Below are 57,671 nucleotides of genomic sequence, written 5' to 3' on the forward strand. Positions count from 1 at the left end.
TCCGCCTCGCGCAGAATCTTCACCATCTGCTCTTCCGTAAACCGACTCTTCTTCATGGGGGCTTCCTTTCCGTCGGAAGCCATTCTCTCTCAAGAATCAGTCGGTCCGAGAATCGGCCAGCAGGTCAGCGGGGGTACGAGGTGGCCTGGTTCTCGGGGCAGCACGACGAGGTCGCGGGGGAAGAGGCGCGGCTCGGGATCGAGCGTGCGAGCCACTTCTACGATGCGCGTCAGGACGTGGCACGGAGAACGTCGCGATCAGCGCAGCCGATCAGCCTCCAGGTGTCGTGGAAGACGGTGATGCAGCGAGTTGGCGAGTATCTCGATGCGCGCAGATCGAGCGCGCCTCTCTTCCTGTACGTGAATCTCGTCGACACGCACTTTCCGTACTGGCACTCCGAGCTCGACGACATCGTCGGCGTGCGCTCGTTCTCCCGGAGTGAGATTCGCCCGGAGAATCGCGATCGCGTGCTGCATGCCTACGAGAATGCGGCCGCGAATGTCGACCGCGCGATCGGCGAGCTGCTCTCGCGTGCGGACCGCGCGCTCGGGGTGAGCACGATCGTCGTGGTGACGGGCGACCACGGCCAGTCGTTCTACGAGAACCGCACGCTCGGCCACGGCCAGGCGCTCGATGACGCGCAGACACGCGTACCTCTGGTGGTGCGAGGCGCCGGGCCGGAGGTGCCGCCGCTGCTCGCGCTCAGCGATCTGCGCGGGGCGATCGGCGCCTGGGTCGACGGCGCGGCGCCCCGAGCTAGCGAAGGGCCGGTGCTGCAGTGGGTCGGGGAGGTGAGCCGCGCGCGTCGAATCGGGCTCAGGACTCCCGCACGCGCGACGAGCGTCGATCTCCACGCCCCGCCCGGAACGGATGCAGCGCGCGAGGCGATACGCGCGTGGGAGATGGCGCGCTACCTCGAGGCCGAAAAGTGAAACGGCGCTGACTCACTTGCGCGAGTCAGCGCCGCTCAAAGAGATCCCACCGTCTAGCTACTCTCCCACCGGGAAGCCCGGCAGTACCATCGCCGAAGCAGGGCTTAACTTCCGTGTTCGGAATGGGAACGGGTGTGGCCCCTGCTCTATGGACGGTGGGAAATATCAAATCGATCTTCGATCAACCGAATAGATTTCTGGGTCCGCACAAAGAGGTCACAGTGCGGGCATTGCACGAGGCGAGTGGTCAAGCCTCACGGGCGATTAGTACCGGTCAGCTTCACGCATTACTGCGCTTCCACCTCCGGCCTATTGCGTCGTGGTCTTCGACGGCCCTTTAGGGGACTTGCGTCCCGGGAGACCTCATCTTGGAGTGAGTTTCCCACTTAGATGCTTTCAGCGGTTATCTCATCCGAACATGGCTACCCGGCGGTGCTCCTGGCGGAACAACCGGTACACCAGCGGTTCGTCCATCCCGGTCCTCTCGTACTAGGGACAGCGCTCCTCAAGTCTCCTGCGCCCACGGCGGATAGAGACCGAACTGTCTCGCGACGTTCTAAACCCAGCTCGCGTGCCGCTTTAATTGGCGAACAGCCAAACCCTTGGGACCTGCTTCAGCCCCAGGATGCGACGAGCCGACATCGAGGTGCCAAACCTCCCCGTCTATGTGAACTATTGGGGGAGATCAGCCTGTTATCCCCGGCGTACCTTTTATCCGATGAGCGATGGCCCTTCCATTCAGAACCACCGGATCACTAAGACCTGGTTTCCCACCTGCTCGACTTGTTTGTCTCGCAGTCAAGCTCCCTTATGCCTTTGCACTCTACGGCTGGTTTCCAATCAGCCTGAGGGAACCTTCGCGCGCCTCCGTTACTTTTTGGGAGGCGACCGCCCCAGTCAAACTACCCACCACGCAGTGTCTCCGGCCCGGATGACGGGCCTAGGTTAGATCGGCAGCACAATAAGGGTGGTATTTCAACGTTGGCTCCACCGAAACTAGCGTCCCGGCTTCAAAGCCTCCCACCTATCCTACACATACTGAACCGACGATCACTGCGAAGTTGTAGTTAAGGTGCACGGGGTCTTTTCGTCCTGCCGCGGGTCGCCGGCATCTTCACCGGCAATTCAGTTTCGCTGAGTCTCTGGTCGAGACAGTGGGGAAGTCGTTACGCCATTCGTGCAGGTCGGAACTTACCCGACAAGGAATTTCGCTACCTTAGGACCGTTATAGTTACGGCCGCCGTTTACTGGGGCTTCGGTTCATCGCTTCGCCTTGCGGCTGACAAGTCCCCTTAACCTTCCAGCACCGGGCAGGCGTCAGACCCTATACGTCGTCTCTCGACTTCGCAGAGTCCTGTGTTTTTAGTAAACAGTCGCTACCCCCTGCTCTCTGCAGCCTGAATTCGCTCGAGGAGTGAATCCCTTCACGAACTCAGGCACACCTTATCCCGAAGTTACGGTGTCAATTTGCCGAGTTCCTTGACCAGAGTTCTCCCAAGCGCCTTGGCATTCTCTGCCCGCCCACCTGAGTCGGTTTACGGTACGGTCACCAGACATCCTCCCTACGAGGCTTTTCTCGGGAGCATGGGGTCATCGACTTGGCGAACCGAAGTTCGTTCAGTCTCACCTCTCGGCGTTAACGGCAACGCGGATTTTCCTACGTTGCCCGCCTACCGGCTTTCACCACCATCCAGTAGGTGGCTCGACTACCCTTCTCCGTCCCCCTTCGGTCGAACGGATATCTAGTGGTACGGGAATATTAACCCGTTTCCCATCGCCTACGGCTTTCGCCCTGAGCTTAGGGACCGACTGACCCTGGGAAGATTAGCTTGACCCAGGAACCCTTGGGCTTACGGCGAACAGGTTTCCCACCTGTTTTATCGCTACTCGTGTCCGCATAGGCACTTCCAAGGCCTCCACCAGTTCTCTCGATCTGGCTTCACAGGCAATTGGAACGCTCCCCTACCGATCTACGAAGCCGAGGCTTCATAGATCCCGCAGTTTCGGTGTCGCGCTTGAGCCCCGTTACATTTTCGGCGCGGGTTCACTAGACCAGTAAGCTATTACGCACTTTTTAAAGGATGGCTGCTTCTAAGCCAACCTCCTGGTTGTTTAAGCGCTCCCACTTCCTTTCCCACTTAGCGCGAACTTAGGGACCTTAACCGGCGGTCTGGGTTGTTTCCCTCTCGACTACGAACCTTAGCGCTCGCAGTCTGACTCCCGTGCTGCACTCATCGGCATTCGGAGTTTGGTTGGGTTCGGTAACCTGGTGGGGCCCCTAGCCCATCCAGTGCTCTACCTCCGATGGTGATCGCACGAGGCTATACCTCAATATATTTCGGGGAGAACCAGCTATCTCCAAGTTTGATTGGCCTTTCACCCCTACCCACAGCTCATCCGGGTAGTTTTCAACCTACTACGGTTCGGTCCTCCACTCGGTTTTACCCGAGCTTCAACCTGGCCATGGGTAGATCACCTGGTTTCGGGTCTACCCCCAGCAACTCGTCGCCCTATTCAGACTTGCTTTCGCTACGGCTACGCCTATCGGCTTAACCATGCTGCTGAGGAGTAACTCGCGGACCCGTTAAACAAAAGGTACGCAGTCACACTTGGTGCAAGCACCATAGTGCTCCCACTGTATGTAAGCAGACGGTTTCAGGATCTTTTCACTCCCCTCACCGGGGTTCTTTTCGCCTTTCCCTCACGGTACTGGTTCACTATCGGTCGCCAGGTAGTACTTAGCCTTGGATGATGGTCCACCCAGATTCCCACGAGGTTCCACGTGCCTCGCGGTACTCGGGATACTCCTAGAGCCACTGCCGGGTTTTACGTACGGGGCTATCACCCTCTTCGGCCGACTTTTCTGGTCGTTCCGTTACCCACAGCGGTCCCACATCGGAGTCCCACGACCCCGGAAAGAGTTTCCTCTCGCCGGTTTAGGCTGATCCCCGTTCGCTCGCCGCTACTAGGGGAGTCTCGGTTGATTTCCGTTCCACCGGGTACTTAGATGTTTCAGTTCCCCGGGTTGACTTCGCACCCTCTATGAATTCGAGGGCGTGACGATCGGGCTTGACCCCGACCGGGTTTCCCCATTCGGACATCTCCGGATCAAAGGATGGTTTGCGCCTCCCCGGAGCATTTCGCTGCTACCTACGTCCTTCGTCGTCTCCTGGCGCCAAGGCATCCACCGTCTGCTCTTCGTAGCTTGACCAAAATTGGTTCGTTCATTCGCAGAGAAGCGAATCCAGATTCGCTTTCGTGCTGCCAAGGCACTGCATTAACTCTTCGCTTGGACCCAGAAAGCTATTCGATTGTCAAAGACCGGAACCCTTCGAGTCTCACGACCCACCGCCTGTAGGGGGCAGCACCGGCAAATCACCGGCATGAATGAAGACGTGACCGAATGGTGGAGCTGATCGGGATCGAACCGACGACCTCAGGCTTGCAAAGCCCGCGCTCTCCCAGCTGAGCTACAGCCCCAGGTCAGGGCCGGCGGTGGTGGGCCTGGGCTGATTTGAACAGCCGACCTCCCGCTTATCAGGCGGACGCTCTAACCAACTGAGCTACAGGCCCCGAAAGCGACCCGCTCGAGCGACCGCTCCAAACTCGGTCCCCGAAAAACGAATGACGTGCAGTTGCGAACGGATCGGCCAACTCTGCCCCGATTGAACGAGTCACCAGGAGAACCCGGGATTCACAGAGTCTGTTGGCCGACTTGACTTAGGTTGCCTAGCTCGAGCGAGTCGAGCCGGCATCTCCCTAGAAAGGAGGTGATCCAGCCGCAGGTTCCCCTACGGCTACCTTGTTACGACTTCACCCCAATCACTAGTCGAACCTTGGACGGCTCCCTCCTTGCGGTTGGGTCACCGGCTTCTGGTGCAACCAGCTTTCGTGGTGTGACGGGCGGTGTGTACAAGGCCCGGGAACGTATTCACCGCGGCATGCTGATCCGCGATTACTAGCGATTCCGCCTTCATGGAGTCGAATTGCAGACTCCAATCCGAACTGAGACCGGCTTTATGGGATTGGCTCCCCCTCGCGGGTTGGCAGCCCTTTGTACCGGCCATTGTAGCACGTGAGTAGCCCTGGGCATAAAGGCCATGAGGACTTGACGTCGTCCCCACCTTCCTCCGGCTTAACACCGGCAGTCCCAATAGAGTGCCCAGCCTAACTGGTGGCAACTATTGGCAGGGGTTGCGCTCGTTGCGGGACTTAACCCAACACCTCACGACACGAGCTGACGACAGCCATGCAGCACCTGTCTCGCGGCTCCCGAAGGCACTCCCTCGTTTCCGAGAGATTCCGCGGATGTCAAGCCCAGGTAAGGTTCTGCGCGTTGCTTCGAATTGAACCACATGCTCCACCGCTTGTGCGGGCCCCCGTCAATTCCTTTGAGTTTTAGCCTTGCGGCCGTACTCCCCAGGCGGGGTGCTTAATGCGTTAGCTTCGACACCGAAGGGGTCAATACCTCCGACGTCTAGCACCCACAGTTTACGGCGTGGACTACCAGGGTATCTAATCCTGTTTGCTCCCCACGCTTTCGCGTCTCAGTGTCAGTCATCGTCCAGACGGCCGCCTTCGCCACTGGTGTTCCTTCCGATATCTACGAATTTCACCTCTACACCGGAAATTCCGCCATCCTCTCCGAGACTCGAGCCTGGCAGTATCGGATGCAGTTCCGGAGTTGAGCTCCGGGATTTCACACCCGACTTTTCAGGCCACCTACACGCGCTTTACGCCCAGTAATTCCGAACAACGCTTGCGCCCTCCGTATTACCGCGGCTGCTGGCACGGAGTTAGCCGGCGCTTCCTTTGAAGGTACCGTCAAGCACTCGACCTATTCGCCCGAGTACCTTTCGCCCCTTCCGACAGAGGTTTACGACCCGAAGGCCTTCATCCCTCACGCGGCGTCGCTGGGTCAGGCTTTCGCCCATTGCCCAAAATTCCCGACTGCTGCCTCCCGTAGGAGTCTGGACCGTGTCTCAGTTCCAGTGTGGCTGGTCGTCCTCTCAGACCAGCTACCCATCTTCGCCTTGGTGGGCCGTTACCCCGCCAACTAGCTAATGGGACGCAGGCTCATCCGTAGGCGGTAGCTTGCAAGCAGAGGCCACCTTTTCCCGCGCTGTCCGCAGACAACGTGGTCTCATCCGGTATTAGCCCCAGTTTCCCGGGGTTGTCCCAGACCTTCGGGCAGATTACCCACGCGTTACTCACCCGTGCGCCGCTTTACTCGCTCCCGAAGGAACTTTCTCGCACGACTTGCATGTCTTAAGCACGCCGCCAGCGTTCGTTCTGAGCCAGGATCAAACTCTCCAGTTTGAACTTGGCACAGAGCAGGCACCGAAGTGCCACGCTCCGTTATTCGGAATGGCGATCGGTTGCCGAAGCAACCTGATCGCCGATTGATTTGTTTGACGTTTGCCCGTTCGCATCGCGCGGACTCCGAAGAGCCCGCCCGATTTCCTGCACGTCATTCGGTTTTCAAAGATCGAGCGAAGTCCGTTGAGACCTGTTCAGGATCTTTCGGACAAAAGGTTCCCCATTGAGGGGATACGGCTCGCTGTTGCCGGTCGGCGATGTTGTCCACCGGCGTCAGCGGGAGCGGCAAATTAGTGGGAACGAACTGAGCGTCAAGCCTGCCGAGGGTTTTTTTCACGAAGGCCCCGCGGGGCTAGGAGATGTGAACCTCGGCGAATCGCCTCCGTCCCGCGCGGATCGTGAACCGCCCCCGGCAAAGCCGGCGAGCGACGTCCCTCTCGACCGCACCGTCGATCTGAACACCCCCCTGAGCCACGAGCCGGCGGGCCTCTCCGTTCGACGCGAGCGTAAACGCTTGCCGAAGCACCTCGACCAGGCCGACGCCCGACGCGTCTGCGCTGCTCACCGCGATGACGGGGATCTCCTCCGGGCGCTCGCCGTGCTGCACGACCCTCCGGAAGTGGGCCTCTGCCTCGTCTGCCGCAGCGCCGTCGTGCAGCCGAGCCACGATTCGCCGCCCGAGCTCGCGCTTCGTCTCCATCGGCGCCGTGCTCGCGCCAGCCTCCCGCGCGAGGTCGTCCCACTCGCCGAACCCGAGCACCCTCGCCCACTCCGCGATCAGCGCGTCCGGAATGCTCATCACCCTGCCGAACGCGTCGGCCGGCGCGTCCGTGAGCCCGATCGTGTTGCCGAGGCTCTTGGACATCTTCTCGGTGCCGTCGAGCCCGACGAGGAGCGGCGAGGTCAGGATCGCCTGCGGGCGCTGCCCATAGTCCTTCTGGATCTCGCGGCCGACGAGCAGGTTGAAGAGTTGGTCGGTGCCGCCGAGCTCGATGTCCGCTTCGAGCGCGACCGAGTCGTAGGCCTGCACGAGCGGGTACAACAACTCGTGCACCGAGATCGGCGTCCCCTCGCGATATCGCTTCGCGAAGTCGTCGCGCTCGAGCATGCGCGCCACGGTGTACTTCGAGCACAAGCGCACGAAGTCCGCCGGCGTCATGCGCCCGAGCCACTCGCTGTTGAAGCGAATCTCCGCGCGGTCGACGTCGAGCACGCGCCGCACCTGGTCGACGTAGGTCTTCGCGTTCGCGCGAATCGCCTCCTCGTCGAGCGCGGGCCGCGTCTTCTTCTTGCCCGTGGGATCTCCGATGCGCGCAGTGAAATCACCGATCAGGAAGATCGGCGTGTGCCCGAGCTCCTGAAATGCGCGCAACTTCTCGAGCACGACCAGGTGGCCGAGGTGGAGATCGGGTGCCGAGGGATCGGCGCCCAGCTTCACACGGAGGGGCCGTCCGTTCGCGATCGCTTCCCCGAGCCGCACGCGCAGCTCCGCCTCACCGACGAAGTCGATGCTCCCGCGCCGGATGCGTTCGAGCTGCCGCTCGACTTCGCGGGCCACTTCGCTCACTTCGTCCTCCACACGCCGCTCGGAGTGATCACGAGATCGACGGGCCGATCGTGCGGCTCCAGCGGGACCTCGCGAACGAGTTGTATATCGAACGCGACGCCGACCGTGACGGTGCCGGGCGCCTCCGCGATCAGCTGGTCGTAGTGGCCACCGCCACGTCCGAGCCGCGCGCCGGTCCTCGTGAACGCAACGCCGGGAACGAGGAGCAGATCCGCAGGGAGGAGCCGCGCGGGCGCACGATCGGCCGGCGCAGCGAGGAAACCTCGGTCGCTCGGAACGAGCTCGTCGCCTCGCGCTGCCGCGAGCTCGAGCACACCGTCAGGCGTGAGGCGCGGCCAGAGCAGCTCCTTGCCCTGCGCCGCGGCTGCCGAGGCGACCGCGGTGACCGAGAGCTCGCTGGGCAGAGCCGCGTACACGGCCACGCGAGGCGCCGCGGAAAACTCGGGCAGCGCCACCACGCGCGCGCAAGCGCTCGTGGCGAACTCGGCGCGCGACTCCGGCGAGATGGCACGCAGCGCCGCCAGCATGCGCGCCCGCAATGCGCGCTTGGCTTCCGCTGCACTCAGGCGGGCGCGCCTCGTCGGGGCGCGAGGGCATCCTCGAGCAGCGCGATCAGCTCTCCGACGCGCGCACCGGACGCGTTGCTCCCGCCTCCGTCTCGTTCCGAGACCAGCGAGTTCGCGATGTTGAGCGCCGCGAGCACCGCCACGTCCACGCTGTCGACAGTGCCGGCGCGGATGCGCACGCGCTCGATCGTCTCGTCGAGGAGCGCTGCGGCCCGGTGCACCGAACCAGCGTCGGCCTCGCCCTCGGCGCGAATGCGGTAGCTGCGCCCCTGGATCTTCACCTGCACGGTGCGCTTCGGCGCGTCCTTCATTCGCGGGCCGCCACTGCACCGAGCCGGCGCGTCACTTCTTCCTCGATGCGCTCGATCTGCGCCACCAGCTCGTCGATGCGCTTGGCCGCATCGCGGCGCGCGTGATTCAGCTCGACGAGCTTCGCGTCGAGTGCCTTAATTCGCGCTTCGCGATCCGCGGCGCGCGCCCTCAGCTGCGCGCCCTCCGCCGACAGCGCTTCGTGGCGGGCGATGAGCTCGCGCACGAGCGCCTCGAGACGCTCGAACTGCGCTGCATCCGCGCGCGCGGCGCGATCGGCCATGCCCGCCTCCGGTTCGCGCGATCCTATCACGCACGCTCGCGCCCGGAGCTGTCCGGTCGCGCCCGCTTCCGTCGGAGGAGTGACCGGCGTCTCAGACGAACGCGTGACGGGACTGAAGCCGCGATGCGCCCGTGAGGTACGCGTCGACCGCGCGCGCGGCCTCGCGACCCTCCCAGATCGCCCACACCACGAGCGACTGCCCGCGCCGGCAGTCGCCGGCTGCGTACACGCCAGGCTCGCTGGTCGCGAAGCTCTTCACGTCCGCGCGTACGTTGCCGCGCGGATCGAGCGCGACGCCGAGGCCCTTCACGAGCCCGTCCTGCACGGGTCCGAGGAAGCCCATCGCGAGCAGCACGAGGTCCGCAGGCATCTCGAACTCGGGGCCCACCTCGCGCAGCGTGTTCATCAGCGGCCGGTCGAGCGAGTCGCGCTCGAACTCGACGCGGACCGCATGCAGCTTCTCGACGCGGCCGTTGGTTCCCGAGAGCCGCTTGGTCGCGATCGAGTACGCGCGCTCTCCACCCTCGGCGTGAGAGCTCGACACGTTGAAGTAGTACTTCTTCGCCTGCGGCCACGGCTCCGACGTGTGCCGCCCCTCCGGCGGCTGCGGCAACAGCTCGATCGAGGTGATCGACTTCGCGCCGTGGCGGTGCGAGGTGCCGATGCAGTCGGAGCCCGTGTCGCCGCCGCCGAGGATCACGACGTGCTTGCCCGTCGCGAGGATCGCTTCGCGCTCGGGCACCGCGTCGCCCGCGACGCGCCGGTTCTGCTGCGGCAGGAAGTCCATCGCGAAGTGGACACCCGCGAGATCGCGCCCGGGCACGCCGAGATCGCGCGGCAGCTCCGCGCCGGTGCACAGCAGCACCGCGTCGAAGTTCTTGCGCAGATCGGAGACGGAGTAGTCCACGCCGACGTGCACGCCCGTCTGGAAGGCGACGCCTTCCTCGCGCATCTGCTCGAGGCGGCGATCGATCACGCTCTTCTCGAGCTTGAAGTCGGGAATCCCGTAGCGGAGCAGGCCGCCCACCCGGTCCGCCTTCTCGAACAGCGTGACGGTGTGGCCCGCGCGATTCAGCTGCTGCGCGGCCGCGAGGCCCGCGGGCCCCGAGCCGATCACCGCGACCGAGCGGCCGCTGCGGCGCGCCGGGCGCACCGGCGCGATCCACTTTTCCTCCCAGCCGCGCCTGACGATCTCCCACTCGACCTGCTTGATCGCGACGGGGTCTTGGTTGATGCCGAGCACGCACGCCTGCTCGCACGGCGCGGGGCACACCATGCCGGTGAACTCGGGGAAGTTGTTCGTGCTGTGCAGCCGCGCGAGCGCGTCTTCCCACTTGTCGCGGAACACGAGGTCGTTGAAGTCGGGGATGATGTTCCCGAGCGGGCAGCCGTTGTTGCAGAACGGCACGCCGCAATCCATGCAGCGCGCGGCCTGCTCCTTCGTCTTCTCGAGCGGAAAGTCTTCCTGCACGCAGCGGTAGTCGCCGACCCGCTCCTCGACCGCGCGGTAGTGCGTCTTCTCGCGCCCGTGCTTCAGGAATCCGCGTGCGTCAGCCATTGCCGGACCCCGACGCGATGCGGTCCGTGAGCGCCCGCTTGTAGTCCTTCGGGAACACCTTCACGAACTTGTTCGCGAGCGCGTCCCACTTGCGCAGGATGTCGTCGGCCTTCTTGCTGCGCGTGAAGTCGCGGTGCCGGCGCACGAGTCGGCGCAGCGTCTCGAAGTCTTCGTCCGTCATCGGGTCGAGGTCGACGGTCTCCGGGCTCACGCGCGACGGGAACGAGCCGTCCTCGTCGAACACGTAGGCGATGCCGCCGCTCATGCCCGCCGCGAAGTTGCGCCCCGTCTTCCCTAACACCACCGCGACGCCGCCCGTCATGTACTCGCAGCCGTGGTCGCCTACGCCTTCCACTACCGCGGTCGCGCCGCTGTTGCGCACGCAGAAGCGCTCGCCCGCGACGCCCTGGAAGTACGCCTCGCCGCTCGTCGCGCCATACAGCACGACGTTGCCGGTGATGATGTTCTCGGACGGCTCGAAGGTCGCCGCGCGCGGCACCTTCACGATGATCTTGCCGCCGCACAGGCCCTTGCCGGCGTAGTCGTTCGTCTCGCCCTCGACCTCGAACGTGAGGCCGTTCGTGCAGAACGCGCCGAGGCTTTGGCCCGCGCTGCCCTTCAGCTTGATCACGATCGTGTCTTCGGGCAGCCCCGCTTCGCCGTACTTCCGCGAGACCTCTGAGCCGAGAATCGTGCCGAGCGTGCGGTCCGTGTTGTGGATGTCGCGCTCGATCACGACTTTCTCGCCGCGCGCGAGCGCCGGCTCGGCGAGCCGCAGCAGCCCGATGTCCGCCACGCGCTCGAGATCGTCGATCAGGTTCTGGCGCCCGCTGTTGTAGACCGCGTGCTTTACATCGGGCTTGTAGAAGAGCTCGCTGAAATCGAGGCCCTTCGCCTTCCAGTGCGTGAGCGCGCGTTCGGAATCGAGGCACTGCACCTGGCCGATCATCTCGTTCACGCTGCGGAAGCCGAGCTGCGCCATCAGCTCGCGCGTCTCTTCCGCGATGAAGGTGAGGTAGCGAACCACGCTCTCCGGCGTGCCCGCGAAGCGCTTGCGCAGCACCGGGTCCTGCGTGGCCACGCCGACCGGGCACGTGTTGAGGTGGCACACGCGCATCAGGATGCAGCCCAGCGCGACGAGCGGCGCGGTCGCGAAGCCGTACTCGTCGGCCCCTAACAACGCAGCGATCACGACGTCGCGGCCGGTCTTCAGGCCCCCGTCGGTCTGCACCTTGATGCGCCCGCGCAGATCGTTGAGCACGAGGGTCTGCTGCGTCTCCGCGAGCCCGATCTCCCACGGCATGCCCGCGTACTTGATCGACGCGAGCGGCGAAGCGCCGGTGCCGCCGTCGTGGCCGCTGATCAACACGCCGTCGGCGCGCCCCTTCGAGACGCCCGCCGCGATCGTGCCCACGCCCGACACCGACACGAGCTTCACCGACACGCGCGCTTTCCGATTCGCGTTCTTCAGGTCGTAGATCAGCTGCGCGAGGTCTTCGATCGAGTAGATGTCGTGGTGCGGCGGCGGCGAGATCAGGCCCACGCCCGGCGTCGAGTGCCGCACCTTCGCGATCGTCTCGTTCACCTTGTGGCCGGGCAGCTCGCCGCCCTCACCGGGCTTCGCGCCCTGCGCCATCTTGATCTGCAGCTCGTCCGCGTTGACGAGGTACCAACTCGTCACGCCGAAACGGCCCGACGCGACTTGCTTGATCGCGCTGCGGCGCGAGTCGCCGTTAGGATCGGGCGTGAAGCGATCGGGGTCCTCGCCGCCTTCGCCGGTGTTCGATTTGCCGCCGAGCCGGTTCAGCGCGACGGCGAGCGTCTGGTGCGCTTCGAGCGAGATCGAGCCGTACGACATCGCGCCCGTGCAGAAGCGCTTCACGATCTCGTTCGCAGGCTCCACCTCGGCGAGCGGCACTGGCGCGCGATCGGGCTTGAAGCGGAACAGACCCCGCAGCGTGGACGCGTTCTCCGTGTCGGCGTCGGCCGCCTTCGAGAACGCCTTGTAGTCCTCGTAATTGCCGCGCTTCACGGCGATCTGCAGCAGCGACACGGTGTCGGGGTTGAACGTGTGCCGCTCGCCGCGCGTGCGCCATTGATACAGGCCGCCCGGGTCAAGCTCGGGGTACACGAACGAGTCGCCCGGGAAGGCGCGCGCGTGCTTCAGCGCCGCTTCCTTCGCGAGCACGTCGTAGCCGACGCCCGAAACGCGCGACGCGGTGCCCGCGAAGCAGCGCTCGACCACTTCGCGATCGATGCCGACCGCCTCGAAGATTTGGGCGCCGCGATACGAGTACAGAGTCGAGATGCCCATCTTCGCGAAGGTCTTCAGCAGGCCCTTGTCGCAGGCCTTGATGAAGTTCTTGCGCGCGACGGCGGGATCGAAGCCTGCCGGCACGTAGGTGGCATCGGCGACGACCTCGTCGAGCGTCTGGAACGCGAGGTACGGATTGATCGCGCCCGCGCCGTAGCCGATCAGCAGCGCCATGTGCGCGACTTCGCGCGCCTCGCCCGTCTCGCACACGATGCCGCAGCGCGTGCGCAGCACTTTGCGAATCAGGTGGTGATGCACGGCGCCGGTCGCGAGCAGCATCGGAATCGGCGCGAGGTCTTGCGACACGCCGCGATCCGAGAGGATCAGGATGCTCGCGCCGTCCCTGACAGCTCGTTCCGCCTCCGCGCACAGCCGGTCGAGCGCGCTCTTCAGGCCAGCGCCGCCCTCGCTCGCCTTGAACACGCACGCGAGCGTCGTGCTCTTCAGGCCCGGGCGGTCGAGCTCGCGCAGCTTTTCGAGCTCCTCGTCGGTGATGACGGGATGCTCCACGCGCACCATGCGCGCGTGCGCGGGAGTCTCTTCCAGCAGGTTCCCCTCGGCGCCGAGCGTCGAGTAGAGCGCCATCACCGGCCGCTCGTTGATCGAGTCCATCGGCGGATTGGAGACCTGCGCGAACAGCTGCTTGAAGTAGCGGTAGAGCATCTGCGGGCGGTCGCTGAGGCACGCGAGCGCCGCGTCCTCGCCCATGCTCCCGATCGGCCACTTCCCCTCGACGCTCATCGGCGCCAGTAACAAGCGCAGGTCCTCGCTCGTGTACCCGAACACCTGCTGGAGGCGCGTGCGATCCGCGTCGTTCAGCGCGGGCGCCACGCTCGCCGGCTTCGGCAGCTGCGAGAGCAGCACCCGATTCTCGTCGACCCACTTCTTGTACGGCTGCTTCGCGGCGTAGCGACGCTTGATCTCCGCGTCGTCGAGGATGCGGCCCTGCTCGAGGTCGACGCAGAAGATGCGGCCCGGGTGCAGGCGCTCCTTCAGCAGCACGTTCTCGGGCGCGATGTCGATCACGCCCACTTCGGAGGCCATCACGACGAGGCCGTCCTTGGTGACCGTGTAGCGCGAGGGGCGCAGGCCGTTGCGGTCGAGCACGGCGCCGATCACGCGCCCGTCGGAGAACACGATGTCCGCGGGCCCGTCGTACGGCTCCATCAAGAACGAGTGGAACTCGTAATAAGCGCGGAGCGCGGGATCCATGTCGTCCCGGTTCTCCCACGCCTCCGGGATCATCATCAACACGGCTTCGGGCAGCTCGCGGCCCGTGCGCACGAGGAACTCGAGCACGTTGTCCATGCGCTGCGAGTCCGAGCCGCCATCGCGCATGATCGGGAACAGCTTCGGCAGATCGGCGCCGAACGCCTTCGACGCGAGCGTGCCCTCGCGCGCGCGCATCCAGTTCTGGTTGCCCTTGATCGTGTTGATCTCGCCGTTGTGCGCGAGGTACCGGAACGGATGCGCGAGGTCCCACGCGCCCAGCGTGTTCGTCGAGTAGCGCGAGTGCACGAGGCAGAGCGCGGAGGCGAAGTCGGCGTCGACGACATCGGGGAAGAAGCCGCGAATCTGCCGCGGCACGAGCATGCCCGTGTAGACGACGGTGCGGCTCGAGAGGCTCGGCACGTAGAAGAAGTGCTTGCCCGCGTGCTCGGCGAGGATCGCCCTCTCCGCGACGCGGCGAATCACGTAGAGCTTGCGCTCGAACGCGTCTTGGTCGCGCGCGGCTTCGCCCTGCGCGGCGATGAAGAGCTGGCGCACGCGCGGCGCCGCGGCGCGCGCGAGGCGACCGATCGTCTCGGGGTGCGTCGGGACCTCGCGCCAGCCGAGAACGCGCTGCCCCTCGGCGGCGACGGTCTTCTCTAACAACTCGACCTGGCGCGCCGCCGCTGATGCATCCTGCGACACGAACACCATCGCGACTGCGTACTGCCCCGGCGCCGGCAGCTCCTGCGATTGCTTCGCGAGCTCGCGGCGGAAGAACGCGTCGGGGATCTGCACGAGCAGCCCGGCGCCGTCGCCGGAGTCGGGATCGCAGCCGCAGGCGCCGCGATGCTCGAGGTTCTCGAGCACGCGAATGCCCTTCTCGACGACGTCGTGCGACTTCGTCCCACGCACATTGGCCACGAAGCCGACGCCGCAGGCGTCCTTCTCGAAAGCCGGGTCGTAGAGACCTTGCTTGGGCCAGTGGCTCTGGGCGCGTTCGCTCATCGAGTCAGGTCCGAGTTGTTGGGGAGTTCGCAAGGTGAATCGCGCAGATGACGCGGCGTCCGGTTTGGTCGCTCGGCACACCGCTGCGCGCGCTCACACATCGAGCACTTGTCAGGGGGTGTCGAACTCGCGGCCCGGATCGCTGCACGGTCGGCCGAGGGCTCACGGAAGTCCGCGAGAGTCCTTGGCTTTTCCGGCTCGGCATCGTATGCGAGCCAAAAAACAGCGTCAACGGAACTTCGGCCGCAAAAGCTGCGGCTCAGCCGCTCTGGAGGATCCGCCGGAGCCGCGCGGGGTAGTTCGTGAAGAGTCCGTCCACGCCGAGGTCGCGCATTCGCCGCATCTGATCCTCGGGATCCACGGTGAACACGTACACCGCGAGGCCCTCGCCGTGGGCGGCGTGCACGAGCTCGGGCGTCACCTGCGCGAGCTCGGGGTTCAGCGCCTCGGCGCGGAGCGAGCGCGCACGCTGCACCCAGCTCGTCGCGGAGTTGCGCGAAATCAGCAGCGCGAGCCGCGCAGCTGCGCTCTGCCTGCGTAGCTCCGCCAGGACATCGTCGTAGAAGGAGGAGAACAGCGTCTGCGCGAGCAGCCCGCGGCGGTTTACCTCGGCCAGCGTCGCCGCTTCGAGGCCCGCATAGGAGCCGCGCGCGCCGATCTTCAGCTCGAGGTTGAAGGGAATCTGCGGCGCGAGCTCGTCGAGCACTTCGTGCAGCAGCGGCACGCGCTCGCCGCCGCCCGCATCCAGCGCACGCACCTCGGCGAGGGTCGCATCGGCGATCTCGCCGCGGCCCCCCAGGTGCTCGAGCGTGGCGTCGTGCGTGATCGGAATCGCCCCGTCGCGTGTGCGATGCAGGTCGATCTCGATCATGTCCGCGCGCTGCGCGACCGCGAGCCGGTACGCCGACATCGTGTTCTCGGGCCGTTCCCCCGAGGCGCCGCGATGCGCAATCACCTTCACGTGTTCCGCTCCATGGAACGCCGAGGCGACAGGCCAATTGGGGCCTGACCCCTCTTGGCCGCTCGCGCCTCGAAACGCGGCGTCATTGCTCCCACCCCCGCGAGCGCTCCACCGCGCGCTTCCAGCCGGCATAGAGGCTCTCGCGCTGATCGCGGCCCATGCGCGGCTCGAAGATGCGCGCGCCGGTTCCGGTCGCGGCTTCGAGCGCGCTGCGATCGCGCCAAAATCCGACCGCGAGGCCCGCGAGCGCGGCGGCGCCGAGCGCAGTGACCTCGAGCACGGGCGGGCGGCGCACCGGCACGCCGAGCACGTCGGCCTGGAACTGCATCAGCCAATCGTTCTGGCAGGCGCCGCCGTCGACGCGCAGCGTTTCGAGCGCGACGCCCGCATCGGCCGCGAAGCTGTCGACCACGTCGCGGCTCTGGTAGGCGATCGACTCGAGCGTCGCGCGGATCACGTGCGCGCGCGTCGTGCCGCGCGTGAGGCCGACGATCGTGCCGCGCGCGCGCTCGTCCCAGTACGGCGCGCCGAGGCCGACGAACGCGGGCACGAGGTAGACGCCGCCGGTATCCGGCACCGAGCGCGCGGCGGCCTCGCTGTCGCCGGCGGTCGCGACGATGCCGAGGCCGTCGCGCAGCCACTGCACCGCGGCGCCCGCCACGAAGATCGAGCCTTCGAGCGCGTACTCGACTGCGCCGCCGAGGCCCCACGCGATCGTCGTCACGAGGCCGCTCTTCGAGAGCGGCGCCTCGCGGCCCGTGTTCATCAGCAGGAAGCAGCCCGTGCCGTAGGTGTTCTTGGCGCGGCCCGGCGCGAAGCAGCCCTGCCCGAACAGCGCGGCCTGCTGATCGCCGGCGGCGCCCGCGATCGGGATCGCGCCGCCGAGCCACGCGGGGTCCGCCTCGCCGAAGCTGCCGCTCGAGTCGCGCACCTCGGGCAGCACGGCGCGCGGGATGCGCAGCTCGCCCAACAAACCCGCGTCCCACGCGCGCGCGTGAATGTCGTAGAGCATCGTGCGCGAGGCGTTGCTCGGCTCGGTCGCGTGCACGCGCCCGCGCGTGAGCTTCCAGATCAGCCAGGTGTCGATCGTGCCGAACGCGAGCTCACCGCGCTCCGCGCGAGCCTGCGCGCCGGGCACCGCGTCGAGAATGAAACGCACCTTCGTCGCACTGAAGTAGGCATCGATCACGAGGCCGGTCTTGCGCCGCACTTCGTCGACGAGCCCGCGCGCTCGCAGCTGATCGCAGATCGGCGCCGTCTGCCGCGATTGCCACACGATCGCGCGGTGGATCGGCTCCCCGGTCGCGCGGTCCCACACCACGGTCGTCTCGCGCTGGTTCGTGATGCCGATCGCCGCGACGTCGCTCGCGCTCGCGCTGGCCTTCGCGAGCGCGCCGCGTGCCGCGCGCAGCTGCGTCTCCCAGATCTCCGCGGGGTCGTGCTCCACCCAGCCCGGCTGCGGGAAGTGCTGCGTGAACTCGTGCTGATCGACCGCAACGACCGCGCCCCGCTCGTCGAACAAGATCGCGCGCGAGGAAGTCGTGCCCTGATCGAGCGCCATGACGAAGCGAGCGGGCATCGGGACCTCCTGCGGTGCGGGTGATTAGGCTTCGAAGAGCGCCTCGACGAACTCGTCCGCCGAGAAGTCGCGTAGATCCTCGACGCCCTCGCCCACGCCCACGAACTTCACCGGAATTCCGAACTCGTCGGCGAGGCCGACGATCACTCCGCCCTTCGCCGTGCCGTCGAGCTTCGTGAGCACGATGCCCGTGACGCCCGCGGCCTGCGTGAACTCGCGCGCCTGCGAGATCGCGTTCTGCCCCGTGTTCGAGTCGAGCACGAGCAGCGTCTCGTGCGGCGCGCCGGGGCACTCGCGGCCGACGATGCGCACGATCTTCGCCAGCTCCTGCATCAGCGGCGCCTTCGTCTGGAGGCGGCCCGCGGTGTCGACGATCGCGACGTCGACGCCGCGCGTGACGGCGGCCTTCACCGTGTCGAACGCCACCGCCGCCGGATCGCCGCCGTCGGCGCCGGCGATCACCTCGCAGCCCGCGCGCTGCCCCCACGTCTGCAGCTGCTCGCGCGCCGCGGCGCGGAACGTGTCGCCCGCCCCTAACAACACGGTTTTGCCGGCGGCGCGGTAGCGCGCGGCGAGCTTGCCGATCGTCGTGGTCTTGCCGCTGCCGTTCACGCCGAGCACGACGATCACGTGCGGCTTCGCGTGCGTCGCGAGCGCCTCGCCCTTCGGCTCGACGCGCCGCAGCTTCTCCGCGATCGCGCCGCGCAGCACCGCGCGCACCTGCTCCGCGCTGCCGCCGGTCGCCTCCTTCTTGACGCGCGCGAGCAGATCCTCCGCGGTCTTCACGCCGAGATCGGCGGTGAACAGCAGCGCTTCGAGCTCGCTTTCGAGCTCCGCGTCGAGCGTGCGCGCGCCGACGAGCTGCAGCGCGCGGCCGATCAGCGCCGCCTGCGTGCGCGCGAGCCGCTCCCGCAGCGACGCGCGCGGAGGAGGCGCGGGGACGACGGCAGGCGGCGGCGCGGGCTCCGCAGCCGCCTCGACCCGCGGCTCAGGCGAGATCGCGGCGATCGCACGCTCCGAAGGCGCTGCGAGTGCCTCGGCGTGCTCCGGCGCCGGCGGAGCGATCTGCGGTTCCGCGGCGGCGGGCGATGCCTGAGCTTGTTGAGTAGCTGGCGGCGCGGCGGGGCTCCGCCGAATGCGAGATGTGATCAGCGCAACCGCCGCGAGCAGCCCGAGCGCGGCTGCAGCGAGCCCCACGTCACCGATCAGCGCGCGCAACGATTCGAGAAAGCCTGCGTCCGCCATGAGGCGCGGCACGATAGCCGCGGCGTTCGCGCGCGAATCCGCTGCGGATCGACTTACGATGCGCGCGCCGCCGAGGAGACTCGATGACTCGCGCACTCGCGTTCGCGCTGCTCACCGCGCTCGCCGCTCCGATCGCCGCGAAAGAGCGCCTTGCGCCCGGCGACCACTCTCGCGCCTTCCCGCACCAGCGCCTCGCGCGCAGCTACGTGCTCCACCTCCCGCCCGCCGCGGCGAAGGGATCGGCGCTGCCGCTCGTGCTCGCCTTCCACGGCGGCGGTGGAAATGCGGAGGGCTTTCAGGCCTACGCCGGGCTCGACGCGGTGGCGGATCGCGCGGGATTCGCGGTCGCGTACCCGAACGGCACCGGCCCCGCGTCGAAGAACCCGAACCTCCCGATCCCGCCGCGCCTGCGCCGCCTCTTCACGTGGAACGCGGGGCGCTGCTGCGCGTGGGCGATGGAGAACAAGGCCGCCGACGTCGGCTTCGCGAAGCGCGTGATCGAGGACGCCGCCGAGCGCGCGCCGATCGATCGCGCGCGCGTCTTCGCGACCGGCCACTCCAACGGCGCGATGATGGCCTACCGGCTCGCCGCCGAGGCCGCAGACGTCGTCGCCGCGATCGCGCCCGTCGCCGGCGCGATGAACTTGCGCAGCGAGTTCGCACCGAGCCGCCCCGTGCCCGTGCTCCACATCCACAGCGTGCACGACCCCCGCGCGCTCTTCGCCGGCGGAAATAACAAGTCGATCACCGGGCAGACCATCCACCACGAGCCGGTCGTCGCCGGCCTGCAAGCCTGGGAGAAGCGCAACGGCTGCAGCGGCCCGGGCAAGGAGTTGGCCCGGAAGACCGCACCCGCACGCAACGGAGACGGCGAGCACACCGCGATCCGCATCGCGGGCAAGTGCCCCACGGCGGCCCCCGTCGAGCTGTGGAAGCTCGAACGGGCCGGCCACGGCTGGCCCGGCGACAACCCCGGCCCGCTCGGCGAAGCGCTGATGGGCCCGCACACGAACGTGATCAGCGCCGCCGAGGAAGCCTGGAGCTTCTTCGCGCGCTTCCCCGCATCGCCGTAACGACGCATCTGAAAGCGCGGAGCGGGCCGCTCGATGCGGCCCGCTCCGCGCCCCTCCCAAGCAAAGCCGACGGCGCTTTGCGCGCGTTCGCGGCAAGAGCGCGCGCGGGGCGCGGGGGCCGGACGGGCGTCGGAGCGGAGGCCCGGTCCTTCGAGACCAACTCGGCGCGCCTCGAACCCTCTGCCAGTGGCGTGAGCGCGAAAGCACGCCCAAGTGCATCGCGTTCGCGACACCCAAGCCGGCGCACCTCAAAAGCCAAGGGCCGGAGTCCCGACCCTCCGGCCCCCGCGCCCCGCGCGCGCTCGCTGCGCCGAAACCACCGGGCTCTCGCACGCGAGTCTTCGACGCGTGCGATCCGGTCCAGCCGAATCAGTGCAGCTCCACCGCCACCAGCTTCGACACGCCCTTCTCTTCCATCGTCACGCCGTAGAGCCGATCCGCGATCTGGATCGTGCGCTTGTTGTGCGTGATCAGCAGGAACTGCGACTGCGCCGCCATCTCTTCCACGATCTCGTTGAAGCGCCCGACGTTCGCGTCGTCGAGCGCCGCGTCCACTTCGTCGAGCAGGAAGAACGGCGACGGCTTCACCTGGAACACGCTCACGAGCAGCGCGATCGCGGTCATCGTCTTCTCGCCGCCTGACAGCAAGTCGACGCTCTGCGGCCGCTTGCCCGGCGGCTGCGCCGTGATCTCGATGCCCGCTTCGAGCAGGTCCTCGCTCTCGGTGAGCGAGAGGAACGCGCGGCCGCCGCGGAAGAGGCGCGGGAAGTTCGCCTGGAACTTCTCGTTCACCGCGTCGAACGTCTCCTGGAAGCGCGCGCGGCTCGTGCGGTTGATGCGCGCGATGGCGTCGCGCAGCTGCAGCACGCTGTGCTCGAGGTCGTTCTTCTGCTCGGTGAGGAAGCGGAAGCGCTCGCGCAGCTCCTCGTGCTCCTCGATCGCGCCGAGGTTCACGTCGCCGATCGCCTCGAGCTTCGTGCGGATCTCGTCCGCGCGCGCGCGGCGCTCGTCGGCGGCGAGCGCGAGCAGCTCCATCAGCTCGCGGGCTTCGCGGCGCGCATCGCGTTCCGCCGTGCTCGCGCTCTTCGCGAGCAGCGCGTCCTCGCCCTCGGGCGCGGCCTCGCCGCCCTCGATCTCGACGCCCTCGCCTTCCGCAGGCGCAGCGTCCGCAACCAGTTCGGCCTCTGGCTCGGGTCCGAGGTCGGCGAACACGGGCGCCTTCCACTGCGCGAGGTCGACCGCCCAGCGGTCGCGCGCGCTCGTGTCGACGTGCGTGAGCCGCAGCTCGCGCTCGCGCAGACCGAACTCCGCCTCGTTCGCGCTGTCGCGCAGCGTCTCGAGATCGACGCGCAGCTCGCGCGCGGCGTCCTCGAGCGCGCGGACGCGCGCCGCAACTTCCTCGTAGGCCGTGCGGCGCTCTTCGTTCGCGACGCGCGCGGCCTCCTCGTTCTGCAGCTCCGCGTTCATGCCGCTCTCGGCGTTCGCGATGCCCGCCGCCAGCTCCTCGCGGCGGCGCTCGGCCGTCGCGATCTCCGCGTCGCGGCGCTGAATCCACGCCCGCGCCTCGTCGACCTGCCCGCCTGCGCGCAGGACCGCGCTCGCGAGGCGCTCGTGCGCGTCGCGGCGGCCCATGCGGTGCGTGCGCTTCTCGGTCGCGACGGCTTCGAGCCGCGACAGCTCGCGGCCCGCGGAGCCGAGGCGCAGCCCGATCGCGTCTTGCTCGCGCTGGCGCAGTCCGCGCTGCTCGCGGCCTTCCACGAGATAACCCTCGTGGCGCTCGTTCTCGGCGTCGATGCGCGCGAGCTCCGAGATCAGCCCTGAGCGCTCCTCGGTGCGCGTGACTTGCGCGGTGCCGATCGCCTTCAGGCGCTCGCGCGTGCGCTCGAGATCTTTCTCGTGATTCGCGACCGCGAGCGCCGCGGTGTGGTGGCGGCTGCGCAGGTTGTCGAGCTCGACGGCTGCGCGCTGGAGGTCGCTCTGCGCGCGCTCGTCGACCAGCGTGAGCGCCACGACCTCCGCGTCGAGCGCCGTCACTTCGGCCTCGAGCTCGCGCACCTCGCGCACGCGCGTGAGGATGCCGGCCTGGCGGACGGCGCCGCCGCCGCGGATCACGCCGTCGGGTGTGAGCACGTCGCCGCTGCGCGTGACGAACGTGCACGGGATGCGGCCCTGGCCGTAGTGCGCGAGCGCTTCGGCGAGCGTGCCGACCACGTTCGCGCCGCCGAGCAGCGAACGCCCCACGGACTCGAAGCCGGGGCGCAGGCCGACGCTCGCGAGCAGCGGCTCGCCGAGCGGCACGAAGCCGCTCGGCTCGGGCGCGTCGCGGTCGACCACGAGCACGCCGCGGCCCGCGTCGGCGCGGCGCAGCGCTTCGAGCGCGCTCTCGGCGTCGCCGCTCGCGGCGAGCACGGCGCCCTCTGCGCGATCCGCGAGCACGGCTTCGACGGCGCGCTCGAGGTCCGCTGGCACGTCGAACGCGTCGCGCACGAGGCCGCGCACACCGAGGCGCTCGCGATCTTCGGCGCCCAGCGACATCCAGTGGCGCACGCCGCCGGAGAGATCCTCCTTGCGCTCGAGGATCTCGCGCAGCGAAGCCAGCCGCGCGCCGCGCACGCTCAGCAGCTCGCGGCGCGAGCGCACGTCTTCGCCCGCGCGCTTCGCTTCGGCGACGAGCTGCTCTTGGCGCGCGAGCGCGTCGCGCAGCAGGCCCATCATGCGATCGCGCTCGGCGAGCAGGTTGCGCAGCCCCTCCTCGAGCGAGCGCTCCTCCTGGCCCGTGCTGCTCGCGACGCTCTCCTGCACCTCGATCTGCTCGTCGGCGCTGCGCAGGCGCTGCTCGATCTCGGCGCGGCGATCCGCGAGCGCGCCGAGGCGGTCCTCGGCGCGCGCGATGCGCGTCAGCAGCTCGACGAGCTGCGCGCTGTGCTGCTCGCGCTCGCGCTCGAGACCGCGCAGTGCCTCCTGCGCCGCGCGCGCCTCGCTCTCAGCCGCCGCGGTGCTCGCCTCCTCCTCCGCGAGCGCGACTTCCACCTGTGCAAGCTCGTCGCGCAGGCGCGCGGCCTCGCTCTCGGCGGCAGCGAGCTGCACCGCGAGCTGCTCGCGCTCGGCGGCGCGGCCCTCATTCGCCTCGGCCAGCGACGCGCGCTCGCGGCGGTCGTAGGCGATCTGCGCCTCCAGCTCCTTGATGCGAGAGCGAATCTGGAAGAGCGCCTCGCTGCCCTGCGCGAGGTCGCGCTCGCGCTCGGCGAGCGCGAGGCGCTTCTCCGCCACCTCGGTCTCGCGCTCGGCGAGGTTCGCCTCGACGCCCGCGAGCTGGTCGCGCACCTGCGTCGCACGCGCCCGCGCGCGCTCGATCTCGGCCGCGAGATCGCGCCGCTCCTCGCTCGCGAGCGAGAGCTCGACCGTGCGCTGCAGCTCGCGCAGCCGCTTGTAGGCCGCCGCCTTCTTCGCCTGCCGCTCGAGCGAGGAGATCTGTCGCTTGATCTCGCCCAGCACGTCGCGCACGCGCACGAGGTTCTGCTCGGTGCCCTCGAGCTTGCGCTCGGCCTCGCGCTTGCGGGCCTTGTACTTCGAGATGCCCGCCGCTTCCTCGATCAGCACGCGGCGCTCTTCGGCCTTCGCCGACACGATCTCGGCGATGCGGCCCTGCTCGACGATCGTGTAGCCCTTCGTCCCGATTCCCGTGTCGCGGAAGAAGTCGAGCACGTCGCGCAGGCGCACCGGGGTCTTGTTGATCAGGTACTCGCTGTCGCCGGTGCGGTAGAGCCGACGCGAGACTTGGATCTCGCTGTACGAGGCGAACTCGGGCGGAGCGATGCCGTCGGCGTTGTCGAAGGTGAGCACGACTTCTGCGAGGCCCACCGGCGCGCGCGCGTCGGAGCCCGCGAAGATCACGTCCTGCATGCCCTTGCCGCGCAGATGGCGCGGGGACTGCTCGCCCATCGCCCAGCGAATCGCGTCGACGACGTTGGACTTGCCGCAGCCGTTGGGGCCGACGATGCCGGTGATGCCGCGCTCGAACGAGAAGGCGGTCTTGTCGACGAAGGTCTTGAAGCCGTGGATCGAGAGCGACTTGATACGCACCGTTTCCCCCGTTCCCCTTGGGTGCCGGATGGAGGATCCGGCGGACCTGGGGGCAGGACTGCTTTCAGAACAGGCACAGCTGGGGGTGGGCTGTGTTTACCACCGGGGCTCCGACGGTGGCAATGAATATGTCGTCGGAAACACGCGAACGGGCGGAGATTTTGTGACCGGGGTCGCGCCCCGTGGCCTCACCCCAGGTCGGGGGCGACGCGAAACCCCTCGACCTCGGTGATCCGCGCGTCCTCTTCTGGAACTCGTCACCCGACCCGGCCGGCTGGCCATGAGCAGAAGCCCTGCCTAGCCACTCCGCCACGCCTCAGCTGGCCGCGGCGTCTCCGCCGTACTGCAGGCGATAGAGCCGCGCGTAGAGCCCGTCGTGCGCCAGCAGCTCTCGGTGGGTGCCCGCTTCCGCAAGCTTGCCGTGGTGCAGCGCATAGATGCGGTCCACGTCCTCGATCGTGCTGATGCGGTGCGCGATCACCAGCGCGGTCTTGCCCTGCATCAGCGTGTGGATCCCGCGCTGGAGCGCCGCCTCGGTCTCGGTGTCGATCGAGCTCGTCGCCTCGTCGAGCACGAGCACGTCGGCACCGTGCGCAAGCGCGCGCGCGAACGAGAGCAGCTGGCGTTGGCCCGCGCTCAGGTTCGCACCGCGCTCGCGCAGCTCGGTGTCGTAGCCGCTCGGAAGGCGCGCGATGAAGCGGTCGGCCTCGACGGCGGCGGCGGCGCGCTGGAGCGTCTCCATCGTCAGGTCCGCGCGCCCGAGCGCGAGGTTCTCCGCGATCGTGCCGCCGAACAGGAACACGTCCTGCAGCACCATGCCGACGCGCCGGCGCAGCTCGCGCTGCGGGATCATGCGGATGTCGACGCCGTCGAGCAGGATCGCGCCGCGCTGAATCTCGTAGAGCCGCGCGAGCAGCTTGATCACCGTGGTCTTGCCCGCGCCGGTCGCGCCCACGAACGCCGCGCGCTCGCCCGGCGCGATGCGGAACGAGAGCCCGCGCAGCACCCAGTCTTCGTTGCGGTAGGCGAACCACACGTCGCGGAACTCGACCTCGCCGAGCCCGCGCCGCTCGCGAGGCTCGGCCACGACCGCCGGCGCCGGAGACGCCGCGGCTGCGTCGACGACCGCGGGCTTCGTGTCGAGCAGCAGGAAAATCCGCTCGAGGCTCGCCATCGCGGACTGCATCACGGAGTACTTCGCCGAGAGATCGCGCAGCGGCATGAAGAAGCGCGTCATGAAGCGCACGAAGATCACGATCGTGCCGGCCGTGCCGTAGCCCGTCGCCTTCCAGATCACGATCGAGAACACGACGCCGGCAGCCAGCTCGACCACGGTGAAGAGCGCCGAGTCGTAACGGATCGAGTCGACCCACGAGTCGCGGTGCTCGCCGTTCAGCGCCTCGAACTCGCGCTGGTTGCGCGCCTCGCGCGAGAACAGCTGGATCACCTTCATGCCCGTGACGGATTCCTGCAGCGTCGCGTTGAGGCGCGCGATCAGGACGCGCGAGCGGCGGAACGCGTCGCGCACGCGCCAGCGGAACAAGAACGCGGCGAAGGCGAGCGGCGGAATCACCGCGAAGGTCCACGCCGTGAGGTGCGGCTCGATCACGAACAGGATCGACGCGTAGCCGATCATGCGCAGCACGTCGGTCACGAGCAGCACGAGGCCCGCGGTGAAGGCCTCGCTCACGTGCTCCACGTCCGAGGTCGCGCGCGTCACGAGCCGGCCGACCGGGTAGCCGTCGAAGAAGCCCATGTGCAGCTTCTGGATGTGCGCGAACACGTCGCGGCGCAGGTCGCGCATCGCGGACTGGCCGGTGGTCGCGAGCAGGATCGCCTGCGTGTAGTCGAGCACGAGGTTGGCGAGCGAGAGCGCCGCGAACAGCAGGCCGAGCCACCAGATCGGGTCGATGCCCGCGGGCGCCGCGAGCCACGACGGCAGCGCGACTCCCGTCCACGAGTTCGTCGCGAGCCCGAGCACGAGGATCGCGCCGACGTCGAACGCGAACGCCGGCGCGACGAGCGAGATCGAGAGCCCCGCGCGGCGGCGATACGGGCGGATCCAGTGCCACAGCCGCCGCAGCAGCGTGCCGTCGAAGGCGCGCCCGAGGTCCTCGTCCTCGATCAGCTGCTGCGCGGCTTGCGGAGCTGCGGCGCTCATACGGCGCGCTCCGCTTCCACCGCCGCGAGCGCCGCGCGCCGGCGCGCCTCCGCTTCCTGATCGCGCGCCAGCCGCGCGTAGAGGCCACCGCGCGCGAGCAGCTCGTCGTGCGTGCCGCGCTCGACGATGCGCCCCTCGTCGAGCACGACGATCAGGTCCGCCTCGCGCACGGTCGCGACGCGCGATGCCACGACCAGCACCGTGCGCCCCTCGAACGCGCGCCGCAGGCCCGCTTGGATCTGGGCCTCGGTCTCGGCGTCGACGGCACTCAGCGTGTCGTCGAGGATCAGGATGCGCGGATCGAGCGCGAGGGCGCGCGCGAGGGCGGTGCGCTGGCGCTGACCGCCCGAGAGCATCACGCCGCGCTCGCCGACGAGCGTGCCGAAGCCGTACGGCAGATCGGCCACGTCCTTCGCGAGCTGCGCGCGCTCGGCGGCGTCGCGCACGCGCCCCATGTCGGTCTCGGCGAGCCCGTACGCGACGTTGTCCGCAAGCGTCAGGGAGAACAGGAACGGATCCTGCGGGACCATCGCGATCGCGCGGCGCAGCGTCTTCAGCGGGATGCGGTTCACGTCGACGCCGTCGATGAAGAGCATGCCCTCGGGCAGCTCGTAGAGGCGCGGCACCAGCGACGCGAGCGCGGTCTTGCCCGAGCCGACCGGCCCGACGACGCCGACCACGGCGCCCGCCGGAATGCGCAGCGAGACATCGCGCAGCGCGGGCGCGCGCGTCTCGAAGCCGGGGTACGCGAAGCTGAGCGCGCGCAGCTCGATCTCGCCGCGCAGCGTCTCGATCGGCGCGGCGTTCGCGTCGTCCGCGATCGACGGCGGCGTGGTGAGCACCTCGTCGATGCGCGTCATCGAGGCGGTGCCGCGCTGCACGAGGTTGAACATCCAGCCGAGCATGAAGAGCGGCAGGCCGATCTCGTAGTTCATCATCATGAACGTCACGAAGTCGCCGGGCGTCATCTCGCCGCTGCGAATCGAGAGCCCGCCGGCGACCAGCACGATCGCCATGCCCGAGAGCGGCAGCAGGCCGGTGAACGCAGGCATCGCCGCCCCCACGCGCGCCAGCTCGACGTTGCGTGCGTAGACCTGCTGCGCGAGGCGATCGAACTTCGCGCGCGAGGTGTCCTCCATCGCGTACGCCTTCACCACGGCGATGCCGGAGAAGGTCTCCTGCAGGTGGCTCGACATGTCGGAGAGGCCTTCCTGCACCGCGAGATTCGCCGCGTGCATGCGGCGCCCGAAGCCGCGCGCGATCAGGAAGAAGAGCGGATACGGCACGAGCATGAGGCCCGTCATCACGTGGTTCTTCGCGAACAGCGCGGAGAGTGCGAGCGCCATCAAAACGGGCGTCTGCGCGAGCTGGAGAAGACCGGGGCCGAGCATGAGGCGCACCGCGGTGAGGTCGTTCACGCAGCGGCTCATCAGATCGCCGGTGCGCCACTTCAGGTAGAAGGACTGCGGCAGGCGCTGCAGGTGCGCGAACAGGTCGTTGCGGATCTGGTACTCGACCTCGCGCGCCGCGTTGAAGAGCTCGACGCGCGAGAAGTAACGGAAGCCCGCACGCGCGAGCGCGATGCCGACCATCGCCGCGCAGAAGAGCGCGATCTCGCGCGACGCCGCCGAGCGCGCGGCGTCGTCGGCGGCCTGCGCGTAGGCGACGACTGCGTTCGTGGCGCTGCCCATCACGAACGGGAACGCGACGAACACGATCGCGTAGCCGAGCGTCGTCACGATGCCGAGCACGTACAGGCGCGCGTTCAGACGCATGTAGTGCCAGAGCCGGCGGAACATGCGGCGGCGCTCGTCGGCGATCTCTGCGTGCGAGCGCGGCGGCGAAAGCACGGCCGCGCTCATTGCCGATACCACGCCGCGATGCGCGCGCGATCGAGGCCGAGCGACCACGCCGCGAGCGCGAGCCAGTTGCGCCACATCGTGCGCAGGACGCCGCGCTGCGCGTAGCGCCGCGCGGAAGTCGTCACGGGCGCGGCGAGCAGCGCGACCCTCCCGTGCGCGCGCATGCCGCGCACGAGATCGAGGTCTTCCATGATCGGCGCCTGCGGCACGCCGCCGAGCGCACGCAGCACCGACGCGCGCACGAACAGCGCCTGATCGCCGTACGGGAGCCGCGCGAGCGCGAGCCGCAGCCGCACACCGAGCTCGACGAGGCGCAGCAGCGCGCCGCGCTCGGCGAAGCGAAACGCGAACGCGCCGCCTGCGACGCGCGCGTCCGCGAGCGCGGCCTCGACGCGCGCCGTCCAGCCCGCGGGCAGCGTGCTGTCGGCGTGCAGGAACACGATCGCCTCGGCGCCCTGCGCAGCCTCCGCGCCGGCGGCGAGCTGCCGCGCCCGTCCGGGCGCGCTGGCGATCACGCGCGCGCCGGCTGCCTCGGCGCGCGCCGCGGTGGCATCGCGGCTGCCGCCATCGACCACGATCACGAGGACTCCTGCTTCTCGGGCGCTCTCGATCGCGGGGGTCACGCGCTCTTCTTCATCGCGCGCGGGGATGACGACCGCGATTCGCACGGCGGAGCAACGTAGCCTACGCGCGAGGCCGCTCAGCGCTCGGCCCGCGACTTCCACCACGGCCCGGCGCCGAACCCCACGAGCACCATCACGCCGAGGCAGCACGCGCCCGCCACACGCATCCAAACGGGCCAGCCGAAGCTCTCGACGATGCGCGGGAGACCGAGGTTGAGGACGAGCCCGGCGATCGGGCCGAGCGTCGCAGTGATGCCGAAGGCGCGCGCGACGCCGTGCGGGCTGATCGCCTCCGCCGTCTCGGAGTAGAGCGCGCACCACGCGGGGTAGATGAAGCCCGCGAAGAAGCCGGTGAGCGACCACACCGCGGCGAGCGTCGACTCGGGCGCGTCGACCGGAAGCGACGCGCCGATCCAGAAGCACACACCGGTGGTGAGCCCGCCGAACGCGACGATCGGCTTGCGCAGGCGCAGGCGATCCGAGAGCCAGCCCGAGAGGAACACGCTGCCGGTGAACACGATCCAGAAGTACGACACGACGCTCGCCGCGCGCGCCGGCTCGAGCTGGTGGTGCTGCGCGAGGAACGCCGGCACGTAGGCCGAGACGGTCGAGTACGTGAGCGACCAGAACACGATCGTGCCCGAGAGGATCCAGAGGCGCGGGCTGCGGTAGATCGCGCGCCCCGCTTCGTAAGGATCGACCGCTTCGGCCGCGACCGCGGCGGGCGCTTCCGCGCTCGCGATGCTCTCGAGCACCTGCCCGCGCACACGCGCCGAGAGATCGCGGTAGAAGACGAGCAGCAGCGTCGCCGTGACGAGTCCGAGCCCCGCCGCGATCCAGTACTGCGAGCGCCAGCTGGGCCAGATCGGCAGCGTGCGCGCCGCGATCGCCGTCGCCATCAGCGCGCCCACGGTGAAGGCGAGCGACACCCACGAGTACGCCATCGCGCGCCCGAGCTGCGGCGTGAGATCGCGCGAGGCCGCGTGCACGGCAGGATTCATCCCCGCGACCATGAAGCTGCCCGCCATCGCGAGCGCCGCGAGCGTCACGAAGTTCGGCGCGAGCGCGCCCAACAACGAGATCGTCGCGTACCCGAACACGGGGTAGATCAGCAGCGGCCGGCGCCCGAAGCGATCCGCCGCGCGACTGAGCAGCGCCGCGCCGGCGCTGTAGACGAGGCCCGCCGCGGCGGCGACGTATCCCCACTCGACGAGCGTCTTGTCGAAGTCGCGCAGGATGTAAACGAGCACCGGGCCCGTCTTCAGCCCTTCGTACTGCTCCACCGCCCAGCCGAGCACGACCAGCCCGAGCAGCCACGCACGCAGCCCGCCGGCGGGGCGGAAGTCGACCTCGCGGGCGCGGAGGTAGGAGAAGAAGCTGCGCCGTGCGCCTTCCGGTGCGGACATGGGCGAAGCATGCGCGAGGTGCATGGCGGTCGCCCTCCGGTCGCGCGTGCTACCCCTCGCTGCTTCCCATCTCTAGGAGCCCTCGCATGACGAAGCAGCTCAAGCTCGGCCTTCAGCTCGGCTACTGGCAGGACAAGCCCACCCCCGGCTTCCTCGAGAGCGCGCAGCAGGCCGAGAGCCTCGGCTACGACATCGTCTTCACCGCCGAGGCGTGGGGCTCGGATGCGTTCACGCCGCTCACGTGGATCGCGGCGCACACGAAGAAGATTCGGCTCGGCACGGCGGTGGTGCAGCTCTCGGCGCGCACGCCCACCGCGACTGCGATGCACGCGCTCACGCTCGATCACCTCTCCGGCGGACGGCTCACGCTCGGCCTCGGCGTCTCGGGGCCGCAGGTGGTGGAGGGCTGGTACGGCCAGCCCTTCGACAAGCCGCTCGCGCGCACGCGCGAGTACGTCTCGATCGTCAGGCAAGTGCTCGCGCGCGAGGCGCCGGTCTCGAACCCGGGCCCGCACTACCCGCTGCCGTACACGGGCCCCGGCGCGTGGGGCATGGGCAAGCCGCTGCGCCCGATCACGCATCCGCTCCGTAACAAGATCCCGATCTTCCTCGGCAGCGAGGGCCCGAAGAACGTCGCGCTGACCGCCGAGATCGCCGACGGCTGGCTGCCGCTCTACTACTCGCCGTTCCGCCAAGACGTCTACGCGGATTCGCTGAAGGCCGCGAAGCCCGGCTTCGAGATCTGCGCCGGCGTGAACGTGAACATCACGGACGACGTCAAGGCGGGGCTCATGGCCGTGAAGGCCGGGCTCGGCTTCTACATCGGCGGCATGGGCTCGAAGCAGCGCAACTTCCACAAGGAGTTGATGTCGCGCATGGGCTTCGAGGCCGAAGCGAACAAGATCCAAGACCTGTTCATGGATGGGAAGCGCGCCGAGGCGATCGCGACCGTGCCCGACGCATTCGCCGACGAGATCTCGCTCGTCGGCCCGAAGGAGCGCATCCGCGACCGCGTGCAGGCGTGGCGCGACACACCCGTGACGACGCTGCTGTTCATGTCGCGCAACGCGGAGATGCTGCGCACGATGGCGGAGGTCGTGCTGTGAGCGGCGACGCAAGCGAAGCGCGCAGCGAGGCGAAGCCGAGCGAAGATCGAGCAGTGGCCTCCCGAGCGAAGCAAGCGCGGAGGCCAGCGTGACCACGGCGACGCGAACGGAGTTCTCAGGCCAGATCGCCCTCGTCACCGGCTCCGCCACCGGCCTCGGCGCGTCCGTCGCGCTCGAGCTCGCGAGGCGCGGCGCGGCGGCGCTCATCCTCAACTACTCGCGCAGCGCGGCCGAGGCGAACGAGACGGCCGAGGCGTGCCGCAAGGCGGGCGCGGAAGTCGTGGTGGTGCAAGGCGACGTCGCGAGCGACGCCGACTGCCGGAAGCTCGCGGACGCCGCGGCGCGCTTCGGCAAGCTCGACGTGCTCGTGAACAACGCGGGCACGACCAAGCACGTGCCGCACGCGAACCTCGACGGCCTGACGAGCGAGGACTTCCAGCGCCTCTACGGCGTGAACGTGGTCGGCTCGTTCCAGATGGTGCGCGCGACGCGCAGCCTGCTCGAAGCCGCAGCCGACGCGAACGGCCGCGCCGCCTCGGTGGTGATGGTGTCGTCGATCGCGGGCACCGACGGGTCGGGCTCGTCGATCGCGTACGCCGCGAGCAAGGCCGCGCTCAACTCGATCACCGTCTCGCTCGCGCGCGCGCTCGCGCCGAAGATCCGCGTGAACGCGGTGTGCCCCGGCTTCATCGACACGCGCTGGTTCGTGCAGGGCGTGGGCGAGGAGAACACGGCGAAGATTCGCGCCGGCGTCGCCGCCCGCGTGCCGCTGCGCGCCGCATCCAGCGCCGACGACATCGCGGGCAGCGTCGTGTTCCTGTGCGGCGCGGATTCGCGCCACGTCACGGGCGAGACGCTGCTCGTCGACGCGGGGCTGCATCTCGTCAGCTGAACCCGCTGCACGCTGTCGCACGCGCGCGACTCGGCGGTGTCCGTCCTGAGCTTCTCACCGCACCGGTCATCGCGCGGTTCGTCGGTGCGCTTGCGGTCTCCTTGACGCTGATTGTCGCTCTTTGACGATCTTTGATGCTGCGCTCCGGCGCACTGAGCAATTAGGGTTCACGCACTCCCCTCACCCCGCGGTCCCGCGGAGTGCTCCACATGAACCTCGCGAACAGCGCTTGGCGCTCGCGGTGGACCCATGCCTTCTTCGGCTCTCTCGCATCCCTCGCAGCGATCGGCTTCGCGTGTCTCCCCGCGCAGCTCGCGCCGGCACCCGGCCTCAGCGAGCTCACCGAGATCGCGCGCGTGCCCGTGCCCGGCGGGCACGTGAACACGGCCGGTGGCAACTACTTCCACGAGGGCGCGTCGCTCTCGCTCGACACTCGCCTCGGCGAGTACTCACTCGGCGCCGTCTACAACAGCGCCTGGGGCTGGACCTTCGGCGTCGACGCCTCCTACAAGCACGGAAACCTGCGCGACGCGAGCGGCGCGAGGATTCCGCTCAGCGCGCTTGCGGACGGCGCCGCAGCGCCGGGCACGCACTGGGTGAAGCTCGATGCGACGCGCGTCAAGACCAAGGGCGGGCTCGTGCACGAGTTCGATCCGGCGACGGGCCGGATCGCTGCGACGTACTGGTCGAGCGCGCCGTATCCGCGCCTCGTGTTCGTGCCGGCGCAGATCGGCGCCGTGACGCGCACGGCGCGCGTCGAGCAGTGCACGAGCGCGAGCGCGTGCACGCTCACGTTCGCGCTCACGCACGACGGCGCGGGCCGCATCGTGCGCATCGACGACCGCGCGTTGCGCAGCGCGCTCTTCACGTACGACGCGAGCGGACGGCTCGCGTCGTCGCGCGACGGCCTCGACGTCGCGAAGCAGTGGCCGGGCGAACGCTACGAGTACGCGGGCAACTTCCTCGCCGCGATCGTGAGCAGCGAGGGCGAGCGCGTCGAGATCACGAGCGACGCGGCGGGCCGCGCCACGCAGGTGCGCGCCGTCGGCGCGGGCGACCCCACCTGGCGGTTCGCGTACGGCCCCGTCGGCGCCGCGAGCGTCGCGACGACCACCGCCACGGACCCGCTCGGCCACGCCACGACGTTCGTGATCGACACGCTCTACCGCGTGCAGTCGATCACGGACCCACTCGGCGAGCGCACGGCGCTCACGTGGTCGGGTCAGCGGCCCGCATCGCGCACGCTGCCGGATGGCACGTCCACGCACTGGACTTGGCTGAACGACGACGTCGCGACGGAGACGCTCGCGTCGGGGAACGTGCGGAGCTTCACGTACCAGGCGAACGGGGTGGACCGCGAGCGACCGAACGCGAGCGCGCTTGCGGAGCTGAGCGACTCGATCGGGCTCGTCGAGCGACGTCGCTATGACGCACAGGGGCGCCTAACAAGCGAGGAGAACGGCGCGAACGAAGCGACGACGTTCACGTACGCCGCGGACGAGTCGGTCGCGAGCATCGTCCACGCGACCGGCGCGACGTCGCACTTCGACGCGGTAGGTGAGCACGGCCACGCAACGCGCGTGAGCTTGGATGGCGTCGCCTGGGTCGATGTCGCCCTCGACGCGGTCGGCAACGCGCTGGTCAGCGCGCGACCGACTCCGTATTCCGGCGGAGTCGCGCGGGTGACTTACGACGAGGATCGCAACCCCGCAACGTACTTCGTTCTCGACAGTGCCTCCGCCGGCGCCGCACCGACGACCGAGATGGTCGCGCTCGAGTACCGCAGCGATCACCAGCTCACGCGCGTTGCGCGCCCCTACGGCGGCGAAACGGTGTGGGCGCGCGACGCGCTCGGGCGCGTCACTGAGCTGCGCGAGCGCGTATCGCCCGCGGCCGCGCCCGCGAGCGTGTGGAGCACGACGCGCTACGAGTACGACCTCGTTGGGCGCGTGATCGCCGTCGAGCGAGCGAACGGCATGCGCCGCGAATCCACGTTCGACGCTGCGGGGCGACTCGCGCGCACGCGGGCGCTGCGCGGCGGCGTGCTCGAGAGCGAGGTCAACCTCGAGTACGCGCAGGGGCGGCTCGTGCGGGCCCACGGGCCAGGCTCCTTCGATGAGCAGCTCGGCTACGACGCCGCAGGCCGACCCGCCTCGGTGCGCCACTCGCAGGGCGAGACGACGCGCCTCACCCGCGACGCGCGCGGCCGCACGCGCAGCGTCAGCTTCGAAATGCCGAATGGTTCGCAGATCGCGACGATCACGAGCAGCTACGACGCCGCCGACCGTGAGATCGTGCTGAACGCACTCGGCGCCGACCTCGTGCAGCGCTCCTTCCAGGACGGGCGGCTCGCACAGCGCAACTACAGCAACGGCCTGCAGGTCGAATCGTATGGGTGGTGGCCGCATCTCGGTGCCGAGGGAGCGCGCGATGTCTTCGGACTGCTGGGATCCGCGCACTGCAAGTACGACGTGGCGAGTGGCTACGGCGGCGGGCTGCTCGAGGATGAGTGCGCCGTCACCAACGCTGGCTTTCTGAACGGTGTCGTCACGCAGGCCTACGCCTACGACGCGGCCGGAGCCGAGCGGCGCGTCGCGAGTGCGCAGCGCCCGTCGGGCTTGCCCGTGTCATTCGCGTACGACCACCTCTCGAACGTGACCGCGTCGACAGACCTCGTTCTGCTCTACCCCTTTGGCGTGAGCGCTTGGCAGCGCCGTCTGACTTACAACGCCGAGCACAATCGCGCGGTCACGACGGTGGACGAGAACCCTGCGACGCCGACCGTCTGGCAGCACAGCTACGACGAGGCGGGATTCGAGACGGCGCGCATCGGCACGCCGACTCAGGGCGCGCCGGTGACGACGACGTTCGAATGGACGGCGAGCGGGCGAATCGAGCGAATCGAAACGAACGGAACGCCCGACGTGACCTTCAGCTACGACGCGCTCGGGCGCCGTGCCTCGCTCACGCGCGGCGGGTACGCGCGCAGCTGGCGTTTCGGCGGAGCCGTGGAGTTCGCGCCGACGGGCGCCCCGATGTCGATCGACCTCGGCGAGGTGGCGATCTCACTCGCCGGTTTCCACCGCTTCCGCATTCCCGACGCGCGGGGGAACACGCAGTTCGTGTTCGATCATTCCGGTCGGCTCGTGCACGTGGCGAGCTACTCCGCGTACGGAGAGCCCAGCGCGCGCGGGCACGCAAACACGGACTTCGGCTTCGCCCGCGGCATGCACATCCCTACCGGCGCGGGCGAGTTCGTCTGGCTCGGTGACCGTCTGCTCGATCCTCGGACGGGACGCTTCAACTCTCCCGATCCCGTGTGGAATCCGGTGAACCTCCACGCCTACACGTTCGGCAATCCCGTCGAGTTCTGGGACGAAACTGGCCGTCATCCGGGACATACGGGTGGCATGGATCAGCACCGGGAGATGGCGCTCCTCGAGAACGCAATCCTCGAGTCGACGCTCATCGCCGTCGGAGCCACCGCGATTGCGGTGGTGGCCCCGAGCCCCGCGACGATCGGTCCGGCGGTGTACTTGACCGCCAACGCGCTGCGCAAAGCGCTCGACCTCGAAACGTTGCGGCGCCTCCACGCGATCGAGTTCTCGGTCTCGATTCCTCCCGACGCCATCCTCCCGCCAGGCTTCGGTGGCTTCGAGCTTCCCCCAATTCTTCCGCCGCAGCTGGTCGCCCCGCCGATCGTCTGGGGACGACCGATCGTGACGATCATCGACTGCGCAAACCTCGGGTGCCTAGGAGGCTGACATGTCCGAGATCCGCTTGTTGACCCTCGCGATCTGGCTCCTCATCGCGTACGGCTTCTACGACGCCGTCGCTCACTCCGACGTCTTCGCAAGGCGCGGCGAGGCGCTCCCGATGAGCGGCGGACTTCCGTACTCGGCCCTCACGGTGATCGGACTCGATGCGGTCCGACGCAAGCTCCGCGGTCTCGAGCAACGGCTCGACGCGCGCGACGTCGCTCCGCGCGAGTAGGTCGCTCCACACCCCGGCTCGCGGCGCCCACGTGCCGCGAGCCGGGCTTCACTTTGCGCAAGCTGCTAATCACCGTCGCCGTGCCGAAGAAAACCCCCGCTCCGTCGAACACCGCTCCCGCCTACGCGCAAGCCGGCGTCGACCTCGATCGCGACGAAGGCTTCATCGACGACATCAAGGACATCGCTCGCGCGACGCACCGCGCCGAAGTCCTGAGCGGGATCGGCGGCTTCGCCGGCCTCTTCAAGACGCCCGAGCGCTACAAGGATCCGATCCTCGTGGCGAGCACGGACGGCGTCGGCACGAAGCTGAAGCTCGCCGCGCAGCTCGGGAACTTCGGCACGATCGGCATCGATTGCGTCGCGATGGTGGTGAACGACATCGTCGTGAACGGCGCCGAGCCGCTCGTGTTCCTCGACTACCTCGCCATGGGCGAGCTCGATCCCGCGCTCGGCGCCGAAGCGCTGCGCGGCGTCGCCGAAGGCTGCCGCCGCGCGGGCTGCGCCCTCCTCGGCGGCGAGACCGCGAGCATGCCCGGCTTCTACCCGAAGGGTGAGCTGGAGCTGGTCGGCTTCGGCGTCGGCGTCGTCGAGCGCGACAAGGTCATCGACGGCTCGTCGATCTCGCACGGCGACGTCGTGATCGGCCTCGCCTCCTCGGGCGTGCACAGCAACGGCTATACGCTCGTGCGTGCGGTCGTCGACGCCGGCATCGCCGCAGGCAAGTTCGATCTGCGCGATGTACCGCCGGACCTCAACACCTCGCTCGCCGCCGCGCTGCTCGCGCCGACGCGCATCTACGTGAAGCCCGTGCTGAACGTCGCGCGCGACTTCCAGGTGAACGGCATCGTGCACATCACCGGCGGCGGCTTCGACGGCAACATCCCGCGCATCCTGCCGAAGGGCGTGCGCGCGCGGATCGATCTCTCGAGCTGGCCGCGCCCCGCGATCTTCTCGTTCCTGCAGAAGCACGGCGAGATCTCCGAGGACGAGATGCGCCGCGTGTTCAACCTCGGCCTCGGCATGATCCTCGTCGTGCGGCGCGACCAGGCGAACGACGTGATCGACCGCTTCGCCGCGCTCGGCGAACGCGCGTACCGCGTAGGCGTGATCGAGAAGAAGGCCGAAGGCGAAGCGGGCGTGCTGTTCGAGGGCGCGCCGGCGCGAGGCAAATGAGCCGCGCGCTCCCGCAAGCGGCGAGCCTGCGAGCGCGCCGCTGGGACGTGGTGATGCTGGGCGGCGCCCTGCCCGGGCTCGCCGCCGCGATCCGGCTCGCGATGGGCGGCCTGCGCGTGCTCATCATCGAGGAAGAGTGCGCAGCGAAGACGCCGGACTTCGTGCGCGAGCCGTTCTTCCTGCCCGGCGGCTTCGGCGACGGCATCGTCGACGCGTGCCTGCGCTCGCTCGGCATTCCGGTGATCGACCGCCGCGAGCTCGTCGCGAGCGAGCTCGCTTATCAGGTGCTGATGCCGCACGCGCGCGTCGACGTCGGCAACGCGCACGTGACGGCCGAGGAGTTGATCGCGTGGGGCCTCGCGAAGCCCGAGAGCGCGCAGGACTTGTTACGGCGCCTCGCCGAGGCCGCGCGCGCGGAGGGCGAGTCGCTGCTCGCCGCGGATCCGGCGCGCGCGCACGCGCTGCGCGCCGGCAAGCGCCCTGCGCTGCAGGTCTCGGCGCGCGGACTGCCTGCCGGGATGCGCGACCTGCCTGCGCCGCTCAGGCACTTCTTCGAGCTACAGGCGCGCGGACTCTCGAATCTCGCCAGCGCTTCCCCCTCGCCCGAGGCGCTCGCGCGCCTGCTCGGCGCACCGCTGCTCGGCGGCACCTCGCAGTCGGACGCGCACGGCGGCGTGCGCGCGCTGCTGCGCCGCCGCCTCGCGACGCTCCACGCCGAGTTCCGGCCGCTGTCGGGCGCGTTCCAGTTCGTCGAAGTCGGCGACCATCCCGGCATCGCGCGCGAGCAGTCGCCCGACGTGTGGATCGGCCGCGCACTCGTGCTGAACGCGCCCGTCGCGAAGCTCGCAGCGGCGCAGCGCAGCTGGGGCCTCGAGGTGCCGCGCTTTCTCGACGGCGCGGCGCCCACGGCGCGCCGCGTGACGCTGCATCTGCGCGCGCTCGCCGAGGCGATTCCGGAGCCGCTCGCGCCACGCGCGCTGCTCGCGAGCGATGCGGTGCCGGGCGGCGTCGCGCTCTCGGTGTTGCCTTCGCCGCGCGGCGCGCGCTTCGCCGAGCTGGTGGGGCGCGCCGTCGGCCCCGACGATGCGGGCGCCGAGCCCGCACTGATCCGCGGCATTCGCACCGCCATCGCAGAGCTCGTGCCCGAGGACGACGCGCGCGTGACCGCGGCGCCGCTCGCCGAGCGCCCGCTCTGGGACGACGAGGCCGCGCTGATCGATCCCGAGCGCGTTGTGACGCTGAGCGCGCGGCCGCCGCTGCGCGCCGGCGGCCGGCGCCCGGTGTTCCGCCTACCTCGCGAAGCCGCGGCGGCGCTCGGCGTGGAGGGCGACTTGTTGTTGGGCTGCCAAGCGGGCGACGCGATCCGCGAGGAGCTGGCGTAGTTGGAAGCTCGCGAACAGCGGCGCCCGTTCCTGCGCTTGCTCCGCTATGCGAAGCCCTACTGGCTCGTACTGCTCGGCGCGATCGGGTGCGCCGCCGTCTTCGCGGGAGCGCAGACGGGTCGCATCGTGATCCTCGCGCCGTTCATCGACGACATCATGATCCCGGGCGCGAACGCCACCCTGGATCTCGACGAAGTGCTGGGCGCGCTGCGTTCGGGCGCCCTTCCCGATCGCCCGGCGGGACCCGACCTCAGCGAGGCGGAGAAGATCGATCTGCTCGAGCGCGTCCGCGCATTCGCACCATCCCTGCTGCTCGCGCTGGCGCTGACCGTCGTCGTCCCCATCGCGCACTTCGGCCAAGAGTTCGCCTCGCAGTATCTGTTGGGGCGGATCCTGGTCGACCTCCAGCGCGACCTGTGCGCGAAGCTGCTCGCGCTTCCGCTCGGCTTCCATCAGCAGACGCCGCGCGGCGAGACGCTCTCGCGCATCCTGAACGACACGAACCGTGCGCACTTCGCGCTCGACCAGTTCTTCGTCGAGATCGTGCAGTCGGCCGTGATGCTCGCGATCACCGTGTGCGTGCTGTTTTTCGTGTCCTGGCAGCTCACGCTCGCGGTCGCCGCGGCGGCTCCGCTGCTCGCGCTCGTGATCGCGCACTTCGGCGCCCGCATCCGCAAGCGGGCCGAGCGGCGCCAAGAGGCGCAGGCCGACATCACGCAGCGCCTGATGGAGATTCTCGCCGGCATCAAGATCGTGAAGGCGTTCAAGGCACAGGAAGGCGAGGCGCTCGGCTTCGGCGTCGAGAACCTGAAGTACTTCCGGCGCAACCTGAAAGTGGTGAAGAACCGCTCGCTCGCACGCGCCGCGGTCGAGCTGCTTTCGAACCTGATCGGCGTGTTCATCCTGCTCGTGGGCGTGGCGGCACTGCTCGCGGGGCTGTGGCAGCTCACGCTCGGCACCCTCATCCCGTTCGTGCTGTTGACGGCGCGCGCCTATCGCCCGATGCGCGACCTGTCGCGCGCATGGACGCGCCTCCAGGAGGCGGTGCCTTCCGCCGCGCGCTTCTTCGACGTGCTCGACCAGACGGAAGAGACGCCTGACGCGCCGGGCGCCACCGCACTGCCCGGCGTGCGGCGCGGGATCACGCTGCGCGACGTGTCGTTCAGCTACGGCCGCGAGCCGGTGTTGCGCAACATCTCGGTCGACGTGAGAGCGGGCGAGATGGTCGCGATCGTCGGCAAGACCGGCAGCGGCAAGACCACGCTCGCCGACTTGTTACTGCGGCTCTACGACCCGAACGAAGGCGCGATCGAGGTCGATGGCGTCGACCTGCGCACGATCCAGCGCGGCTCGTGGCTCGATCACGTCGCCGTCGTCACGCAAGATCCGTTCCTGTTCAGCGGCACGATCCGCGAGAACATCCTCTACGGCCGGCCCACCGCGAGCGAAGCCGAGCTGCTCGCGGCTGCGCGCGCTGCCAACGTCGACGAGTTCGTCGCGAAGTTCGAGGCGGGTTACGACACCGATGTGGGCGACGCCGGAACCGCGCTCAGCGGCGGCCAGCGCCAACGCATCACGATCGCGCGCGCGATCTTGAAGAAGCCCGACGTGCTGATCTTCGACGAAGCGATGAGCGCTCTCGACACCGTGAGCGAGAAGCTCGTACAACGGGCGATCGACTCCCTGCTCGAAGGCCGCACCACCTTCGTGATCGCGCACCGCCTCAGCACGGTGCGCCATGCGGACAAGATCATCGTGCTGCGCGACGGCCAGATCGTGGAGCTCGGCGCTCACGACGAGCTGATGGCGCGCGGCGGCGCCTACGCCGACCTGATGCGCGCACAGGAGTTCGCGGCGTAACGATCGCGTTGCGGCCGGCTGCGACGATCCGTGCGAGGCCCGAACGTCGGGGCGCCTTCCGGTCAGCTCCGAACGCGCTCCACCGACGTCACGCCCTTCACCTTCGCGAGCTCCTTCATCAGCGCAGCGAGCGCGCCCGCGTCGGTCACCCACAGGTCGAACGCATGCGTGGCGGTGCGGTCGTCGTGCGTCGTCACCTGCGCGCCGCCGATGTTCACGCTCGCGGCGGCGATCACCTTGGTGAGCTTCGCGAGCAGGCCCTGCTCGTCGCGCGTGCGCACGCGCACGCTCACCTGGCGCGGCACGCCCGCATCCATGTCCCACTCGACCTCGATCTTGCGGCTCGGGTCGAGCGCATAGGCCTCGCGGCAATCGCGCGTGTGCACGGTGACGCCGCGGCCGATCGTGACGAAGCCGACGATCTCGTCGCCGGGAATCGGCGAGCAACACTGCGCCATGCGCACGAGCACGTCGCTGTGCCCGTTCACGCGGATGCCGGTGCCGGTCGGCTTCTCTTTGCGACCGAACACGGAGCGCAGCCGGCTCACGGTGTCGGCCGCGGGCGCCGTCTCGGGCGCCGCCTCTTCGCCGCGCCAGTCGGGCCGCAGGTGCTTCACGACGTCGCCCGCGTCGACGCGCCCGTAGTGAATCGCCGCGAACAAGTCCTCGACCACGCCCTTGGCGTGCTTCGCCGCGAGATCGTCCAGCTTCCCGTCTTCGAGCGTGCGCGCGAGCGAGATGCCCGCGCGGCGCAGCGCCTTGTCGAGCACGCCGCGGCCGATCTCGCGAGCGCGCGCGTTCTCTTCCTCGCGCACGGCGTGGCGAATGCGGCTGCGCGCCTTGCCCGAGATCGCGAACTCGAGCCAGTCCTTCTTCGGGCGCTGCTGCGCGCTCGTGAGAATTTCCACCGTGTCGCCGCTCGCGAGCTCGTAGTGGAGCGGTCGCTGCATGCCGTTCACGCGCGCGCCGGTGCAGCGATCGCCGACCTGGCTGTGCACGGCGTAGGCGAAGTCGATCGCGGTCGAGCCCGTCGGCAGATTGAACACGTCGCCCTTCGGCGTGAACACGAACACTTCGTCGGGGAAGAGGTCGACCTTCACCACGTCGAGGAACTCGTGCGGATCGGCGAGCTCGCCCTGGCGCTCTAACAACTGGCGCAGCCACACGAACTTCTGGTCGTCGCGCGCGTCGCCGCTCGCGCCCTTGTAGCGCCAGTGCGCCGCGATCCCGAGCTCCGCGAGCTCGTGCATCGCCCGCGTGCGGATCTGCACCTCCATGCGCTCGCCGTAGGGGCCGATCACCGTGGTGTGCAGCGATTGGTATCCGTTCGGCTTCGGCAGCGCGACGTAGTCCTTGAAGCGCCCGGGCACCGGCGGCCAGATCGCGTGGACGAGGCCGAGCGCGTGGTAGACGGCGCCGTGGTCCGCATCCAGGATGATCCGGAATGCGATCACGTCGTAGATCTTCTCGAGCTTGACGCCCTGCTTCTCCATCTTCGCGTGAATCGAGGAGAGCTCTTTCACGCGTCCGGCGACGTCGGCCGCGAGGCCCGCGGCATCGAGCTTCGCCTGCAGGATCGCCCTCACCTCGGCGACGTAGCCTTCGCGCTCGACCTTGCGCGCCGTAACGACTCGCTCGAGCTCGGCGGCGGCATCGGCGTGCAGCGTCTTGAAGGCGTGCTCCTCCAGCTCGCGCTTCATCCAGTAGATGCCGAGGCGGTGCGCCAGCGGCACGTAGATGTCGAGCGTCTCCTGGGCGACGCGGCGCGCCTTGTCCTCGGCGAGAAAGCTCACCGTGCGCATGTTGTGCAAGCGGTCGACGAGCTTGATCAGCAGGATGCGGATGTCCTTCGACATCGCGACGAGCATCTTGCGGAAATTCTCGGCCTGGCGTTCGCGGACCGAGGTGAACTCGACCTTCGCGATCTTGGTGAGGCCATCGACGAGGTACGCGACTTCCTCGCCGAACAGCTGCTTGATCTCGTCGAGCGTGGCGAGGGTGTCCTCGACCGTGTCGTGCAGCAGGCCCGCGGCGATCGTCACCGCGTCCATGCGCATGTCGACGAGAATGCCGGCGACCTCGATGGGATGAATCAGGTAGGGCTCGCCGGAGTGGCGCTTCTGGTCCTTGTGCACCTTTGCGGTGAAGACGTAGGCGCGCTGCAGCAACTCGAGGTCGGACTCGGGCGCGTATTCGAGCACGCGATCCGCGATGTCGTTGAAGCGCAGCACGCGATCAGAGGCCTCCGCGAAAGGTCAACGTAGCGGGGTGAGATGTTGGGATGAACCCTGCGTGCTCTTCGGCGCGCCGCCTTCGGTGCCCTGAGGAGTGGTTGCTCTTCGCCGGCTCCGCGCCTTGCCGGGCGGGCCGGGGGCTGCTGCGCGGGATGGCTCGCTGCGGGCTTGCCGGTTGAAGGTGACTACGGGGCGCCTGGCTGAGGGACTCAGGCTTTTCCCGCCGGCATTCTCGCGCCCTTCGCTTGCGCTTGATTCCCGCTCCGCAGCCCCCGGCCCGCCCGGCAAGGCGCTCCTCGCGTTCGGAGGAGCGATGTCTTGTTGGTTGGGCGGGCGACACCTCCGCGGCGTTGAGCCGCGTCGGCGTCGTTGCGCGCGGCCTGCCCGGGCGCGCACTTCTGGGAGTGCGCGTTGAGTGGCTCGCTTGTTAGGACGGGATCGGCAGTACGTGCGCGATGCGCGCGAGCGTCACGTCACGGGCCCAGCGTTGCTTGGTGCTCGCGGTGTCGCCGCGGCGTTCGGCTTCGATGATGTCGCGTACGGCGCACACGGCGTCTTCGATGTCGGCGTTGACGACGGCGTAGTCGAAGATGCTCACGGCGCGCAGCTCGTCTTCGACGGCGGCGAGGCGGCGGGCGATGGCTTCGGGCGAGTCGGTGCCGCGGCCGCGCAGGCGGCGCTCGAGCTCGGCGCGCGAGGGCGGGAGCAGGAAGATGAAGCGCGCTTCGCGGCGGCGCGCGCGCAGCTGGCGGGCGCCCTGCACTTCCACTTCCAGCAACAAGTCGCGGCCCTGCGCGAGCGGCGCGTCGAGGGAGCCGAAGCTCGTGCCGTAGAGGTTGCCGGCGTACTCGGCCCACTCGACGAACTCGCCGGCGGCGACGAGGCGCTCGAACTCGGGGCGCGAGGTGAAGAAGTAGTCGCGGCCGTTCACCTCGCCGGCGCGCATGGCGCGCGTGGTGTGCGAGATCGAGAACTCGACGCCGCCGTCTTCGGCGACGACGCGGCGGCACACCGTGGTCTTGCCCGTGCCCGACGGCGCCGACACCACGAACGGAATTCCGGCGCGCGTCACACGAGGCCCTCTTCGCCGCTCTCGAGCCGCGCGGAGACGGTCTCGGGGTTCACCGCCGACATCACGACGTGGCCGCTGTCCATCACGAGGATCGAGCGCGTGCGCCGCCCTTGCGTCGCGTCGACGAGCCGGCCGCGCTGCTCCGCGTCGTCGCGCAAGCGACGGCTCGCGGCCGACTGCGAGGACACGACGGCGACGACGCGCTGGCGCACGACCACGTTGCCGTAGCCGACGTTGAGAAGTTTCTGCTCCTTGCCGTCCGTCACGCACCTACTCGACGTTCTGCACTTGCTCGCGGATGCGATCGATCTCGGTCTTGAGGTCGACCACGCGCTGCGCGAGCGGCGCGTCGCCAGCCTTCGCGCCGAGCGTGTTCGCCTCGCGCACGAGCTCCTGCGTGAGGAAATCGAGGCGGCGCCCCACCGGTTCGTCGCTCGCGAGGGCCGACTCGACTTGATCCGCATGGCTCGCGAGCCGTGCGAGCTCCTCCGCGACGTCCAGCCGCTCGGCCGCGAGCGCCACCTCGTGGTAGAGCCGCGCTTCGTCGAGCAGGCCCGTCTCGGCGCGCAGCTGCTCCGCGCGCACTCGCAGCTTCTCCCTCACCGCGCGCTGCACCTCGCCCGCCCGCGCGCCGAGCTCGCTCGTCAAAGCGCGCACGTTCGCGAGCCGCGCCGCGAGCTCGCGCGCGAGCGCTGCACCCTCGGCCGCGCGCATCGCGAGCGCTGCATCGGCTGCGCGCCCGGCCGCGTCGAGCAGCGGGCTCGCCGCATCCTCCTCGCGCGCCTGCGCTTCCACCGCGCGCACGACTCCCGGCATCGCGAGCAGCTCCGCCACCGACACGCGATCGATCACGCCCGATTCGCGCGACAGCTCACGCGAGAGCGCGAGGTACTTCTGCACGAGCGCGCGATCCACCTCGAGCTCCGCACGCGGCGCGCCCAGCGCCGGCGCCACGCTCAGCTCCACCTTCCCGCGCGAGAACCGCGCCGACAGCACCTTCCGCACCTCAGGCTCGAGCGCCGAGAGATTCCGCGGCAGCCGCACGGCGAGATCGAGATTGCGCTGATTCACCGAACGCACCTCGACCGCAAACATCGCCCCGCCCACCTCAAACGAAGCGCGCCCGAAACCGGTCATGGACCTCATGGTGGCGCGCACTCTAAGGGCACTTCCCGCAGCCTGCCGTGCGTTTTCTCCACGCCCCCCCCGCTCGACCCCGAGACTCCGCCTCGCAGCGCGCTCCGCCCGCCGCCTCGACCGCCAGCACCGATCTGCATTCGACTCCAAGCAAGCCCCTCCGCTTCTTCAACGCGGCAAACCACCGAGCCGGCGACACGCGCGCAACCACCTCCGCGCATTGCCACGCCCTCAACCCAGTCAGAACAACCTCGAAGTCGAACGCTCCCACCAAGCGAGTCGGCCGAGACCGCAAGCGAAGCGCGCAGCAGACGGCGAGTCTTCGAGCCGGATGCGAAGTAAACAAGGAGAGAAGCGCGCGTAGGAAACGTCGCGCCAACGCCCAGAAGGAACGCAACATCAAAACCCCCCTAACAATCTGGTTGCTAGTCGCGCGCCCGATCGCCGCCTACGCGGCGATCGGCTTTGTCGCCTTCGGCGGCGTCTTCGTGCTGCAGAACCTGCTGCGCCAGCTCGAGGACTTGTTGGGACTCGGAGTGAAGGTCGTGGACGCGCTGGCGTTGTTCGGCACCGTCGCGCTGTTTCTCGCGGGCTACGTGCTGCCGATCGCACTGCTGTTCGGCGTACTCGCTGCGCTCGGGCAGCTCGCCGCCAGCAACGAGGTGAAGGCGCTGCGCGCGCACGGCGTCTCGCTCGCGCAGCTCGCGGCGCCGGTGTTCGCTCTCGCGCTCGCGGTGAGCTTCGCGACGTGGCGGCTGCTCGGCGACGAGGAGCCGGAGGCGCGCAGGCGGCTCGTCGAGATCGCCGCAAACGTGGCCGGCCGCGGCGGTTTGATTCAGCCCGGCGAGCTGAGCCCGCTCGACCGCGACGGCGCGCGGCTCGTGCTGGTCGACGGGCGCGATGCGAATGGCCGGCTCAGCGGCGTCTTCATCTCGGATCGCACGGACCCCGCGCGCCCGTTCGTCGTGACCGCGCGCGAGGGTGAGTTCGGACTCGATGCGCAGACGCGAACGGCGCACCTGCGCCTGCGCGAGGGCGAGATCCAGCTCGAGAGTCCGCAGGTGGATCGCGCACGCACCCAGCGCATCGCATTCCACGGCCTCGACTATGCCTTCGACGTGGACACGGTAAAGGCGCTCTCGAAGCAGCTGCGACCACGCGAGATGAGCGAGCGCGAGCTGCGCGACGCGCTCGCGCACGTGGCGCGCACGGGCGCGTCACCGCCCGGCACGAAGCGCGCGAGCGCGGCGGAGTACGAGATTCAGCTGCACCGGCGCCTCGCCCTTCCGCTCGCGCCGCTCGTGCTCGCCGCGCTCGCGATTCCGCTCGCGCTCGGGCAAGCGCGCGCGGGCCGCTCGCGCGGCGCGCTGCTCTGCGCGCTCACGACGGTGGCCTACTACGTCGCGCTCTCGGGCGCCGAGTACCTCGCGAAGAAGTCCCTCGCGCCGGCGGCGCTCGCGCTGTGGCTGCCGAACGCGCTGTTCGGCGCGGCGGCGCTCGCGCTGCTGTGGCGCGCGCGCCGAGGGGATGCGTGACCGCGCCCGTCGGCTTCGTGCGGGAAGAGGCGAGCGGCGCCGTCACGCTCGTGCGCAGCGACCTCGCCGAGGGCGCGCGTGCGCTCGGCCTGTTCGAGGCGGATGCGCTCGAACGAATCGCACGCGGCGGATCCCGCGTCGCGGGCGGGCGCGGCGGAGTGACGCTCGTCGCGTGGCCGGGACTCGATCGCGAAGTCGTCGCGCGCACGCTGCGCCGCGGCGGGTTGTTGGGTCCCGTGCTCGGCGGCGCGCAGGCGAGCGCGCAGCGCGTGCTGCGCGAGCTGCGCGTGACGAGCGAGCTGTTCGCCGCGGGTGCACCAGTGGCGCGGCCCGCATTCGCGCTCGCGCGGAGGCGGCGCGTCTTCTGGGAGTGCGCGATAGGCACCGAGCGCGTGGCCGGCCGCGAGCTCGCGCAGGAAGTGCTTGGCCCCGCGCGCGCGAGTGCACTGCTCGCGACCGCGGTTGCCGTTCGCACCTTCCACGATCGCGGCGGGCGCCACGCCGACCTCAACGCCACGAACGTGCTCGTGCGAGAGAGGAGCGGCGCCTTCGCCGTCACGCTGCTCGACCTCGATCGCGCGCGCATCGCGGCGCCCGTGCCGGCCCCGCGCCGCATGCGCGAGATCGCGCGCCTTTGGCGTTCGCTCGCGAAGCGCGGCGCCCCGCTTGGGGTGCCCGAGCGCGACGCGTTCCTACGCGAGTACAGCGCCGGCGACGACGCGCTGCTGCGCGCGCTCCGCGCGGCAGCGCGCCGCGAGCAGCTGCGCAGCGCACTCCACGCGTGGCGCTATCCGCGGCGCTGACGCCCGTCCCAGCGAGCGTCGGATGCGCGCCGTGCTCCAGCTACTTCGCGACGTCTCCCGGCCCTGTCAGCCCGAGCCTCGGGAAGGCGCCGAAGAAGCCGTGCTCGTAGAGGCCGTAACCCACGCGCCCGCCGTACTCGAAACGGCCGACTTGGTCGACGACGCCGTACTGCCCGATCGGCACGACCTCGTCGTGCTTGCGTTCGACGCCCTGCACGACGAGCGGCCCCTGATACATGCCGTGGCGCCAGTCCGCGTCCATGCCGTAGCCGGTCCCCACGCTCACCATGCACGGCAGGATCGGCGTGCACGTCACCTCGAACCCGCCGCCCGGGGCGTGTGGAAACGCGACGCGCGAGCTCCGTAACAAGCGCGTGCCGGGCGTGAACTCGTGGCGCCACTCCGGCCGCCCGAGGTGATCCGCGGGCCGCGCGGGATCGCTCCACACGCGCACGCCCTCTTCGAGCTCGCGCTCGCCACTCGCGGTCTCCTGACAGATGTAGAGGATCGAGTGGTCGGCGAACTGCATCGGGAAGTAGTTCCACATCCCGCCCATCGCCATCTCGCCTTGGCGAATGCCCGGATGCTCGGGCTCGCCCACCGGCCGAACGCCCCACGAGCGATCGCGCGTGCCCCACCAGCGGTCGCGCGTCACGGCGATTTTCTCGCCGGCGACGGTGAGCGTGCCCGCCCAGGTGCCCGTCTGCGCGAAGCGCGAGGTGTCGAACAGCACGCGGCCCTGGCGGCGCACGAAATGGCGCGGCTCCTGCCATGCCGGGATCGAGCCTTCCCACGTGACGTCGAACGAGATCGCGTGCTCGGTCGGCTCCAGCACGAAGCGCAGCTTCTTCAGCGGCTCCAGCACTTCCAGCCGAAACGGGCCCACGCGCAGGTCGCTGCGGTCGCCGAGCGCTCGCGACGCACGCACCACGCGATGATGCGCGCCGCGCCTAACCACCGCGAAGGCGTCCTGCGTCCCGAGGTTCGGGTAGACGCCGAGGCCCATCACCATGAACAGCTCGTCGGACGAGCCGTGCAAGTTGAAGTAGTAGCGGTCGTAGAAGTTGCGATCGCTGGTCGCGACCAGGCGAACCGGCTCGGAGGTTTGGTGGATGGGGAAGTCGTCCCAAGCGGAGATCATGTGGGCGTGCTCCAATGAAGAACGCGAACGCTAGCTGCGCATGCGGGGCGTAATGCAAGAAGCCACTCGAGTACCGAGTCCCTACGAACCGCCGAAGGCGGATCTCGAGCAAGCGCAAGAGAGGGGGCGTGCTCCGCTAGAGCCGCGTCTCCAGCCACGCGAGGAACACCTCGTGCTTCGCGGCCGCGACGTCTTCGGCGAGCACGCGCAGGTCGGCGCCGCGCAGCCGGGCGGGATCGAGCTTCACCGCGTCCTTCTCGCTCGTGACCCAGAGCGGCGCGTCATGCGCGAGGCCCGCGACATCGCGCTCCTCGTAGCGGTGGTGATCGGCGAACACGCGCTCGGCGACGACGCGCGCACCTAACAGCTCGGCGCTCTCGCGCAGCGCACGCGGGTGCGCGAGCGCGGAGAGCACGCCCACCTCGCGGCCTGCCAGCCACGCGGGCGGCTCGCTCGCGCGCGCGCCGTCCAGCGCGCGCAGCTCGCGCGGTTCGCGCTGCACCGCGAAGCGCGCGGCTTTCGGCGCGTAACGCGCGAGCAACGCTTCGTCGCGCGCGCGAAGCCGCGGCGCGAGCACGGCGTGCGCGCGCGAGAGCGCCGCGAGCGGCTCGCGCAGCGGGCCGCGCGGCAGCACGGCCGCGCTGCCGAAGCCGTGCGCCGAAAACGCGACGAGATCGACGTCGCGCGCGAGCGCGTGGTGCTGGAAGGCGTCGTCGAGCACGAGCACGTCGGCGCGAAACTCCTCGATCGCGCGCTGACCTGCGAGCGCGCGTGCGCGGGCGACGAGGACGGGCACACCCGGTGCGAGCCGCGCGAGCAGCAGCGCCTCGTCGCCGACGACGCTCGCGGGCTCGAGCGCGCGCGCGCCGTCGCTCGCGACGTGCACGCGCTCGCGCGGCGTGCCGCCGTAGCCGCGGCTCGCGAGCGTGACGCGGCGACCGCGCGCGTGCAGCTGCGCGGCGATCCAGGCCGCGAGTGGCGTCTTCCCGCTGCCCCCCACGACGAGGCTGCCCACGCTCACGACCTTGCACGCGAGGCGCGTCTGCTCGGCAAAGCCGCGTGCGTACGCCGAGCGATGCAGCGCCGCCCCGGCTCCGTAACACCACGACAGGGCCGTGAGCGGAGCGAGCGCGAGTTGCTCCCCGAGCGAAGGCTCGCGCGCGTCGAACCAGCCGGGGCGCTTCATGCTGCGCCGCGCACGCGATCGAGCAGCGCGAGCGTGCGCTCGAGCGCGCCGCGGTTCGCGAGGGTCGCAGCGCGGCCGGCGGCGCCCCGCGCGCTCGCGCGCGCGGGATCGCGCAGCGCGCCCACCACGGCGCGCGCGAGATCGGCGGCGTCGAGCACGCGCTCGGCTCCGCCGCAGGCCCCTAACAGCTCTGCCGCCTCGCGCGCGTTCGCGACGTGCGGGCCGTGCAGCACGAGGCGCCCGTGCTGCGCGGGCTCCAGCAGGTTGTGCCCACCCGGGCCCGGCGCGAGAGAGCCGCCCACGAACGCGACGTCGGCGCGCGCCCACAGCGCCGCGAGCTCGCCGAGCGTGTCGAGCACGAGCACTTCGCCCGCGCGCAGCGGCGCACCTTCGCCCGCGCTGCGCGTGCGAACGCGCCGGCCGCGCGCGAGCGCGAGCACTTCGCCCGCGCGCGCGACGTCGCGCGGGGCGAGCACGAGCGCGGCGCGCAGGCCCGCTGCCTCCGTGGCGGCGAGCGCGGCGAGCGCGGCTTCCTCTTCGCCCGCGTGTGTGCTGCCCGCTACGATCAGCGGCACGTCGCCGAGCCGCGCCGCGAGGTCGGGCGCGATCAGCGCGGGCGCCGGATCGGGCTCGAGCTTGAGGTCACCCGTCACGGACACTCGGGAAGGCTCGGCGCCGAGCGCGGCGAAGCGCTCGGCATCGCGCTCGCTGCGCGCGCCGATCGCGTCGATGCGCGCGAGCGTGCGCGCGAGGAGAAAACGCGCGCGGCGGTAGCGCGGAAAGCTGCGCTCCGAGATGCGCGCCGACACGAGCGCCACACGCACGCCGCGCGCGTGTGCGCGCGCGATCCAGCTCGGCCACAGCTCCGTCTCGACGAGCACGAGCAGCTCGGGACCGACCCGCGCGAGCGCGCGCTCGGCGCACCACGGATGATCGAGCGGCGCGAGGCCCGCGACGGCGTCAGGCGCGAGTGCGCGCCATTGCGCGCGGCCGGCGAGCGTCGTCGCGGACGCCGCCGCGGCCTCGCCGCGCTGCGCCAGAGCGCGTGCGATGCGCGCGCCGACGCGCGCCTCGCCCACGCTCGCGCCGTGAATCCAGATCGCTCGCCCGCGCGCGGGATGCGCGCCGAGGCGCTCCGACATGCCGGTGCGCCAGGCGGGCCGCAACGAGCACGCCAGCGCGAGCGGCGGCGCGAGCGCGAGCGCGCTGAGTGCGGCGCCAGCGTGGGTGAGCGCGTTCACGTCAGCGCCTCGCGGCGAGCTCGAGCATGAGCTCGGCCACGCGCTGCGCCGCGCCGCCGCCGCCGAGCGCCGCGCGCACGCGCGCGAGGCCCGCGAGCTGCTCGTCGCGCGCGGGGCCCGCGAGCAGCCCGCGCAATGCCGCGGCCACGCGCTGCGAGTCCGCCTCGTGCTGCACGAGCTCGGGAACGACTTCGCGCTCCGCGATGAGATTCGGCATCGCCCAGTAGCGCGTGCTCACGAGGCGGCGAACCAGCTGCCACGTGAGCTCGGGCACGCGCGCCGTCACGACCTGCGGCGTTCCGAGCAGCGCGGCTTCGAGCGTGGTGGTGCCGGGCTTCGCGAGCACCGCGTCGGCGGCGCGCATCAGCACGTGGGCGCGGTCCGCCACGATGCGCAGCTCCATCAGCTGCGGCAGGCGCAGCGCCGCGAGCGCGCGCTCGACCTCCTCGCGCGCGAGCGAGGGCGCAGCGGCGAGCGCGAACGCGACGCGCTGATCTTGCGCGTGCAGCGCGCGCGCGGCGTCGACGTGCAGCCCGAGGTTGTTACGGAGCTCGTTGCGCCGGCTGCCGGGGAAGAGCGCGACGAGCGAGCGCTCCGCGTCGAGGCCGAGCGCTGCGCGGCACTCTGCGCGCGTGCGCGCCGCGAGCGGCGCGAGGCGGTCCACCAGCGGGTGGCCGACGAACTCGGCGCGCAGCGGCGTCCCTGCGTACACGGCGAGCTCGAAGGGGAAGATCGCCGCGAGCAAGTCGGCGCGCGCCGCGATCTTGCGCACGCGTCCGCGCCGCCACGCCCACAGCTGTGGGCTGATGAACCAGAGCACGCGCAGACCGAGCCGCTTGGCGCGCTTCGCGAGCGGCATGTTGAAGTCGGGCGAGTCGACGAGCATCACCACGTCGGGCCGCTCCTCGGCGAGCGCGCGCGTCATGCGCGCCCACGCGCGCCGCACGCGGCCGAGATCCCCCAACACTTCGACGAGTCCGCCGATCGCGAGCTCGGCCTGCGGCACGAGGATGCGCGCGCCCGCCTTCTCGAGCGCGGAACCACCGAGCGCGGCGACGTCGAGGCCCGCGGCGCGCGTGCGCAGCGCGTCGACGACTGCCGCGGCGTGCAGCTCGCCGGACGCGTCGCCGGCGCTCACGAGCAGTCGCATCACGCCACCGGCGGCATCGACTCGGCGATGCGCAGCGCGGTGCGCAGGGCGGCGAGGCCTTCGTCGCCGCCGCCCGCGAGCGGCCGGCGCTCGCGCACGCCCTGCACGAACGCGCGCAGCTGCTGCCCGAGCGCGTCGGCCTCGTCGATCGTGATCTTTTCGAACGAGACTTTGCGCTCGCCGCTCGCGCTCGCGGCGCCGCGCTGGCCGATCGTGACGCTCGGCTCGAGGAAGTCGATCGCGAAGTAGCCGTCGTGCTGGAAGAAGCGCAGCTTGCGCATCGGCCGCTGCGAGACGCGGCTCGCGGTGAGCGTCGCGACGCAGCCGTCGGCGAAAGTGAGCCGCGCATTCGCGATGTCGGCGCGCTCGGTCAGCACGGGCACGCCGAGCGCCTCGATGCGCACGGGCTCGGCCCCGACCAGACGCTGCACGATGTCGACATCGTGAATCATCAGGTCGAGCACCACGTCGATGTCGAGCGAGCGGGCGGGGAACGGGCTCAGGCGGTGGCCCTCGAAGAAGCGCGGCTTCGATGCGCGCGCCGCGACGGTGCGCATCGCCGCGTTGAACCACTCGAGGTGACCGACTTGCAGCACGCGTTCGCGCTGCCGCGCGAGCGCGACGAGCGCTTCGGCTTCGGCAAGCGTGGTGGCGATTGGCTTCTCGACGAGCACGTCGAGCCCCGCCTCGAGCGCCTGCGCAACGAGCTCCGCGTGCGCCGCCGTCGGCACCGCGACGATCGCGGCATCCGCGCGCGCGAAGGCTTCGCGCGCGCTCGTCGTCGCGAACGCGCCCGTGCGCGCGGCGGCCGCCTGCGCGCGGTCGAGGTGGCGGTCGGCGACGGCGGCGAGCGCGACGCTCGCGTCCTCGCGCGCGAGCGCCGCCACCTTCTCGGCGTGGAAGCGGCCCATGTGCCCCACGCCCACCACCGCGATGCGCATCGTCTTCACACGCGCGCCTCGCTCTCGCACACGCCAACCACCGCGACGCCGGCGCGCTCCGCCTCTGCCGCGAGCTCGGCGCGCCCCAAGAGCAGCGTGCGCCTCGCCTCGACCGCGAGCGTGCCGCCGCCGCCCGCGGCGAGCGCGCGCACCGTGTCCGGCCCGACCGCCGGCACGTCGAAGCGCGCGTCCTGCGCGGGCTTCGACACCTTCACGACGCACACGGGCTTGCCGCGCTCCGCGAAGGTGAGCCCGCGCGCGATCGCCGCGTCCGTGCCCTCGATCGCTTCGAGCGCGAGCACCGCGCGGCTCTGCACCACCACGCTCTGGCCCACGTCGAGACCGCCGAGCGCACGCGCAATGGGAAACCCGAACGCGACGTCGCCCCACTCCGCATCGCTCGGCGCGCGGCCGGCAATGTGGCCCGGCGGCGCGACCAGCTCCGGCGCCACCTCGAGCTGACTCGCGAGCGCAAAGCCCTCTACCGAGAGCAGCTGCGCGATCGCCCCCAGCAGCGAGTCGTCCGCGCGATCCTTCAGCGACGCGAGCATCGCCAGCGCCTTCGCATCCGGCTTCACCAGCTCGCGCCGCTGCCAGATGAACGCCTTCGGCACCTTCCCGGCCAGCACCACCTCGCGCGCCCCGCTGCGCGCCAGCGTCTCGAGCATCCGCGCAAACTCGCCGAGATGCAGCCACTCGCACGCATCCACATCGCGCTCGATCTCGTGCGCCGCGAGCCCCTCCAAGGCCACCGCGCCCACGCGCCGCCCGCTCCCACGAACGCTGCGCGCAAGCAACACCGGCAACGCCCCCGCGCCCGCGATCAACGCAAGCGGCAACGCCTCAGCCACGGCGACAGCACCAAGCCATGGCCGCGCACTCTACTCCGCGCGAGGCGGCTCAGTGGCCGCACCGAGGACACGCATGGCCGCGCCGGCAACGCGCAGGGACGACCTCGAAGTCGAACGCGACTGCCAAGCGGGTCGGCCGAGGCCGCAAGCGAAGCGCGCAGCGAGCCGAAGGCGAGCGAAGTAAACGGGGAAGATTCGCCGACGCGCTCCCGAGGTCGCGTTTGCCTAAGTGCATCGCCGCGCGTCGGCGAAGCGCGCAGCAGCGGGCGAGTCTTCGAGCCCGATGCGAAGCAAACAAGGAAAGTGGTGGCCGCCTCGGCGCCGCGGAACGCCTACCGACTCACGCCCCTCTCCGACGCCTCGAAAAACCTCACCAAGCGCGCCACCTCGCCGCTGGCGAAGCCAGCGGCGCGCACGCGCTCGAGCGCGGGCTCGAGTCGCAGCTTGCTGAAGAAGAGGATGTGGTACGCGCGCTTCAGCTCGTCGCGCACGCGCTTGTCGAAGCCGCGCCGGCGCAGGCCCACCACGTTGAGGCCGCGCAGCGTTGCGCGATCGCCCGCAACCAGCGAGAACGGCGGCGCGTCGAGCGTCACGCCCGAGAGCGCCGCCACCATCGCGGACTCACCGATGCGCGCGTACTGATGCACGCCCGAGAGGCCGCCGATGTTCGCGTGATCCTCGACCACGACGTGGCCCGCGATCGCGACGTGGCTCGCCACGATGATGTGCGAGCCGATCTGCGCGTCATGCCCGATGTGGGCGCCGTTCATGATCAGGTTGTCGTCGCCGATCTGTGTGCGCCCACGCCCGCGCAGCGTGCCGACGTGAATGCTCGAGTGCTCGCGAATCACGTTGTCGGCGCCGATCGTGAGCGCCGTGGACTCGCCCGAGAACGACTTGTCCTGCGGCTCCTCGCCGAGCACGACGAACGGGAACACGCGCGTGCGCGGCCCGATCGTCGTGTGCCCCGCCACGTGCACGTGAGAGACGAGCTCCACACCGGGCCCGAGCTCGACCTCAGGCCCGACCGTGCAGTACGGCCCGATCGCGGCGTCGTCGGCGAGCTTCGCCCGCCGATCTACCACCGCACTCGGGTGGATGCGTGTCACACGAGGGCTACTTGGCGGCGTTGAAGCGCGACACCACCAGGTCCGTGATGTCGTGCTGCTCGCGGGTGTACAGGAGCACCTGGCGCACCTGGCGCTCCATGATCAGCGTGTAGCCCTGCTCCTTGCCCACGTTCGCGATCACCGTGTTGAGCTTCTCTTCGAGCGGCCCGATCAAGCGCGCCTGGTCGATCTTCAGCTGGCCCTCGAGCTCCTTGCCCTTGTTCTCGTACTGATTGCGGAGACCGAGCAGCTTCGCCTGCATCTCGCGCAGCGCGTCCTGCGAGAGCACGAACTTCTTCGCCTCGATCTCCTTCTGCAGCGCTTCCATCTGATCGACGAGCGGCTTGAGTTGACCTTCGGCGGCCGTCGTCTTGCCTTTCAGCTCGGCGAACACCTTCTTGCCCGACTCGGTCGAGAACAGCGCCTTCTCGCGGTCGACGAAGCCGATCTTCACTTCCTGCGCCGCGGCGGCGAGCGGCACCAGCAACATCGAGAGCGCCACGAGCGCCGCGATGCGGGAGGTCAGAAACTTCATTGCGAATGCTCCTTCCGGGGATCTAGAGGTCGCGGCTCAGAAGCCCTGACCGCCGACCGAGAACTCGAACACCATCGACTTGTCCACCACGGTCTTGTCGAGCGGGAATCCGAGGAACAGCTGCAAGGGGCCGAAGGGTGAGAACCAAAGCACGCCGGCGCCAGCCCCGAAGCGCCAGAGTCCGGTGTCCCACATGTCTTCGTCTTCTGCGAACGCGTTGCCGGCGTCCACGAAGGCGATGCCGATCAGGCCGAACTCTTCGCTGATCGGGAACCGATACTCGACGGTCGTCGTGAAGAATTTATTCCCGCCGATGATGTCGGTCTCTTTGAGGTCTTCGAAGTCGGAAAGCTTGCGGTCGTAGATGGAGTTACAGCGACCGTTGCCGTTGCCGAATCCCGCTTCCCAGTACGCGTTGCTGTTTCCGTCTGCGGGGATGTTGTCGGTGCAGCCGACGGTGCCGGTCGCGAGGTCCACGCGGTAGCCGCGCGGGCGGTAGAGGTTCTCCTCGACCGCCGGGAAGGGATTGTTCGGATCGAGATTTTCGAGGCGGACGACCGGCACCAGCTCCGCGCGCCGCGGACCGATGTCGCGCGCCTTGAAGCCGCGCAGCTGGTACTGGCCGATGCCGCCGACGAAGTAGCGCTCGCTGATCGGCAGCTCGAGGTTGCGGTCGATGAACTGAAGCGAGCGCACTTCGGGGCTCAGATCGTCGTTGCCCCGGCCGTCGCCGCGCACGTCCACGGCGGGCAGATCGAAATCGCCGAGATTGTTCAGCGGATAAGCGAGGCCGAAGCGTCCGCCGACCACCCACACGCCGCGCTCAGCCGAGGGCAGCCAGTCCGGCAGCCAGCGCGGGTTGCGCTTGTAGACGGCGGCGCTGCCTTCCACGCGCGCGAACTTCGAGAAGCCGCCGAGGCCCGCGAAGTCGAGGCCGAGGTCCGCGACGCGACCGGCGCTCGGGGTGATCCGGTCGTTGCGGGTGTCGTAGCGGACCGAGAGCCCGAGCAGGCTCGTGACCTGGCTCTTGGTCGCCACCTCGCGCTGAATCAGCGATGCGGAGTCCTGAATCTGCGTGCTGAAGATGCCGCTTCGTTCGATCTCGCGGTTCGCAAAGCTGTAACGCAGGAACGCGCGCGCGGTGCCGTTCTCGTTGAGGAAGTGGCTCGTGACGAGCTCACCGCCGTACTGGTCGAGATCGAAGCCGGGGTAATCGAGGGCGGTGCGGAAGAGCTGGCCGGAGAGGCCCCAGTTGCTGCCCAAGAAGTACGAGTCGCCGAGCGTGAGGAAGAAGCGGTTCGTGCGGCCGCCTACGTCCGCGACGACCGATCCCTGATAACCGCGGCCGAACAGGTTCGACTGCGACACCGAGCCCGACACGATGAAGCCGTCGCGCGACGAGTAGCCCGCGCCGAACGAGAGCGAGCCCGTCGGCTTCTCCACGACTTTCACGCCGAGATCCATCTGGTCGGGGTAGTCGGTGTTGACCGGCGCGATCTCCACCTCTTCGAAGAAGCCCAGCCGCTCGAGGCGCGCCTTCGAGATGTCGACGGCCGCGGCGGAGTAGAGCTCGCCCTCGACGATCATCAGCTCGCGGCGCACGACCGGGTCGATCGTGGTCTTGTTGCCGGTGATGTCGATCTCGCGCAGGAACGAGAGCGAGCCCTTCTTCACGTCGTACGCGACGTCGATCGTCTTCTCTTCCGGATGCACGCGGGTCTGGGGCTCGACCTTGGCGTTGAAGAAGCCGCGGTCGGAGTAGTTGTGCTCGAGGCGCTCGCGATCGTCGTCGAGCAGGCTGCGCGAGAACACCTGCCCTTCCTTTAGCTGCAGCGCCTGGCGCAGCAGCTCCTTGTCGATCGTCTCGTCGCCCTGCATGTCGATCGCGCCGACCTTGAACTGGTCGCCCTCGCGCACGCGCACCGTGACGACGAGGCCCTTCTTCGTCGCCTCGACCTCGGGATCGCCGATCTCGGCCTGGATGTACCCGTTGTCGAGGTACTTCTCGCTGACCGTCTTCAGGTCCTGCTCTAAAATCGGCTCGGAGTAGCGGCCGGACTTGTCGAAGTAGGTCCACAGGATCGTGAACCACTTCCACTCCTTGGTCTTGAACTTCTCCATCAGCTCTTCGTCGCTGAAGGCCTTGTTCCCGACGAAACGAATCTTCTCGAGCTTCGACTTCTCGCCTTCCTCGACGACGAAGTGCACTGCCACGGCGTCGGCAGGCAGCTGCTCGATCTCGAACTTCACGTCGGCGAGGTAGAAGCCCT

38 protein-coding genes, 2 tRNA genes and 3 rRNA genes (1 of these 43 running past the window's edge) are annotated in these 57,671 nt (G+C 69.5%); 11 read left to right on the plus strand and 32 right to left on the minus strand.

Annotation, left to right across the window (positions count from 1 at the left end):
* Positions 1-140 precede the first annotated feature (140 nt).
* Positions 141-932 (plus strand): sulfatase-like hydrolase/transferase, encoded by a 792-nt coding sequence (locus FJ091_12610; GenBank protein ID MBM4384195.1) that lies wholly within the window; start codon positions 141-143, stop codon positions 930-932.
* Positions 933-976: 44 nt separating this feature from the next.
* On the opposite strand, the gene rrf is transcribed toward FJ091_12610, so the two are convergent.
* The 14 genes from rrf to ftsY all read right to left on the minus strand — a co-directional run bounded on the left by rrf (position 977) and on the right by ftsY (position 18,850).
* A 5S ribosomal RNA gene (rrf, locus tag FJ091_12615) occupies positions 977-1,092 on the minus strand.
* Positions 1,093-1,175: 83 nt separating this feature from the next.
* Positions 1,176-4,143, minus strand: a 23S ribosomal RNA gene (locus FJ091_12620).
* 193 nt (positions 4,144-4,336) lie between these two features.
* Positions 4,337-4,412 (minus strand) — tRNA-Ala (locus FJ091_12625).
* Between the two features lie 16 nt (positions 4,413-4,428).
* Positions 4,429-4,505: transfer RNA gene (locus tag FJ091_12630), tRNA-Ile, on the minus strand.
* A gap of 190 nt (positions 4,506-4,695) precedes the next feature.
* Positions 4,696-6,251 (minus strand): 16S ribosomal RNA (locus tag FJ091_12635).
* Together the 16S, 23S and 5S rRNA genes with 2 tRNA genes alongside form the textbook arrangement of a ribosomal RNA operon.
* Before the next feature lie 352 nt (positions 6,252-6,603).
* Positions 6,604-7,809 (minus strand): tyrosine--tRNA ligase, encoded by a 1,206-nt coding sequence (locus FJ091_12640; protein ID MBM4384196.1) that lies wholly within the window; start codon positions 7,807-7,809, stop codon positions 6,604-6,606.
* 5 nt (positions 7,810-7,814) lie between these two features.
* Positions 7,815-8,345 carry a 5-formyltetrahydrofolate cyclo-ligase gene (locus tag FJ091_12645; GenBank protein ID MBM4384197.1) on the minus strand — a complete coding sequence of 177 codons (531 nt, stop codon included), beginning with the start codon at positions 8,343-8,345 and terminating at the stop codon, positions 7,815-7,817.
* Between the two features lie 35 nt (positions 8,346-8,380).
* On the minus strand, positions 8,381-8,695 hold the full coding sequence (locus FJ091_12650) for a cell division protein ZapA (GenBank protein MBM4384198.1): 315 nt from the start codon (positions 8,693-8,695) through the stop codon (positions 8,381-8,383).
* On the minus strand, positions 8,692-8,976 hold the full coding sequence (locus FJ091_12655; GenBank protein ID MBM4384199.1) for a hypothetical protein: 285 nt from the start codon (positions 8,974-8,976) through the stop codon (positions 8,692-8,694). The genes FJ091_12650 and FJ091_12655 overlap by 4 nt, the downstream gene beginning before the upstream one ends.
* 91 nt (positions 8,977-9,067) lie before the next feature.
* Positions 9,068-10,534 (minus strand): glutamate synthase subunit beta, encoded by a 1,467-nt coding sequence (locus FJ091_12660; GenBank protein MBM4384200.1) that lies wholly within the window; start codon positions 10,532-10,534, stop codon positions 9,068-9,070.
* Positions 10,527-15,065, minus strand: a complete 4,539-nt coding sequence (gene gltB / locus FJ091_12665; GenBank protein MBM4384201.1) for a glutamate synthase large subunit — start codon at positions 15,063-15,065, stop codon at positions 10,527-10,529. Before gltB ends, FJ091_12660 begins: the two co-directional genes overlap by 8 nt.
* A gap of 259 nt (positions 15,066-15,324) precedes the next feature.
* Positions 15,325-16,026, minus strand: coding sequence for a glycerophosphodiester phosphodiesterase (locus FJ091_12670; GenBank protein MBM4384202.1), 702 nt, complete (start codon positions 16,024-16,026; stop codon positions 15,325-15,327).
* A gap of 82 nt (positions 16,027-16,108) precedes the next feature.
* Complete coding sequence (gene glpK, locus FJ091_12675) at positions 16,109-17,605, minus strand: glycerol kinase GlpK (GenBank protein ID MBM4384203.1); 1,497 nt, start codon at positions 17,603-17,605, stop codon at positions 16,109-16,111.
* Positions 17,606-17,629: 24 nt separating this feature from the next.
* Positions 17,630-18,850 (minus strand): signal recognition particle-docking protein FtsY, encoded by a 1,221-nt coding sequence (gene ftsY / locus FJ091_12680; GenBank protein ID MBM4384204.1) that lies wholly within the window; start codon positions 18,848-18,850, stop codon positions 17,630-17,632.
* An 83-nt stretch (positions 18,851-18,933) separates the two neighbouring features.
* Between ftsY and FJ091_12685 the strand changes: the two genes are divergently transcribed.
* A complete protein-coding gene (locus FJ091_12685; GenBank protein MBM4384205.1) occupies positions 18,934-19,923 on the plus strand; it encodes a hypothetical protein in 990 nt (329 codons plus the stop codon).
* A 369-nt stretch (positions 19,924-20,292) separates the two neighbouring features.
* Here the strand turns inward: FJ091_12685 and smc are convergent, their stop codons facing one another.
* From smc to FJ091_12710, 5 genes are all read right to left on the minus strand, one after another.
* Positions 20,293-24,006: a chromosome segregation protein SMC gene (gene smc / locus FJ091_12690; protein MBM4384206.1), complete on the minus strand. Its 3,714-nt coding sequence runs from the start codon at positions 24,004-24,006 to the stop codon at positions 20,293-20,295.
* A 316-nt stretch (positions 24,007-24,322) separates the two neighbouring features.
* Positions 24,323-26,167, minus strand: coding sequence for an ABC transporter ATP-binding protein (locus FJ091_12695; protein ID MBM4384207.1), 1,845 nt, complete (start codon positions 26,165-26,167; stop codon positions 24,323-24,325).
* On the minus strand, positions 26,164-28,029 hold the full coding sequence (locus tag FJ091_12700) for an ABC transporter ATP-binding protein (protein ID MBM4384208.1): 1,866 nt from the start codon (positions 28,027-28,029) through the stop codon (positions 26,164-26,166). The genes FJ091_12695 and FJ091_12700 overlap by 4 nt, the downstream gene beginning before the upstream one ends.
* Positions 28,026-28,697 carry a TIGR04283 family arsenosugar biosynthesis glycosyltransferase gene (locus tag FJ091_12705; GenBank protein ID MBM4384209.1) on the minus strand — a complete coding sequence of 224 codons (672 nt, stop codon included), beginning with the start codon at positions 28,695-28,697 and terminating at the stop codon, positions 28,026-28,028. The genes FJ091_12700 and FJ091_12705 overlap by 4 nt, the downstream gene beginning before the upstream one ends.
* A gap of 32 nt (positions 28,698-28,729) precedes the next feature.
* Complete coding sequence (locus FJ091_12710; GenBank protein ID MBM4384210.1) at positions 28,730-30,058, minus strand: MFS transporter; 1,329 nt, start codon at positions 30,056-30,058, stop codon at positions 28,730-28,732.
* Between the two features lie 86 nt (positions 30,059-30,144).
* Here FJ091_12710 and FJ091_12715 point away from each other — a divergent pair, with 86 nt between their 5' ends.
* The 7 genes from FJ091_12715 (at position 30,145) to FJ091_12745 (ending at position 40,466) form a co-directional block, all read left to right on the plus strand.
* Positions 30,145-31,164, plus strand: coding sequence for an LLM class F420-dependent oxidoreductase (locus FJ091_12715; protein MBM4384211.1), 1,020 nt, complete (start codon positions 30,145-30,147; stop codon positions 31,162-31,164).
* Between the two features lie 124 nt (positions 31,165-31,288).
* Positions 31,289-32,056, plus strand: coding sequence for an SDR family oxidoreductase (locus FJ091_12720; protein MBM4384212.1), 768 nt, complete (start codon positions 31,289-31,291; stop codon positions 32,054-32,056).
* Between the two features lie 209 nt (positions 32,057-32,265).
* Positions 32,266-35,820, plus strand: a complete 3,555-nt coding sequence (locus FJ091_12725; GenBank protein ID MBM4384213.1) for a hypothetical protein — start codon at positions 32,266-32,268, stop codon at positions 35,818-35,820.
* A gap of 1 nt (position 35,821) precedes the next feature.
* The gene (locus FJ091_12730; GenBank protein ID MBM4384214.1) at positions 35,822-36,049 is read left to right on the plus strand and encodes a hypothetical protein; all 228 of its coding nucleotides are present in this window, start codon (positions 35,822-35,824) and stop codon (positions 36,047-36,049) included.
* A gap of 80 nt (positions 36,050-36,129) precedes the next feature.
* The gene (locus tag FJ091_12735) at positions 36,130-37,224 is read left to right on the plus strand and encodes a phosphoribosylformylglycinamidine cyclo-ligase (GenBank protein ID MBM4384215.1); all 1,095 of its coding nucleotides are present in this window, start codon (positions 36,130-36,132) and stop codon (positions 37,222-37,224) included.
* Positions 37,221-38,606 carry a hypothetical protein gene (locus FJ091_12740; protein MBM4384216.1) on the plus strand — a complete coding sequence of 462 codons (1,386 nt, stop codon included), beginning with the start codon at positions 37,221-37,223 and terminating at the stop codon, positions 38,604-38,606. Before FJ091_12735 ends, FJ091_12740 begins: the two co-directional genes overlap by 4 nt.
* The gene (locus FJ091_12745; protein ID MBM4384217.1) at positions 38,607-40,466 is read left to right on the plus strand and encodes an ABC transporter ATP-binding protein; all 1,860 of its coding nucleotides are present in this window, start codon (positions 38,607-38,609) and stop codon (positions 40,464-40,466) included.
* 62 nt (positions 40,467-40,528) lie between these two features.
* Here the strand turns inward: FJ091_12745 and FJ091_12750 are convergent, their stop codons facing one another.
* The 4 genes from FJ091_12750 to FJ091_12765 all read right to left on the minus strand — a co-directional run bounded on the left by FJ091_12750 (position 40,529) and on the right by FJ091_12765 (position 44,918).
* On the minus strand, positions 40,529-42,697 hold the full coding sequence (locus FJ091_12750) for a bifunctional (p)ppGpp synthetase/guanosine-3',5'-bis(diphosphate) 3'-pyrophosphohydrolase (protein MBM4384218.1): 2,169 nt from the start codon (positions 42,695-42,697) through the stop codon (positions 40,529-40,531).
* A gap of 430 nt (positions 42,698-43,127) precedes the next feature.
* Positions 43,128-43,772 (minus strand): guanylate kinase, encoded by a 645-nt coding sequence (gene gmk, locus FJ091_12755; protein ID MBM4384219.1) that lies wholly within the window; start codon positions 43,770-43,772, stop codon positions 43,128-43,130.
* A complete protein-coding gene (locus FJ091_12760; protein MBM4384220.1) occupies positions 43,769-44,038 on the minus strand; it encodes a DUF370 domain-containing protein in 270 nt (89 codons plus the stop codon). Before FJ091_12760 ends, gmk begins: the two co-directional genes overlap by 4 nt.
* Before the next feature lie 4 nt (positions 44,039-44,042).
* Positions 44,043-44,918: a YicC family protein gene (locus tag FJ091_12765; protein ID MBM4384221.1), complete on the minus strand. Its 876-nt coding sequence runs from the start codon at positions 44,916-44,918 to the stop codon at positions 44,043-44,045.
* 413 nt (positions 44,919-45,331) lie between these two features.
* On the opposite strand from FJ091_12765, the gene FJ091_12770 reads away from it, so the two are divergent.
* Both FJ091_12770 and FJ091_12775 read left to right on the plus strand, forming a co-directional pair.
* Positions 45,332-46,444, plus strand: a complete 1,113-nt coding sequence (locus tag FJ091_12770; protein ID MBM4384222.1) for an LptF/LptG family permease — start codon at positions 45,332-45,334, stop codon at positions 46,442-46,444.
* The gene (locus tag FJ091_12775; protein ID MBM4384223.1) at positions 46,441-47,247 is read left to right on the plus strand and encodes a hypothetical protein; all 807 of its coding nucleotides are present in this window, start codon (positions 46,441-46,443) and stop codon (positions 47,245-47,247) included. The genes FJ091_12770 and FJ091_12775 overlap by 4 nt, the downstream gene beginning before the upstream one ends.
* Before the next feature lie 40 nt (positions 47,248-47,287).
* Here FJ091_12775 and FJ091_12780 read toward each other — a convergent pair whose 3' ends face one another.
* The 9 genes from FJ091_12780 to bamA form a co-directional block, all read right to left on the minus strand.
* Positions 47,288-48,388 (minus strand): hypothetical protein, encoded by a 1,101-nt coding sequence (locus FJ091_12780; protein ID MBM4384224.1) that lies wholly within the window; start codon positions 48,386-48,388, stop codon positions 47,288-47,290.
* Positions 48,389-48,524: 136 nt separating this feature from the next.
* Positions 48,525-49,574, minus strand: coding sequence for a tetraacyldisaccharide 4'-kinase (gene lpxK, locus FJ091_12785; protein ID MBM4384225.1), 1,050 nt, complete (start codon positions 49,572-49,574; stop codon positions 48,525-48,527).
* Positions 49,571-50,815 (minus strand): 3-deoxy-D-manno-octulosonic acid transferase, encoded by a 1,245-nt coding sequence (locus FJ091_12790; protein ID MBM4384226.1) that lies wholly within the window; start codon positions 50,813-50,815, stop codon positions 49,571-49,573. Before FJ091_12790 ends, lpxK begins: the two co-directional genes overlap by 4 nt.
* A gap of 1 nt (position 50,816) precedes the next feature.
* Positions 50,817-51,965, minus strand: coding sequence for a lipid-A-disaccharide synthase (lpxB, locus tag FJ091_12795; GenBank protein ID MBM4384227.1), 1,149 nt, complete (start codon positions 51,963-51,965; stop codon positions 50,817-50,819).
* Positions 51,965-52,915 (minus strand): Gfo/Idh/MocA family oxidoreductase, encoded by a 951-nt coding sequence (locus tag FJ091_12800; GenBank protein MBM4384228.1) that lies wholly within the window; start codon positions 52,913-52,915, stop codon positions 51,965-51,967. Before FJ091_12800 ends, lpxB begins: the two co-directional genes overlap by 1 nt.
* Positions 52,912-53,757: a UDP-2,3-diacylglucosamine diphosphatase LpxI gene (lpxI, locus tag FJ091_12805; GenBank protein ID MBM4384229.1), complete on the minus strand. Its 846-nt coding sequence runs from the start codon at positions 53,755-53,757 to the stop codon at positions 52,912-52,914. Before lpxI ends, FJ091_12800 begins: the two co-directional genes overlap by 4 nt.
* A gap of 332 nt (positions 53,758-54,089) precedes the next feature.
* Positions 54,090-54,866 (minus strand): acyl-ACP--UDP-N-acetylglucosamine O-acyltransferase, encoded by a 777-nt coding sequence (gene lpxA, locus FJ091_12810; GenBank protein ID MBM4384230.1) that lies wholly within the window; start codon positions 54,864-54,866, stop codon positions 54,090-54,092.
* 7 nt (positions 54,867-54,873) lie between these two features.
* A complete protein-coding gene (locus FJ091_12815; GenBank protein ID MBM4384231.1) occupies positions 54,874-55,401 on the minus strand; it encodes an OmpH family outer membrane protein in 528 nt (175 codons plus the stop codon).
* Between the two features lie 36 nt (positions 55,402-55,437).
* Positions 55,438-57,671: the 3' portion of an outer membrane protein assembly factor BamA gene (bamA, locus tag FJ091_12820; protein MBM4384232.1), read on the minus strand. 1,120 nt of this gene lie beyond the right edge of the window; 2,234 of the gene's 3,354 nt are visible here — the last part of the coding sequence; its start codon lies beyond the right edge, outside the window; it ends in the stop codon at positions 55,438-55,440.

It is taken from the genome of Deltaproteobacteria bacterium (assembly GCA_016875395.1).
Classification (GTDB): domain Bacteria; phylum Myxococcota_A; class UBA9160; order UBA9160; family UBA6930; genus VGRF01.

What these genes read in the sequence shown, in the direction of transcription:
- FJ091_12645 (MBM4384197.1), bottom strand. Translation starts at nt 8,345, where the DNA reads ATGCTGGCGGCGCTGCGTGCCATCTCGCCGGAGTCGCGCGCCGAGTTC.
- FJ091_12650 (MBM4384198.1), bottom strand. Translation starts at nt 8,695, where the DNA reads ATGAAGGACGCGCCGAAGCGCACCGTGCAGGTGAAGATCCAGGGGCGC.
- FJ091_12655 (MBM4384199.1), bottom strand. Translation starts at nt 8,976, where the DNA reads ATGGCCGATCGCGCCGCGCGCGCGGATGCAGCGCAGTTCGAGCGTCTC.
- FJ091_12660 (MBM4384200.1), bottom strand. Translation starts at nt 10,534, where the DNA reads ATGGCTGACGCACGCGGATTCCTGAAGCACGGGCGCGAGAAGACGCAC.
- gltB (MBM4384201.1), bottom strand. Translation starts at nt 15,065, where the DNA reads ATGAGCGAACGCGCCCAGAGCCACTGGCCCAAGCAAGGTCTCTACGAC.
- glpK (MBM4384203.1), bottom strand. Translation starts at nt 17,605, where the DNA reads ATGCCCGCTCGCTTCGTCATGGCGCTCGATCAGGGCACGACTTCCTCG.
- ftsY (MBM4384204.1), bottom strand. Translation starts at nt 18,850, where the DNA reads ATGGCGGACGCAGGCTTTCTCGAATCGTTGCGCGCGCTGATCGGTGAC.
- FJ091_12685 (MBM4384205.1), top strand. Translation starts at nt 18,934, where the DNA reads ATGACTCGCGCACTCGCGTTCGCGCTGCTCACCGCGCTCGCCGCTCCG.
- FJ091_12695 (MBM4384207.1), bottom strand. Translation starts at nt 26,167, where the DNA reads ATGAGCGCCGCAGCTCCGCAAGCCGCGCAGCAGCTGATCGAGGACGAG.
- FJ091_12700 (MBM4384208.1), bottom strand. Translation starts at nt 28,029, where the DNA reads ATGAGCGCGGCCGTGCTTTCGCCGCCGCGCTCGCACGCAGAGATCGCC.
- FJ091_12710 (MBM4384210.1), bottom strand. Translation starts at nt 30,058, where the DNA reads ATGTCCGCACCGGAAGGCGCACGGCGCAGCTTCTTCTCCTACCTCCGC.
- FJ091_12715 (MBM4384211.1), top strand. Translation starts at nt 30,145, where the DNA reads ATGACGAAGCAGCTCAAGCTCGGCCTTCAGCTCGGCTACTGGCAGGAC.
- FJ091_12725 (MBM4384213.1), top strand. Translation starts at nt 32,266, where the DNA reads ATGAACCTCGCGAACAGCGCTTGGCGCTCGCGGTGGACCCATGCCTTC.
- FJ091_12730 (MBM4384214.1), top strand. Translation starts at nt 35,822, where the DNA reads ATGTCCGAGATCCGCTTGTTGACCCTCGCGATCTGGCTCCTCATCGCG.
- FJ091_12740 (MBM4384216.1), top strand. Translation starts at nt 37,221, where the DNA reads ATGAGCCGCGCGCTCCCGCAAGCGGCGAGCCTGCGAGCGCGCCGCTGG.
- FJ091_12765 (MBM4384221.1), bottom strand. Translation starts at nt 44,918, where the DNA reads ATGAGGTCCATGACCGGTTTCGGGCGCGCTTCGTTTGAGGTGGGCGGG.
- FJ091_12780 (MBM4384224.1), bottom strand. Translation starts at nt 48,388, where the DNA reads ATGATCTCCGCTTGGGACGACTTCCCCATCCACCAAACCTCCGAGCCG.
- lpxK (MBM4384225.1), bottom strand. Translation starts at nt 49,574, where the DNA reads ATGAAGCGCCCCGGCTGGTTCGACGCGCGCGAGCCTTCGCTCGGGGAG.
- lpxB (MBM4384227.1), bottom strand. Translation starts at nt 51,965, where the DNA reads ATGCGACTGCTCGTGAGCGCCGGCGACGCGTCCGGCGAGCTGCACGCC.
- FJ091_12815 (MBM4384231.1), bottom strand. Translation starts at nt 55,401, where the DNA reads ATGAAGTTTCTGACCTCCCGCATCGCGGCGCTCGTGGCGCTCTCGATG.